Annotated in this window: 48 protein-coding genes and 2 pseudogenes; 22 read left to right on the top strand and 28 right to left on the bottom strand. The window is 61.9% G+C overall.

Annotated features, from left to right (window positions below; all coding sequences use genetic code 11):
• Window positions 1-673: 673 nt before the first annotated feature.
• Both LB556_RS31915 and LB556_RS25345 read right to left on the bottom strand, forming a co-directional pair.
• Entirely contained in the window at window positions 674-3,235 is a 2,562-nt protein-coding gene (locus tag LB556_RS31915) for an EAL domain-containing protein (RefSeq protein ID WP_318011317.1), read from the bottom strand.
• Window positions 3,236-3,639: 404 nt separating this feature from the next.
• Window positions 3,640-4,521 carry an SDR family oxidoreductase gene (locus tag LB556_RS25345; RefSeq protein WP_224570330.1) on the bottom strand — a complete coding sequence of 294 codons (882 nt, stop codon included), beginning with the start codon at window positions 4,519-4,521 and terminating at the stop codon, window positions 3,640-3,642.
• Between the two features lie 94 nt (window positions 4,522-4,615).
• On the opposite strand from LB556_RS25345, the gene LB556_RS25340 reads away from it, so the two are divergent.
• Complete coding sequence (locus LB556_RS25340) at window positions 4,616-5,515, top strand: LysR family transcriptional regulator (RefSeq protein WP_224570329.1); 900 nt, start codon at window positions 4,616-4,618, stop codon at window positions 5,513-5,515.
• A 469-nt stretch (window positions 5,516-5,984) separates the two neighbouring features.
• Here the strand turns inward: LB556_RS25340 and LB556_RS25335 are convergent, their stop codons facing one another.
• The 4 genes from LB556_RS25335 to LB556_RS25320 form a co-directional block, all read right to left on the bottom strand.
• Window positions 5,985-7,010 carry a zinc-binding alcohol dehydrogenase family protein gene (locus LB556_RS25335; protein ID WP_224570393.1) on the bottom strand — a complete coding sequence of 342 codons (1,026 nt, stop codon included), beginning with the start codon at window positions 7,008-7,010 and terminating at the stop codon, window positions 5,985-5,987.
• A 70-nt stretch (window positions 7,011-7,080) separates the two neighbouring features.
• Window positions 7,081-8,001, bottom strand: a complete 921-nt coding sequence (locus LB556_RS25330; RefSeq protein ID WP_224570328.1) for a sugar ABC transporter substrate-binding protein — start codon at window positions 7,999-8,001, stop codon at window positions 7,081-7,083.
• Window positions 8,002-8,089: 88 nt separating this feature from the next.
• Window positions 8,090-8,875 carry an ATP-binding cassette domain-containing protein gene (locus LB556_RS25325; protein ID WP_224570327.1) on the bottom strand — a complete coding sequence of 262 codons (786 nt, stop codon included), beginning with the start codon at window positions 8,873-8,875 and terminating at the stop codon, window positions 8,090-8,092.
• On the bottom strand, window positions 8,872-9,924 hold the full coding sequence (locus tag LB556_RS25320; RefSeq protein ID WP_224570326.1) for an ABC transporter permease: 1,053 nt from the start codon (window positions 9,922-9,924) through the stop codon (window positions 8,872-8,874). The genes LB556_RS25325 and LB556_RS25320 overlap by 4 nt, the downstream gene beginning before the upstream one ends.
• A 166-nt stretch (window positions 9,925-10,090) precedes the next feature.
• Between LB556_RS25320 and LB556_RS25315 the strand changes: the two genes are divergently transcribed.
• The gene (locus LB556_RS25315) at window positions 10,091-10,987 is read left to right on the top strand and encodes a GntR family transcriptional regulator (RefSeq protein WP_224570325.1); all 897 of its coding nucleotides are present in this window, start codon (window positions 10,091-10,093) and stop codon (window positions 10,985-10,987) included.
• Between the two features lie 76 nt (window positions 10,988-11,063).
• Here LB556_RS25315 and LB556_RS25310 read toward each other — a convergent pair whose 3' ends face one another.
• From LB556_RS25310 to LB556_RS25270, 9 genes are all read right to left on the bottom strand, one after another.
• Window positions 11,064-11,726 (bottom strand): ABC transporter ATP-binding protein, encoded by a 663-nt coding sequence (locus LB556_RS25310; protein ID WP_224570392.1) that lies wholly within the window; start codon window positions 11,724-11,726, stop codon window positions 11,064-11,066.
• A gap of 68 nt (window positions 11,727-11,794) precedes the next feature.
• Window positions 11,795-12,529 carry an ABC transporter ATP-binding protein gene (locus LB556_RS25305; RefSeq protein WP_224570324.1) on the bottom strand — a complete coding sequence of 245 codons (735 nt, stop codon included), beginning with the start codon at window positions 12,527-12,529 and terminating at the stop codon, window positions 11,795-11,797.
• Window positions 12,526-13,473: a branched-chain amino acid ABC transporter permease gene (locus tag LB556_RS25300; protein WP_224570323.1), complete on the bottom strand. Its 948-nt coding sequence runs from the start codon at window positions 13,471-13,473 to the stop codon at window positions 12,526-12,528. The genes LB556_RS25305 and LB556_RS25300 overlap by 4 nt, the downstream gene beginning before the upstream one ends.
• Window positions 13,470-14,333: a branched-chain amino acid ABC transporter permease gene (locus LB556_RS25295; protein WP_224570322.1), complete on the bottom strand. Its 864-nt coding sequence runs from the start codon at window positions 14,331-14,333 to the stop codon at window positions 13,470-13,472. Before LB556_RS25295 ends, LB556_RS25300 begins: the two co-directional genes overlap by 4 nt.
• A 31-nt stretch (window positions 14,334-14,364) precedes the next feature.
• The gene (locus LB556_RS25290; RefSeq protein ID WP_224570321.1) at window positions 14,365-15,576 is read right to left on the bottom strand and encodes an amino acid ABC transporter substrate-binding protein; all 1,212 of its coding nucleotides are present in this window, start codon (window positions 15,574-15,576) and stop codon (window positions 14,365-14,367) included.
• 193 nt (window positions 15,577-15,769) lie between these two features.
• Window positions 15,770-17,044, bottom strand: a complete 1,275-nt coding sequence (locus LB556_RS25285; RefSeq protein WP_224570320.1) for a TRAP transporter large permease — start codon at window positions 17,042-17,044, stop codon at window positions 15,770-15,772.
• 15 nt (window positions 17,045-17,059) lie between these two features.
• A complete protein-coding gene (locus LB556_RS25280; RefSeq protein ID WP_224570319.1) occupies window positions 17,060-17,608 on the bottom strand; it encodes a TRAP transporter small permease in 549 nt (182 codons plus the stop codon).
• An 83-nt stretch (window positions 17,609-17,691) separates the two neighbouring features.
• Complete coding sequence (locus LB556_RS25275) at window positions 17,692-18,678, bottom strand: sialic acid TRAP transporter substrate-binding protein SiaP (protein ID WP_224570318.1); 987 nt, start codon at window positions 18,676-18,678, stop codon at window positions 17,692-17,694.
• Between the two features lie 48 nt (window positions 18,679-18,726).
• The gene (locus LB556_RS25270) at window positions 18,727-19,530 is read right to left on the bottom strand and encodes a GntR family transcriptional regulator (protein WP_224570317.1); all 804 of its coding nucleotides are present in this window, start codon (window positions 19,528-19,530) and stop codon (window positions 18,727-18,729) included.
• Window positions 19,531-20,351: 821 nt separating this feature from the next.
• On the opposite strand from LB556_RS25270, the gene LB556_RS25265 reads away from it, so the two are divergent.
• Complete coding sequence (locus LB556_RS25265; protein ID WP_224570316.1) at window positions 20,352-20,780, top strand: DUF1003 domain-containing protein; 429 nt, start codon at window positions 20,352-20,354, stop codon at window positions 20,778-20,780.
• Window positions 20,781-20,814: 34 nt separating this feature from the next.
• Here the strand turns inward: LB556_RS25265 and LB556_RS25260 are convergent, their stop codons facing one another.
• Together LB556_RS25260 and LB556_RS25255 are read right to left on the bottom strand one after the other, a co-directional pair.
• Window positions 20,815-20,991: a hypothetical protein gene (locus tag LB556_RS25260; RefSeq protein ID WP_224570315.1), complete on the bottom strand. Its 177-nt coding sequence runs from the start codon at window positions 20,989-20,991 to the stop codon at window positions 20,815-20,817.
• A gap of 612 nt (window positions 20,992-21,603) precedes the next feature.
• The gene (locus LB556_RS25255; RefSeq protein ID WP_224570391.1) at window positions 21,604-22,473 is read right to left on the bottom strand and encodes an MBL fold metallo-hydrolase; all 870 of its coding nucleotides are present in this window, start codon (window positions 22,471-22,473) and stop codon (window positions 21,604-21,606) included.
• Between the two features lie 283 nt (window positions 22,474-22,756).
• Between LB556_RS25255 and LB556_RS25250 the strand changes: the two genes are divergently transcribed.
• The gene (locus tag LB556_RS25250; RefSeq protein ID WP_224570314.1) at window positions 22,757-23,926 is read left to right on the top strand and encodes a beta-glucosidase; all 1,170 of its coding nucleotides are present in this window, start codon (window positions 22,757-22,759) and stop codon (window positions 23,924-23,926) included.
• An 88-nt stretch (window positions 23,927-24,014) separates the two neighbouring features.
• On the opposite strand, the gene glf is transcribed toward LB556_RS25250, so the two are convergent.
• Both glf and LB556_RS25240 read right to left on the bottom strand, forming a co-directional pair.
• Window positions 24,015-25,175, bottom strand: a complete 1,161-nt coding sequence (gene glf / locus LB556_RS25245) for a UDP-galactopyranose mutase (protein WP_224570313.1) — start codon at window positions 25,173-25,175, stop codon at window positions 24,015-24,017.
• A gap of 2 nt (window positions 25,176-25,177) precedes the next feature.
• Window positions 25,178-26,350, bottom strand: a complete 1,173-nt coding sequence (locus LB556_RS25240; protein WP_224570312.1) for a glycosyltransferase — start codon at window positions 26,348-26,350, stop codon at window positions 25,178-25,180.
• 238 nt (window positions 26,351-26,588) lie between these two features.
• Between LB556_RS25240 and LB556_RS25235 the strand changes: the two genes are divergently transcribed.
• The 5 genes from LB556_RS25235 to LB556_RS25215 all read left to right on the top strand — a co-directional run bounded on the left by LB556_RS25235 (window position 26,589) and on the right by LB556_RS25215 (window position 30,624).
• Window positions 26,589-27,626: a hypothetical protein gene (locus LB556_RS25235; protein WP_224570311.1), complete on the top strand. Its 1,038-nt coding sequence runs from the start codon at window positions 26,589-26,591 to the stop codon at window positions 27,624-27,626.
• Between the two features lie 525 nt (window positions 27,627-28,151).
• A complete protein-coding gene (locus tag LB556_RS25230; protein WP_224570310.1) occupies window positions 28,152-28,763 on the top strand; it encodes a hypothetical protein in 612 nt (203 codons plus the stop codon).
• Complete coding sequence (locus tag LB556_RS25225) at window positions 28,760-29,152, top strand: phage holin family protein (protein ID WP_224570309.1); 393 nt, start codon at window positions 28,760-28,762, stop codon at window positions 29,150-29,152. Before LB556_RS25230 ends, LB556_RS25225 begins: the two co-directional genes overlap by 4 nt.
• Complete coding sequence (locus LB556_RS25220; RefSeq protein ID WP_224570308.1) at window positions 29,149-29,988, top strand: hypothetical protein; 840 nt, start codon at window positions 29,149-29,151, stop codon at window positions 29,986-29,988. The genes LB556_RS25225 and LB556_RS25220 overlap by 4 nt, the downstream gene beginning before the upstream one ends.
• 78 nt (window positions 29,989-30,066) lie before the next feature.
• Window positions 30,067-30,624, top strand: coding sequence for a hypothetical protein (locus LB556_RS25215; protein WP_224570307.1), 558 nt, complete (start codon window positions 30,067-30,069; stop codon window positions 30,622-30,624).
• A gap of 75 nt (window positions 30,625-30,699) precedes the next feature.
• Here the strand turns inward: LB556_RS25215 and LB556_RS25210 are convergent, their stop codons facing one another.
• Genes LB556_RS25210 through LB556_RS25190 form a run of 5 tightly spaced genes read right to left on the bottom strand, consistent with a single transcriptional unit; the run spans window position 30,700 to window position 35,435 of the window.
• On the bottom strand, window positions 30,700-32,010 hold the full coding sequence (locus LB556_RS25210) for an NAD(P)/FAD-dependent oxidoreductase (protein ID WP_224570306.1): 1,311 nt from the start codon (window positions 32,008-32,010) through the stop codon (window positions 30,700-30,702).
• On the bottom strand, window positions 32,007-32,990 hold the full coding sequence (locus LB556_RS25205) for a branched-chain amino acid ABC transporter permease (protein WP_224570305.1): 984 nt from the start codon (window positions 32,988-32,990) through the stop codon (window positions 32,007-32,009). The genes LB556_RS25210 and LB556_RS25205 overlap by 4 nt, the downstream gene beginning before the upstream one ends.
• Window positions 32,987-33,895 (bottom strand): branched-chain amino acid ABC transporter permease, encoded by a 909-nt coding sequence (locus tag LB556_RS25200; protein WP_224570304.1) that lies wholly within the window; start codon window positions 33,893-33,895, stop codon window positions 32,987-32,989. The genes LB556_RS25205 and LB556_RS25200 overlap by 4 nt, the downstream gene beginning before the upstream one ends.
• Window positions 33,892-34,638, bottom strand: a complete 747-nt coding sequence (locus LB556_RS25195) for an ABC transporter ATP-binding protein (RefSeq protein ID WP_224570303.1) — start codon at window positions 34,636-34,638, stop codon at window positions 33,892-33,894. Before LB556_RS25195 ends, LB556_RS25200 begins: the two co-directional genes overlap by 4 nt.
• Window positions 34,635-35,435, bottom strand: coding sequence for an ABC transporter ATP-binding protein (locus LB556_RS25190; protein ID WP_224570302.1), 801 nt, complete (start codon window positions 35,433-35,435; stop codon window positions 34,635-34,637). The genes LB556_RS25195 and LB556_RS25190 overlap by 4 nt, the downstream gene beginning before the upstream one ends.
• 126 nt (window positions 35,436-35,561) lie before the next feature.
• Between LB556_RS25190 and LB556_RS25185 the strand changes: the two genes are divergently transcribed.
• The 6 genes from LB556_RS25185 to LB556_RS25160 are packed head-to-tail and all read left to right on the top strand — an operon-like array spanning window position 35,562 to window position 39,916.
• The gene (locus LB556_RS25185; protein ID WP_224570301.1) at window positions 35,562-36,296 is read left to right on the top strand and encodes a GntR family transcriptional regulator; all 735 of its coding nucleotides are present in this window, start codon (window positions 35,562-35,564) and stop codon (window positions 36,294-36,296) included.
• On the top strand, window positions 36,293-36,775 hold the full coding sequence (locus LB556_RS25180; protein ID WP_224570300.1) for a DUF3830 family protein: 483 nt from the start codon (window positions 36,293-36,295) through the stop codon (window positions 36,773-36,775). Before LB556_RS25185 ends, LB556_RS25180 begins: the two co-directional genes overlap by 4 nt.
• A 1-nt stretch (window position 36,776) precedes the next feature.
• Entirely contained in the window at window positions 36,777-37,130 is a 354-nt protein-coding gene (locus LB556_RS25175) for a TIGR04076 family protein (RefSeq protein WP_224570299.1), read from the top strand.
• The gene (locus tag LB556_RS25170) at window positions 37,127-38,182 is read left to right on the top strand and encodes an aldo/keto reductase (RefSeq protein WP_224570298.1); all 1,056 of its coding nucleotides are present in this window, start codon (window positions 37,127-37,129) and stop codon (window positions 38,180-38,182) included. The genes LB556_RS25175 and LB556_RS25170 overlap by 4 nt, the downstream gene beginning before the upstream one ends.
• Window positions 38,183-38,187: 5 nt before the next feature.
• Complete coding sequence (locus tag LB556_RS25165) at window positions 38,188-38,610, top strand: DUF4440 domain-containing protein (protein ID WP_224570297.1); 423 nt, start codon at window positions 38,188-38,190, stop codon at window positions 38,608-38,610.
• 46 nt (window positions 38,611-38,656) lie between these two features.
• A complete protein-coding gene (locus LB556_RS25160; RefSeq protein ID WP_224570296.1) occupies window positions 38,657-39,916 on the top strand; it encodes an ABC transporter substrate-binding protein in 1,260 nt (419 codons plus the stop codon).
• Window positions 39,917-40,300: 384 nt separating this feature from the next.
• Here LB556_RS25160 and LB556_RS25155 read toward each other — a convergent pair whose 3' ends face one another.
• Window positions 40,301-41,029, bottom strand: a complete 729-nt coding sequence (locus LB556_RS25155) for a hypothetical protein (protein ID WP_224570295.1) — start codon at window positions 41,027-41,029, stop codon at window positions 40,301-40,303.
• Between the two features lie 614 nt (window positions 41,030-41,643).
• Here LB556_RS25155 and LB556_RS25150 point away from each other — a divergent pair.
• Both LB556_RS25150 and LB556_RS25145 read left to right on the top strand, forming a co-directional pair.
• Window positions 41,644-42,495, top strand: coding sequence for a glycosyltransferase family 2 protein (locus tag LB556_RS25150; RefSeq protein WP_224570294.1), 852 nt, complete (start codon window positions 41,644-41,646; stop codon window positions 42,493-42,495).
• Between the two features lie 36 nt (window positions 42,496-42,531).
• Window positions 42,532-43,341, top strand: coding sequence for a glycosyltransferase family 2 protein (locus tag LB556_RS25145; RefSeq protein WP_224570293.1), 810 nt, complete (start codon window positions 42,532-42,534; stop codon window positions 43,339-43,341).
• Between the two features lie 213 nt (window positions 43,342-43,554).
• Here the strand turns inward: LB556_RS25145 and LB556_RS25140 are convergent, their stop codons facing one another.
• Together LB556_RS25140 and LB556_RS25135 are read right to left on the bottom strand one after the other, a co-directional pair.
• The gene (locus LB556_RS25140; RefSeq protein ID WP_224570292.1) at window positions 43,555-46,095 is read right to left on the bottom strand and encodes a glycosyltransferase; all 2,541 of its coding nucleotides are present in this window, start codon (window positions 46,093-46,095) and stop codon (window positions 43,555-43,557) included.
• Window positions 46,092-46,331, bottom strand: coding sequence for a hypothetical protein (locus LB556_RS25135; RefSeq protein WP_224570291.1), 240 nt, complete (start codon window positions 46,329-46,331; stop codon window positions 46,092-46,094). Before LB556_RS25135 ends, LB556_RS25140 begins: the two co-directional genes overlap by 4 nt.
• Before the next feature lie 1,299 nt (window positions 46,332-47,630).
• Here LB556_RS25135 and LB556_RS25130 point away from each other — a divergent pair.
• The 5 genes and pseudogenes from LB556_RS25130 to LB556_RS31900 all read left to right on the top strand — a co-directional run.
• A complete protein-coding gene (locus LB556_RS25130; RefSeq protein WP_224570290.1) occupies window positions 47,631-47,945 on the top strand; it encodes a hypothetical protein in 315 nt (104 codons plus the stop codon).
• Between the two features lie 90 nt (window positions 47,946-48,035).
• Window positions 48,036-48,533, top strand: a pseudogene (locus LB556_RS31910) (DUF4347 domain-containing protein); the annotation flags it as partial.
• Window positions 48,534-51,317: 2,784 nt separating this feature from the next.
• Entirely contained in the window at window positions 51,318-51,536 is a 219-nt protein-coding gene (locus tag LB556_RS31905; protein ID WP_224570400.1) for a hypothetical protein, read from the top strand.
• Window positions 51,537-52,099: 563 nt separating this feature from the next.
• On the top strand, window positions 52,100-53,020 hold the full coding sequence (locus LB556_RS25115) for a DUF4347 domain-containing protein (protein ID WP_224570289.1): 921 nt from the start codon (window positions 52,100-52,102) through the stop codon (window positions 53,018-53,020).
• Window positions 53,021-53,109: 89 nt separating this feature from the next.
• A pseudogene (locus LB556_RS31900) lies at window positions 53,110-53,544 on the top strand (DUF4347 domain-containing protein); the annotation flags it as partial.
• Between the two features lie 134 nt (window positions 53,545-53,678).
• On the opposite strand, the gene LB556_RS31895 reads toward LB556_RS31900, so the two are convergent.
• Window positions 53,679-54,029, bottom strand: coding sequence for a hypothetical protein (locus LB556_RS31895; RefSeq protein ID WP_224570399.1), 351 nt, complete (start codon window positions 54,027-54,029; stop codon window positions 53,679-53,681).
• Between the last annotated feature and the right edge of the window lie 3,642 nt (window positions 54,030-57,671).

Genomic DNA, 57,671 nt, shown 5'->3' with positions numbered 1-57,671 from the left:
GTTGCGTGGGGTGTTGAGATGCCGACGATGGGCGCTGACGGTACTTTTGTCAGCGTTTGCGATCTGACTTGTCGGATGTGGCGTGCATCTCGACGGCCGATAGTAATCTTATTTGTCACCGATTGCGGGGCGTCCCCCGCTGGGTTCCTAACCCAGTTGCTCCGGAGATGGCGCAACGGAGCAAAAGCGCCTCGACGCGCCAACGGCAAGATTGCAATATCAAATACTTACTGTACCATTGAGGCGAGATCCTCGCAGGTTATTCGTGGGTGCGTTAGGTGCCGTACCTGACTTCAAGAGCGTCAGCTATTCGCTCGCAGAGCAATTCCCCCGTAGTTACATTTACGTGAAAGCGTAAGCGCTCTCCTTGATCATCAACGAGAGTTATTGCGACGCCTTCATCTGTGTAGTCAGCGCCAAATTCAATATCCGACAACCTGAAATCGCGAGGGACTTTAACTGGATCGGTGGACATATTCGCACCCTGTCGCGACTATTCGGCAGCTGACGGTTGCATTGTCTCACATCGAACCCTGCTATTGCAATTGAGACAAACGGTCAACGGTCCGATCCGACAGCCGCTCGTGGAGCGCATCGAGCTGCCAACCGCAACCCCATCCGGCCAGTATCGAGCGGAACAGATCGATGCCATGACGGGCGACGTAGGCGTTATTTACACAGCACTTCTGCGACCCAGGCCTTTCCGCTCGTCCGTCATTTCGGGTGCAGGTTCGACGATGTCGCCAGCCACGACGGCGCGGGTCCGCTCCAGCATTGCGGGGATGTCCCGAGCAGGGAGCGGCCGGCTAAGCAGGAAACCCTGTGCCTCGGTGCAGCCTTCTCTCCGTACGCGTTCGAGCTGCTCCGCTGTCTCGACCCCTTCGGCGGTGGTCTGAATCCCGAGGCTGTTGCCAAGGCTCGTGACGGCCCGGATGATGGCAACCGAGCTGTCGACGTCATCGGCATCCCTCACAAAGGACTGGTCGATCTTGATCTTGTCGAACGGGAAAGAGCGCAGATAGCTCAAGCTCGAATATCCGGTTCCGAAGTCGTCCATCGCGATGTGCACCCCCAGTATGTGGATCTGCTGCAGCAGCGCGAGAGTCGCCGGGCTGTTGGCCAGTAGCACCGTCTCTGTGATCTCAAGCTCGAGTTGGCCCGCGGGCAGCCCCGAGGCATCCAGTGCCTCGACGATCGTCGAAAGCAAGCGCGTGTTGCGAAACTGCGTCGGCGACAGATTGACCGCAACCTTGATGCCTTTGGGCCAGCTTGCTGCGTCGAGACACGCTTGCTTGATCACCCAGTCACCGATCGGGACGATGAGGCCGATCTCCTCAGCCAGGGGAATGAACTCTGCCGGGGAGATGATGCCGCGCTTCGGGTGATGCCAGCGGAGCAGAGCCTCGAAGCAGCTGACCTCGCCGCGGCCGATATTGAGGAGCGGCTGGTAATAGATCTCGAACTGCTCCCGTCCCACCGCCTCGCGCAGATCGAGTTCAAGAAACCGCCGCGCTTGCATGCGGGCATCCATTTCCGGCTCGAAGAACCTATATGTACTGCGTCCGTCCGCCTTTGCCCGGTAGAGCGCCATGTCACCGTTCTTGAGCAGTTGATCGGCGTTCTCGCCATCGTCCGGCGCAATCGAAATGCCGACGCTGGCGCTGATCATAACCCCGTGTCCATCGACGATGTAAGGTGCGCTCAGCGCGTCTATGACCCTTTGAGCAATGGCGGTGGCCTCGACCGGCTGATCGGCTCCCTTTTGAACGATCACGAACTCATCGCCACCGAGCCTGGCCACCGTGTCGCCTTCACGGACGACGCGCCTCAGCCTGGCGGCGACCTCCTTCAGCAGGGCGTCCCCAATCGGATGCCCCAGCGTGTCTTTGACTGTCTTGAAATGATCGAGATCGAGGCAAAGGACGGCGACCTTGCCTCCGTGCCGGCTCATCTCGATCAGAGCTTCCTCGGCGCGTTCGTGGAACAATATGCGGTTTGGAAGATCGGTAAGCCCGTCGTGGCGCGCCATGTGCGAGATGCGGGCCTCGCTGCGCCGCAAATCGGTCACGTCGTGGTGCGTGGCAAGCCATCCGCCGCCTGGCAGCGGCTGGTGGATGAGGTCGATCGTGCGCCCGTCCCGGAGTTCGACGAGGCTCACAACGCGCTCGGCACGATCGATCGTCGCCGAGAGTTCTTCCAGATATTTTTCCGGCTCCGGGCCGACATACAGCCCCGCGGCGATCCGGAACCGCTTCAAATCGGCCCAATGCGCGCCTGGACGGGTCAGGATCTCAGGCAGGTGGTAGAGGTCAGCGTAGGTCTGGTTGCAAAAAACCAGCCGCCGCTCGGCATCGAACATGCAAAGACCCACCGGCATGTTTGCTGCTGCCGCAGCCAGATGTTGCCGTTCCAGCTCCGCCTCGCGTGCCAGAGCCTCACTGCGCTCCAGGCTGGCACGGTAGCCGGCAAAGGCCGAGAACAACATCCCGATCTCGTCGCGGCGATCCCTTTTCGGTGCAACGAGGGTTGAGCGGTGGTCACCCAGCGTCAGGCGATGCATCGCCTCGCTCACGGTGAGGATCGGCTTGCTGACATTGTGTCGAATCCAGACGACCAGGCCGCCGAGGCATGCTGCGGCAAAGACAATCGCGGCCCAGGTCAGCCGCTGCGCGATGGTGTAGGTGCGGTCCGCCATGGCCGCGACAGCCGTGCTGCGTTGATTGGTGAGGGCCAGCAGGTCATCCAGCCGCTGCGCCGCCCCGGTAACGGTCGGGAGCGATACCGTCTCGAACTCTTTGAGCGCCTTTATTCGCTCTCCTGTTTCCAGGAGCGGGAAAATCGATGTCAGGGAGTCTTGATAGGCCGTCCACAGATAAACGAACTGATCGAACAAATCCTGCTCGGCTCGCGATCCGGCGCTCCTACGGTAGGCACGCCGACCTTTTAGGATCTCATCGCTCTCCCTCGCCATCTCGGCATCGATGCCCTGAAGCTGTCGAGTGTCGTCCGTGCGCATGCGCAATGTCGCATAGAGCTGGTGTTCGGCGAGGTTGCGCTTCATTTCCTCCACGACTTGGACCTGCGGCAACCAAACGCCGGTGATCTGACGTGTGACTTCATTGAGAGATCGCAACTGGGCGACGCCAAATAGCCCTACTGCCACGATGCACAGCAACGCCAGTCCATAGCCTAGAGATAGCTTGGTTCTAACACTAACGTCCTTCAATGGTTTCATGTAAAACATTGGTGCAAAAGACCAATCCCGGCCACATGCGCTGATTCTGTGGGAAATTGGAGGCGCTTTCCTTAGTCTCGCGCCCAACGTATTAAGGGTGACTTAAGATGGTGCAGTATGAGGATCACTGTGAATTCTCCACCGCCTGGCTCCCGAACGTTTCTTTGTCAGGAGCGAGAACGAACGTGCCCGCCTGAAGCAGACGCGACCGACGATCATCATCGTGGCGAGGCCCACTGTGTCGATCAACGGGCAGGGACTTTCGGCGCGGTGATAGCGGGACCGGCGGGACCGCCCTATCGGCGACCCCGCTCACACCTTCCCAGATCAAAGCTTGCCCTCCGCGAGCAACTCGCGGTGCGCTTCGGCATGGGCAGCAAGGCGGCCTTGTGGCCTCTGCGGGTTCAGGCCGTCGCGTCCTGCTGCGCGGCGAGCCTCGACGCGAAGTCGCGATAGGAGTGCAGCGGGCGGCCAAGGATCTTGGTCAGACGCTTGACGTCACCGGCTTCCGGGATCATGCCGTCGCTGGCATAGCGCTCGGCCATGAGCCGCATCTCATAGGCCATCCACTTAGGCATGAAGGTCGCCATGTTCTGTTCAAACCCGCTGGGATCATCGCCGCCATAGGCAACGGGGCGGCCGAGAACCTCCGACCAGATCGCGGCCACGTCCGAACCTGTCAGGGTGTCGGGCCCGACCAGATTGATGATCTGGTTCGGCAGCTTGCCTGGCGCTCTGTCGCGACGGATCAATTCGATCGCCGCGACCTCGGCGATGTCGCGGGCATCGACCATAGCCACGCCCTTGCCGCCGATCGGCATCGGATAGACGCCGTAGTTGAAGATCACGTCCTTGATCATGATCTCATTGTCGATGAAGTAGGATGGGCGCAGGATCGTGGCGCTGAAGCCCATCTGCTCGAGCATCCGCTCGGCGCCGGACTTCACCGCGAAATGCGGCACGTTCACGGCGCGATCGGCGTTGAGCACCGACAGATAGACCACCCGCTCGACGCCCGATTCCCGAGCGATGTTCAGGGTGATGATGGCCTGGGTGAATTCGTCACCGGTGACCGCATTGAGCAAGAACAGGGTGCTGACGCCGTTGAAGGCGCTGCGCAGCGCCTCGATGTCGAGCAGTTCGCCCTGTGCGATTTCCACGCCGGCGGGGAACTTGGCGTTGGAGGGATCGCGGGTGAGCACGCGCACCTTGGCGCCGCGCTGAACGAGTTGGTCGACGACATGGCGGCCAACACGGCCGGTGGCGCCTATAACGAGGATAGTCATGGGGTATCTCCTGACGTGTCACTATTGACGTCCCACAAATTAGTGATCCACAATTGATCCAATAGATGCCATATTTGGACAGGTCGTCTCATTCGTGGAACACGTAAATCTGCTCGGGCTCGCTGATTTCAACCTTGTTGCCCGGCATGGAGGGTTCGGGCGCGCCGCACGCGCTACTGGGCGCCCCAAGGCAACCCTGTCCCGGCGCGTGTCGGAATTGGAGGTTGTGCTGGGTCTACGCCTATTCGAGCGCGGCGCGCGCGATCTGAAGCTCACCGAGGAGGGGCGGGCCCTCTATGAGCGAACCGCGGTATTGCTCACCGAACTCGACGAGACGGCCAGCGCTGTCGCGTCGGGCAGTGACAGGCCACGGGGCCGGCTGCGCATCAGTGCCCCGTTACTCTTCTCGCAAACTGCAATGGGCAAGCTCGCCGCTGGGTTCGCGCAGCAATACCCCGAGGTGCGGCTGGAGGTCACGGCAGACGATCGTGCGGTCGACATGGTCGAAGAGGGATACGATCTCGTGATACGGGTGAACCCCAGGGCCGACGAGAACCTTGTCGGGCGGGCTTTCCTGCATGATCGGCTGGTGGTTGTAGCGGCGCCAGCCGTTGCCCGACCGGCAGGCGGCTCAGCCGCTCCGGCTGTTGTGCGTGGATCGGCCGACCCCTTAACAAGCTGGGAAGTGACCACGGCGAGCGGACAGTCGACAATCGCCATCGATCCGGTTCTCTCGCTCTCCTCGATTGTGATGGTCCGCGACGCGGTTCGCCTCGGTATCGGCGCCGCGCGCCTGCCGCTTTCGGTCGTGAGTCACGATCTGACTGCTGGCCGGCTCGTGCATTGGGCTGACGTTGAAGGGCCTGACACCGTGTTGTGGACGCTGTATCCATCGCGTCGGCTACTCAGCGCGCGCGTGTCCGCGTTCCTGGCCTATCTGAAGAAGGCCTTCCCACAAGGTACGCCGGACGAATTGGCTGCGTTTATCGACTAGCCATCCTCGCCAGGCTGCGGCGCTTCTCGGCTGGATGACAAGCTGAGCGATGGCCGGTTTCAGATTCCGGGCCTGATGAGCGCGCGATCGCATTTTGGTCGGCGGCCGAAGGTACCTTCGGCGAGAGAACGGCAGCTTCCTCAAGGCCGCCGGGAAACGCTATCGGAAATGCTGGAGGACAGCCGGAGAGGATTGTCCGTTGTCGCAGGCGAAGCCTCCGCAACGAGAACCGCCTCGGACGCCATGCAAATTGCGAAGGAACTCTGCAAGGCACCCGGAAGTCCGCGGTCACTCGCTGTCGCCGTACCATTCCTGCACGCGTTGGCTGCCTTTGTTGCCAGCGGTCATTGGCCGAGTCCGTAGCGCTTGCCCGGGCGGCCCGCTTGAAGCCGAAGCCGACGCGCGCTACTTCATCACAGTCGCATTGGCAACGGCAATAGCCGCCGCCAAGGCGTCGCGTTTGCTGAAGTCAGCCAGCTTCCGTCATGTCGATGACGGCCTTGATCAGACCGGATTTCTGCTGCGCCCAGATCGCGATGTCGCGTGGGCTATCGCGCAGGGTCGTGCGGTGGGTGACGAGTCGGCCAATTGGTATTGTTCCAGCGCGGATCGAGGCAATGACGTGCTGGAAGTCGGTGTGCGTCGCGTTGCGACTGCCGATCAGCATCATTTCCCGCTTGTGGAACTCTGGATCCGAGAAGGTTATGTCGTCCTGTACGACGCTGACCATCACCATGACGCCGCCATGCGCAACATAGGCAAAGGCAGACTGCATAGAACGGCTATTTCCCGTTGCGTCGTAGACGACATCGAAACCGCTACCGGCGGTTCGCTCGGCTATCGCTTCGGCGGTCGAACCGTTCGACCCGTCGATCACGTCGAATCCCAATCGGCTGCCAGCAAAGGCCAGCCGTTCGGCATCGATGTCCATGACGGTCACATCCTGCTGCGCGATGCGCGCAAAAAGCGCGACACCAAGGCCGATTGGCCCACCGCCGACGACTAACGTTCGATTGCCCAGACCCGCCATGGATCTGCGAACCGCATGAGCACCGATGGCCAGAAACTCGACCGTGGCAGCCTCGACCGGCGATAGGCCCGTCGCCGGGATCAGATTCTGCGCCGGCACAAGGATCTGCTCGCTCATGGCGCCATCACGGTGGACGCCAAGCACCTCGATCGCGACGCAGCAGTTCGGCTTGCCAAGTCGACAGGCCGAACAATTTCCGCAGGCAAGATAGGGATTGACCAGGACCTGCTGCCCGACCGCGATCTCCACCGGCGCGTTGATTGCCGCAACAGTTCCCGAGACCTCATGGCCCATGATCCGTGGGTAGGTGAGGTATGGATGCTTACCCTCGAAGATGTGGTAGTCGGTTCCACAGATTCCGACATGACTGATGCTGACCACCGCCCATCCGGGGCCTGGCGAGCCGGGCTCCGGGCGATCTTCGAAGCTCAATTCGCCGGGCTTTCGGCACACGAGCGTTTTCATGCGGATCATCGTCCTGAAATGTTCAAAAAGAACCCGGCGGCTGGCATGGCCGCCGGGCCAAGGTGTGGGCCTACTCGAAGTCCTTGACGTTCTGCAGCGTCACCAGGCCGGCGCCGGTATCGACATTGGCCTCCACGGTTTCCCCACGAATCGCCTTGACAACAGTGTCGATGCCAAGCTCGCCCATTTTTGCCGGAAATTGTGCAACGCTGGCATCTTCCGCGCCCGACTTGATTGCTTCGATCTCACCGCAGCAGGCGTCGAAGCCAACCAGGATGATCTTGCCGTTGGCGATGCCGGCATTGCTGATCGACTTGACGGCCCCCGGGATAGGCGGACCGCAGGCCGAATAGATCGCCTTGAGATCGGGATTGGCGGTCAGGATGTCCTCGGTCACTGACGTGCCAAGTTCGAGCGTGCAATTGGTTGCGCCCTTGCCGACCACGTCGACCTTGACGTCGCCGAGACCCTCCATCATGCCGGTGACCCGGTCATCCAGAGCCGGGACTCCGGGGACACCTTGCAGAATGCCGATCTTGTCGCCGCTTTTCAGCACGGTCTTCAGGTACTCTCCGGCGATCTTGCCGCCATTGAGGTTGTTGGTCGAGACCAGTGCTGTCTGACCTTTCCAGTCGGGAATGCTGTTGTCGACGAGAACCACCTTGATGCCGGCGGCGACCGCCTTGTCGAGCGCAGGCGCAACCGTCGGATCGACCGGAGTGATCGCCAGGCCCTTCACGCCTTGCGTGATCATGGACTCGATCAGGGCGATCTGGCCCTCGATGTCGGTAGCCGCCTGGCCCTGTCCGGTGACCAGTTCGATCTCCGGGTGGGCGGCCGCGTATTTCTTGGCGGCATCCTCCATGGTCGAGTAGAAAGGCACGGGGAATTTCGTAATCAGACCGACCTTGATCTTGTCGGCGGCCGAAGCCGGCATCGCAAAAGCGACAGCGATCGCCAGCCCAGCGAACAGTTTTGAGTTGATTGGCATTCCATTCCTCCCTTGAATTGAGACGCCTCCCGGCGGGAGACGCTTCAGGCATTTGCGGACCGCAACGGTCCCCAAAATCTCGAACGGATCAGGCCCCGACGATCATGGATACCAGTTCCTGTTTGTTGTCCTTGGTCGGTACCAGTTCGCCGACCTTGCGGCCCTGGCGAAGCACCACGGCGCGATCGGCGAGCTCGACGACATGCTCCATGTTGTGAGTGATCAGGATGACGGCGTTGCCCTGGTCGCGCAGCGCGGCGACCAGATTGAGCACTTGCCGCGATTCACGCAGGCCAAGTGCTGCGGTCGGTTCATCGAGTATTACGGCTTTTCGGGCGAACACGGTCGAGCGCGCGACGGCGATTGCCTGCCTTTGTCCGCCCGACATCATAGCGACGACGGCATCCAGCCGCGGCAGCGTCACCTTGAGATTTGCCAGCAGAACACGGGTCTCGGCGTCCATCCTGCGCTGCTGAAGAAATCGCAGGCCGCGCGGAAGCCATTGCGGGACTGCCAGTTCGCGGCCAGCGAAGAAGTTTTGTCCGGGCGTCAGATTGTCGAAGAGAGCCAAATCCTGGTAGACGGTCTCGATGCCGGCGAAGCGTGCATCCGCAGGGGAGCGTATCTGCGTCGGCGCACCGTCCAGGAGAATCGCGCCGGCATCGAGTTGGTGTACGCCGCTGATGCATTTGGTCAGCGTCGATTTGCCCGCGCCATTGTCGCCGAGCAGGCCAACGATCTCGCCGCCTCGTACCTCGATGCTGACATCGTCCAGCGCCAGAACTGAACCGAAACGTTTGGTGGCCCCGCGAACCGCCAGCACGGGATGGTCGGCGGTGACAACGCGATCTGCGTTGACTGCAACGGCGCTCACGACTGCCTCCCGGCCTGCATGACACGCATACGCCCTTCGAGGTAATTGCGCAGCACGTCGGACTCGACCGCTATGACAATGACCACGCCGATGACGATGAGCTGGAAAAAGACGTTGACGTTGAGCAGGTTGAGCGCGTTGCGGATGACGCCGATCATGAGGGCGCCGATTAGGGCATGGCCGAGATGGCCACGGCCGCCGAGAAAGCTGGCGCCGCCGATGATCACCGCCGCGATCGTATCCAGTTCAAGCAGATTGCCGAACAACGGCGATCCGGCGTCGGTTCGCCCGGTAAGGATGACGGCGCCAATGCCAGCGCACAGCCCTGAGATCACATAGACCGAAACCAGGACCCAGGACACGGGAATGCCCATGCGCACGGCGGCGTCCGGCCGGCCGCCTACGGCATAAATCCAGCGCCCCCAGACCATCGTCTTGGCCATGACGAAAAGAACCGCGGCAACACCTCCAACGACAAAGACCGACCCAGGCAGACCCCAGACCGCCTCGCGTCCAAGCGCATCTATCGAATCCGGCATCCCGGGGATGGCGCGCCCATCGGCCAGCTGGAGCGCCAACCCCTTGGCAATGCTCAATGTGGCTAGTGTGATGATGAATGGATGCGGTAGCCGGCCGAAGACGAAGAAGAGCCCGTTGATGGCGCCCACTGCCGCACCGCAGCCAACCATCACCGCAATCACCACGAGGGCAGGGGCGCCGGCATGGAAGCTCAAGGCACCTACGACGGAGGCTAGTGCCAGGTTCGAGCCAACGGAAAGATCAATGCCGCGGGTCAGGATGACCAGATGCTGTCCCATCGCAACCACGGAGATGACGGCAGTCTGGGCGAGGATGTTGCTGAGATTGCGTCCTGTCAGGAAATACGGGGACAGGAAGCTGAGGACGATTATCAGCAACACCAAGATGACGACCGGGCCAGCGCTCAGCAGCATCAGGCCAAGCGCAAGGCCGGGAACGGCGTTTTGCTTCCTGGACGCTGTCAATGCGGCCTCGCCGATGGTGGTGCCGGTGTTCCCTGTTTCAGGCAAAAGATTCCCTCCCCGCCGAGGCCTGGTGCAGCCGCGTCGTCAAAACTCAGATCGTATTCGGTTCCTCTCCTTATCGATAAAAAACAACCGGAATGGTTGGGTCAAGTTGTTTTTTATGGATAAAGTTCATGCTAGAAAGAACAAGGTCTTGTTTGGGAGAGGTCGGATGCGAACCGATACCGTCTACAAGAAGGCGTTCAACCGTGCCGCCAGTATGCTGCGCGATGGACAACTGGCCGGTGAACTTCCCTCGGAAAACGAGCTGAGACGGCGAATGTGCGTCAGCCGCACGACCGTCAGGAAGGTTCTGCGAGAACTTGTTCACCGCGATCTCATAACTGAGCGTGATGGCCTCAGGGCGACGGGCCGTGCGGTCAACGACAACGACTACTATCCGGACGCTGAAACAACGCCACGCGCCAAGCATGTCGAACAACAATTCATGGAATGGATGCTGCGCGGCGACACGCGACCCGGAACCAGCATCAACGAGCTCGAACTGGCGCGGCAGTTCGGGGTTGCGACCAACGGAATTCGCGAGTTTCTCATCCGCTTCAGCCGGTTTGGACTTATCGAGAAAAGGCCAAATATAGGATGGCTTTTCAAGGGATTCACCGAAGAATTCGCACTTGAGCTGTTCGAGATTCGGGTGATGTTTGAGCTGCGCTCGGCCCACCTGTTTTCGCAACAGCCCGACCATTCTCCCTTGTGGATAAAGCTCGCCGCACTAAAGCTGGCACACACCGAGTTGCTTGAGCAGATCGAAACCCGTTTTCATGACTTCTCCAGCCTGGACAACCAATTTCACCGGCTGATAAACGAAGCATCGCCAAACCGCTTCATCGATGATTTCTATGATATCATCAGCTTCATTTTTCACTATCACTATCAATGGAACAAGAAGGATGAAAAGCAGCGCAACAAGGCAGCGCTCCTTGAGCATATCGGCTATATCGACGCACTCCAAAGCCGAAACTCCGCTCGGATTGCAAAAGCCTGCCGAACGCATCTCGCTTCGGCAAAGGCAACGCTGATGCGTTCACTGATTGCACTTGAGGAATGATCGAAACCGCAGCGTACCGGCCAGGCTTTGCACCGGCCAGGCTTTCCTGTGCCGAATGGCGGAAGACCAACCGGGATCAAAGCCCCAGATAGGCGCGGCGGACTTCCGGATCGTCGATGAGATCCCTGGCCTCGCCCTGATGCACGATATGGCCGGTTTCCATGACATAGCCGCGATCGGCGCCAGACAGCGCCAGATGCACGTCCTGCTCGACCAGAAGGATCGTCACGCCCTCGTTGCGAATGCTGGCTAGCACCGCCATCAACTGCTCGACCACGACCGGCGCCAGGCCAAGGCTCATCTCGTCGATCATCAGCAGGACGGGTGCCGCCATCAGTGCGCGCGCCATGGCGCACATCTGCTGCTCGCCGCCCGACATCGATCCGGCAAGCTGCCGCTTGCGCTCGCCGAGCCGGGGAAAGAGGCCGTACATGCGCTCGAGGTCACGTTCCACGGCCGCCTTGTCGCTGCGCCGGTAGGCGCCCATCAGGAGATTGTCCTCGACGGTCATGCGGTCGAACAATTGCCGGCCTTCCGGCACCTGCACGAGCCCTGATGCGAACGCCTCGTCGGAGGTCATCGGCACCAGGTCCCGGCCGGAGAATTCGATCTTTCCCGTGGCGGCGATTACACGCGACAGGGCGCGAAGCAGTGTCGTCTTGCCGGCGCCGTTGCCGCCGACCAGGGCGACGATCTCGGCCTTGTGGACCTCCAGCGAAACCTTGTGCAGCACCGGCATGCCGCCATAACCCGCGCCAAGGTCGGTGACCTTCAGCAGCGGCGCTTGCCCTTTTTGCGCCGCGGCACTCACGCGCGCCTCTTGCCGAGATAGGCTTCGACCACCGTCTTGTCGGAGAGCACCGCATCCGGAGCGCCGTCGGCGATCTTTTCGCCATGGTGCAGCACCAGGAGTCGGTCCGACAGGCTCTTGATCGCCTTGATGACGTGTTCGATCACCAGGATGGAAATGCCCTGCTGGCGCACCTTGCGGAGGACGTCGATCACTTCGTCGATCTCGACATGGTTCAATCCCGCCATCACCTCGTCGCACAACAGAAGCTTTGGCTGCATGGCCAGCGCCTTGGCGAGTTCCAGCCGCTTGCGTCCAGGGCCGCCAAGTTCGTCGGCGCGTTGATCGACTGATTTGCCAAGCCCGACGAAGTCGAGGTAGCCGCGAGCCCTTTCGCGCGCGCGGTTGAGATCGCCTTCGCCACCGCCGTGGCCGAACAACGCGCCGACGGCGACATTGTCCAGCACCGACAGGCCGGGAAAGGGCCGCATGATCTGGAATGTGCGGCCAATGCCAAGCCGCGCGCGCCGGAACGCAGGCAGCCCTGTGATCGGCTGTCCAGCGAAAATGACATCGCCGGAACTCGGCGCCAGCGTGCCGCTGATCAGACTGATCAGTGTCGTCTTGCCGGCGCCGTTAGGGCCGATGACGCCTAGGATCTCACCCTCGTCGAGCGTGAAGGAGACATCGTTGACGGCGATCAGCCCAGCGAAGCGGCGCGTAGCGTGGCTGATTTCGAGGATCGGGCTCATATGCGGTTCGCTCGGATGTTCTCGATGAAATAGCGCCATCCCGACTTGCGGAAACGACGCACCACATCGGCCAGCCCGCGCGGCATCAGCACCACGGCCGCCACCACCACAATGCCGAAGAACAGGCCGGCGACACTGGTCACCTCGCTCGACAGGACTTCCGACACTGCTGAAAGGGTGAAGGCGCCGACGACAGGGCCAAGGATGGTGCCCGGCCCGCCGAAAACGGCCATGATGATCATCTTGACGTTGAGGCTGATGTCGAAGGCGCTTTCGGGATCGAGAAAGGTGATCCAATAGGCGTGGATGCCGCCGGCGAGTGCACTGAATATGCCGGAGAGGGCAAAGGCGAGCACCTTGTAGAGCGTGGTGTTGACGCCCATGACGGCAGCACCTTCCTCATTCTCCCGGATGGCGATCAGCCCGAAACCAAAGCGGCTCCGTGTCAGCCAGAAGATGGTCAGCGTCGTCAGCACCAGCAGCCCGAGCGCCAGTTCGTAGAACAATGGGTCGTTGTTGAGCGGCGGCAACACCAGGCCGATATTCTGGCCGGCCAGTTCGATATTAGAGACAATGGCGATCATGACCTGCGCCAGCGCCAGGGTCGCGATCGCGAAATAGTGCCCTTTGAGCCTGAGCACCGGCAGGCCGAGCAGAAAAGCGAAGACGACGGCCAGCGCCACGCCGAACACCAGCCCGGCGGCGAAGGGCAGTTCCCACTGGACCATGGCGATGGCGACTCCATAGCTGCCAAGGCCGTAAAACACCGAATTGCCGAACGAGGCATAGCCGGCATAGCCCCCGATGATGTTCCAGCCTTGCGCCAAAACAGCCAGCAGCAGCGCGTTGATGCCGAACTGGACCAGCACGTCCGAACCGAACCTCGGCACGGCGGCGAGCGCCGCGATCACGACCAGCGCGATGACTATGCGCAGGGCGGTCATGCGGTTTTGCCCAGCAGGCCGCTCGGCCGCACGATCAGCACGGCGACCAGCACGCCGAAGCTTGCCACGTCGGCGAAAGTCGCCCCGATATAAAGCACCGCCAGTGACTCGATGATGCCGAGGAACAGCCCCCCGACCAGGACGCCGAACGGATTGTCCAGTCCGCCGATAATGGCGATGGCGAAACATTTGGCGGTCAATGCCGCGCCAATATAGGGATTTATCTGCGACACCGTGCCGTAAAGCCCGCCGGCAGCACCTGCAAGTCCGATGCCGATGCCGAAGGTCACGGCATAAAGGTGACGCGGCTCGACGCCATAAAGCCTTGCCGCCACGAGGTTCTGCGCGGTGGCACGGATGGCGCGGCCAAGCTTGGAGCGCAGCAGGAAAGCCCACATGGCAAGCGTCAGCACGATGGCGACGCCGAATGCCATAAGTCGCGCCTGCGGCAGTACGACCGGGCCGAGCGCGATGCTGTTGCCGGCGTAGGGCGGGTTGATGGTGCGGAAGTCGGCGGAGAAGGTAAGCTGTGCCAGATAGGTCAGCACCACCTCCAGCCCGAAGGTGATCAGCAACGTGTTGAACATCGGCCCGCGCACCACAAGGTTGAGCAGGCCGCGCTGCACCGCATAGCCGAGCGCGAACATGATGATGGCCGTGATCGGCAGGCCGAGGAACGGGTCGATGCCGAGATAGGTGTAGAGATGCCAGGACAGATAGGCGCCCAGCATGATGAAGGCGCCATGCGCCAGGTTGACGATGTTGAGCACGCCCCAGACAAGGGCGAGCCCGAGCGCCATGATGGCGTAGAGGCCGCCCAGGAGGATGCCGTTGATCAGGATTTGCGCCAGCAGATCCACGCTGTACCCCTCAGCCTGAACTTGTCACAGGTTAGCGCTTGTCCCAGGCTGGCATCGGATATTTCGGCTTCTCGATGAAACCGTTGGCGCCATAGATCGCCTTGAGCTCCGTGCCCTGAACCTGGATCACCGTCTGGGGCAGGTCGATCTGGCCGTTTTCGGCGAAGGCAATCTTGCCGTAGAGGCTGTCGAGGTTGAGCTTGGCAAGCGCATCGCGCACCTTGGTGGGGTCAGTGGCGCCGGCATCCTCGATCGCCTGCGCCAGTGCCTCGACATCGGCCGCGCCCGACGCGGCGTGGTAATCGGGATCGTAGTTGTATTTCGCCTTATAGTCCTTGGCGAAAGTAGCGGCATCGCCGAACCATTTGTCCTTCAGCTTCGCAGAAGGCAGCCAGGCGGTCATGCCGAAGGCATAGTCGGCGTCAGCGCCCAGCGCCTTGCGGAAATCCTCGCTCGGCACGCCGACGGTGAAGGAGTAGAGTTTTGGCGCCACAGCAAGGCTTTTCGCCTGGCGCACGAAATTGAGGATCTCGGTTTCGTGGCCGGCGACCAGAACCACCTCGGCGCCATTGCTCTTGATCTGCGACAGCAGTGAATTGAAGTCGCTGGCGTTGGAACTGTATTTCTCGTCCATGGCAATCGTCAGCCCCGCATCCTTCAGCAATGGCCGCGTACCATTCGCTACCGAGACGTCGAAAGCATCATCGGCATAGAGAAGTGCGACAGATTTTGGTGCCGGATCGAGTTCCTTCAGCATCTTCACCGTCGAGCCAAAATAATTGCTTGCGGGCGCCAGTGTGCCGAATATGTATTTAAACTTGCGCGAGAAGATCTGGTCGGATGCGCCGCCCCCCTGAACCATCGGTATCTGGTATTTTTCCGACACGGCGGAATCGGCCAGCGCGAAATTCGACGCGAACGGTCCGAGCAGCAAAGCGACCTTGTCCTGCGAGACCAGCTGCGTGTACTGCCGCACACTCAAATTCACGTCCGACTGGTTGTCGTAGATTTTCAGCGCCAGCTTGCGTTTCTCGCCGCCCACGGAGACGCCGCCGGCGGCGTTGATCTTGTCGATCGCGAACTCGTAGGCGTCCTTGTAGTAGCGGCCGGTGTTGGCCGAGGCGCCGGTCAATTGCACCGATGCGCCAAGCACGATGTCGTCCGCGCGTGCCGCGCCTGATGAAAATGCGAAGGCCACGCCAGCCAGCAAGGCGCCGGCCAGATGAAGCATTCTGTTTGACATGGTGTCTCCTCCCTAAGCGTCTTTTTTTGCTATGCCACCGGCAATAAGCCGCAAGCTCGTCGCGTTATCAACCAAAGCCGTTCGGAAAGCCGTTGGCTAAAGCCTGAAACTGGAGTTTAAGCGCCGCGGGGCAAGAGGGACGATACAACATTCGTTTAGCGCGCGAAGCGGAGCGAGCCGGTCGCCGGACAGGTCATCGATACCACATTGTCGGCAGCCACAGCGTCAATTGCGGGATGACCGAAACCGCCACCAGAACGATCAGGAGCGGAATGAGGAACGGCAGCACCGCCATCACCGTTCGATCGAACGACAGCTTTCCGACGCGAGACAAAACAAACAGCACCATGCCAACCGGCGGCGTCAGCAGGCCGATCATCAGGTTGAGCACCATGATGACGCCGAACTGGACCGGGTCGATGCCGACCTGGGTGACCACCGGCATCAGGATCGGAACCAGGATCGAGATCGCGGCGATGGTTTCCATGAAGCAGCCGACGACCAGCAGGATGACGTTGATGATCAAAAGCAGCAGCAGCGGATTGTCGGTGATCGATAGCAGCCCGGCGGCAACGTGTTCGGTGACTCGCGTCGTGGTCAGCACCCATCCGAACAGCGAGGCGCCACCGACGATGATCAACACGCTCGCCGTCGTCTCGATTGTCTCCAGCGTGATGCGGTAGAACTGCTTGAAGGTGAGCGAGCGGTAGAGGAAAATGCCGAGGATCAGTGCCCAGGCGCAAGCGGCGACCGCCGCTTCGGTCGGTGTGAAGGCGCCTGAGGTCATGCCGCCGATGATGATGACGGGGGTCAGCAATGCCGGTATCGCGCGGATGAAATCACGCCCAAGGGCACGCCAGCGAAACGACTGGTCGCGGCCCAGGCCTTTGCGACGTGCGTACCAACTTACATAGAGCATCAGCGCCACCGCTACGACGAGCCCCGGAATGATGCCGGCGGTGAAGAGCTGACCGATCGACACGTTCGCCATGACGCCGAACACCACCATCGGCAGCGATGGCGGTATGATTGGGCCGATGGTGGAGGACGCTGCGGTGATGCCGACCGAGAATTCATGGTCGTAGCCATGGTCGCGCATCGCCTTGATTTCGATGTTGCCAAGTCCGCCGGCATCGGCCACCGCGGTTCCCGACATGCCGGCAAAGATGATCGAGGCGACGACATTGACATGGCCAAGCCCGCCGCGCAGCCAGCCGACAGCCGAGGCGGCGAAGTCGAAGATGCGGTTGGTGATGCCGGCCGTGTTCATCAGATTGCCGGCGAGGATAAAGAACGGTACCGCCAGCAGCGGGAAGGAGTCGACGCCGCCGGCCATGCGATGCAGCACCACGAAATCGGGGATGTTCGACAGGAACACCGTGTAGACCAGCGAGGCACCGCCGAGGGCGACGAAGATCGGCGCGCCGATCAGCAGCAACGCAAAGAAGGCAAGAAACAGGAGCCACATGTTTTTTGTCCGGCCTTAATCGATGATCAGTTCTGAGAGGTTCGGGTCAGGACGCCAGCCTCGCCTGGCGCCGGCGATGAAGCGACCGGTGGCGCGCCATAGCATCAGGAAACAGCCGATGGCGATGCCGCCATAGACGATGCTCATCGGCCACGGAAACACGGTCATGGTCTGGATCTGCATGAGCCGCGTGATCGAGATGGAGAACCAGCACAGCAGCCCGACGAAGCCAAGCACCAGCACGTCGATGACAAAGCTCAGCACCCGTACGACCGGCGCGGGCAAGAACATGTGCGCCACTTCGACGGAGATGTGCGTGCCGCGCCGCATGGCTACCGCGGCGCCGACGAAGGTGATGATCATCAGGAGATAGCGGGCTATCTCCTCGGTCCATGCCAGCGAATTGTTCAGCACATAGCGCGTGAAGAACTGCAGGAAAACGATGATCGCCATGCCCCAGAAGATGGCGAAGGCAAGCCAGTCCTCGATATGATGCTCGATCGCTGGATCGGGCTCCTCCTCGGAGACACGAATACGCGCGCCGTCCAGGCCTTCTTCCGTCATGGCGATGTCCTTGTTCCTGTGCCACGGCTTCGCGGCCGGGGGAACCGGGAGGCGAGGCCGTCTCCCGGGGTCGCAATCAGCGACTACTTCAGCGCCTGCAGGGCGTCGTATTGCTCCCTGGTCCAGACCGCGCCGGAGTCGGGGTCGTTGTGCAGCGGCTGCGCCGCCTTGATGAAGGCCTCGCGGTCGACGTCGACGACCGTCTTGCCCATGGCGCGGAACTTGTCGGCGAGCTCGTTTTCCTGGGTGCGGATCTGATCGGTGCAGCGTGAAGCGGCTTCCTTGAGCACGTCGGTGAAGATCTTCTTGTCCTCATCGCTCATCGCACTCCAGACGTGGCCGCCGACGATGGTGACCAACGATTCGGTGATGTGGCCGGTCAGCATGATATGGCTCTGCACTTCGTAGAACTTCTTGGCCATTATAGTCGGCAGCGGATTTTCCTGGCCGTCGACCGTGCCTTGCTGCAAGGCGAGGTAGACTTCGGAAAAGGCGATCGGGGTGGCATTGGCGCCGACCGATTTGGTGAACATCTTGAACAGCGGCGCCGGTGGCACGCGCAGCTTCATGCCCTTCATGTCCCCCGGTTCCTTGATTTCCTTGTTGGCCGTCACGTCGCGCTGGCCATAGTAAGTCAGGGACACGATGTGGTGGCCGGTCTTGTCGTCGTAGCCCTTGGCCAAATCCTGGAAGAGCTGTGAATCGCGATAGGCCTTCCAGTGGTTGAAATCGCGCAGGATGAATGGCGCGTTGGTCATCGACAGCGGACCATAGATCGACCCGGCGAAGGCGACGCCGGTATAGATCATGTCGACTGTGCCCAGCGTCAGCGCCTCGTTGATCTGGTTCTCGTTGCCGAGCTGCGAGGCCGGGAACACCTCGATTTTGTAGCGGCCGTCGGTGCGCTTGGCGATTTCGTCGGCGGCCCACAGCGCCTGGATGTGGTAGGGTTCGCCCGTCTCATAGACATGCGCCCATTTCAGCACCGTTTCGGCCGATGCCGGTCCGGTGGCGAACGCCGCGACCACCGCGAAAGCGGCAATGGTCCATCTGAAAAGTCTCGTGGTCATGACGGTTCCTCCCTGTGTTAAACCGATCCGGTTGCCCGGAGATTTCGCCTAGCCGGCGGCCTCCCTTGCGTTCCACTTGCCGTCGGCATCGATCTCGTCGGTGAAATAGTCCGGATAGACGGAGCGAATGGCCCCGATATCGAGCCTCAACTGGTCGATGTGCGCGGCCATCGCCGCCGCGGCGGCGGGGGCATCGCGGGCTTCAAGCCCTGCCAGGACGGCCATGTGATCCTTCAGCACGCGGGCCATTCTTCCTGGCTGCGGCAGCGTCAGGCGTCGATAGCGGTCGACCTGCGTTTTCACCTGCTGGACCAGGGACCATATGCCGGGATAGCCCGCCGCCCGGGCGATCTCGCCATGAAAAGCCTCGTCCGCGGCATGGAATGCGGCTTCGTCCGCCCGGTCCGCGGCCTCCTGCTGGCGCTGGATCAGCATGCGCAGGCTCATCAGATCGCTGACGCTGGCGCTTTCGGCCGCAGCCCGAGTGGTGATGTCTTCCAGTGATTTGCGCACCAGGATGGCTTCGGGCAGACGTGATGCCGGAATCCGCGTCACCCTGGTACCGGATTTCGGTACGATCTCGACAAGGCCTTCGTCGGAAAGGCGCAGAAGCGCCTCTCGAACCGGCGTTCGGCCGATCCCGTAGCAGACCGAAAGTTCCTTTTCCGAAACCATCGTGCCGGGCTTGAGAGCAAGCGACAGGATATCGCCGCGCAGTTGTCTGTGAACCGCGGTCGCGATCTTCTGCGCACTGTCGGAAAACGCCACACCATGCTGGCTGGAGAGACCAGCCGGCGGCCGACCAGGCGCGGCAACCGCCTCGGATCGCTCCCCTGTTAACTCGGTGCCCATTCGCTTGCCAATCCGGTCGACGCAATCTGACATATCTAACATACTAGATTGGTCTTGCAATACTCTCAAAGCAGTTGCCGCCTAAAGCTAGGGCGGCACAAGGCACGCACCGGATGGGTCGACTGGTTCAACAATCGCCGGCTGCTGGAGCTCCTAGCGACGCGCCGCTTCGATGCAGCCTACGCGGCCTTGGGGTGCAAGGTGCGCTCCCAAGTCACCCCGGCCGTCGGCGCGAAATGAGCCAGTTAGCGGGCGTGTTTGGGCAGGTGCTATCGCCGCGTCCCATGATCATAGAGAGCTTACCGTCTGAGCCGGCTACAAAGCGTCGTCGTCTCCAGTGGAACATGCCGCCACTTCGAAGGTTAGCCACGGAGGGCAGCGGGCAACGGTTGCTGGCAGGCGTTGGCATGGCGTTCGACAGAAATGGACCGAAGCTCCGGCTGTTCGACTCCGAGAAGAGGCACGACATCTGCATGCGCGCGTCGCAGTGTCCCTCCTCGACGTCGTCGAGGGCGCCGCCAATGTGGTTGATCGGAGCGCCCCAGGCGGTGGTCGCCATGCTGGACACGATTGCAGGACGTCACTTCTCGTCTCAAGGGGCCATCAGCCGCGACCCAGACCATGAGCCGACGAGTTCAGGCGGTGCAGCCTCGCCGGACGTGCGGGCTGGGCGGTGAGCGACGCCCTGATGACATTGGCCGCCGAACCGGGCTTCTAAGATGAGCGATCAACATCCCGCCGACATGCAGTCGGTCCTTCACCAGAACATACAGGCCTTGGTCAAGCACAGGCGACAACAGGAGAAGCACCAAGGCGTTCAGGTGCGAATTGCCGGCGCCATTTCGCGCTTCGCGGGAAGCATGCCCTTTGCCTATCTGCATCTCGTGCTTCTCGTTGCCTGGATTCTTGCGAACCTTGGCCTGCTACCCGCCATCCCAGCTTGGGACCCGACTTTTGTGATCTTGGCCATGGTCGCCTCGGTCGAGGCGATCTTCCTGTCCACTTTCGTGCTGATCAACCAAAACAGAATGGCCGAACACAGCGAGCGCCGAGCGGAGTTGGACCTGCAGATCAGCCTTCTCAACGAGCACGAAACCACGCGGCTTATCGAAATGGTGGCGGCGTTGACGGACCGTCTGAATGTCTCGACACCGGCCGATGAGGAACTGCCGCAACTGGCCGCGAACGTCGATCCCCGGCAGGTGATGACGGACATCCAGGAAGCTTCTGGAGATCAGGAGAAACCTTGAGGCTTCCGGATTGCGCCCTGCAAGCAAGCATGCACTATTCGTCGAGCTTTCGGTCGAGTTCGTCGAGCAATGACCGATACTCGTGGGGCATGTCCGCGTCTGTCGGCAAATCCAGCAACCGGCGGAGCTGGCGGCGGCTGGCGTCCGATGCAATCCACTGACGTATGAGACGGGCTGTGGCCTTCTGTTGCGCCTTGCCGATTTCTTCCATGTTGGGAACCCGAGTTATCCGAGGGTCGAACTTGGCGGACCGCTCATGGTTCCCTGTCATGCACAACAAGGCTGCGGTTGAGCTATCGGCTAGCCGGGCAAGTGAGGAACGGTTGCCTGACAGGCTCCCTGACTTTGCCGACCATACAGAGATACTGCCATGAAGCCGGTTGGAACACCACTGCGCGTAGTCCACCGTCAATTCGATTCTCAGGGGTGGCTGCCGCCGGGACACCCGACAGGTCAGTCAATCTCGCCCTCGCATCCTGTATCCGGCACTTGATGGTTGCTGTGTCGCGATCACAAATGTCGGCCGCGTGTATCCAGGGCAGCGAGTGCGCCGACGTGCGGGTGGATGGCAACAACAGCGGCTGTGCCACGCATCTCGGACAGGGCGCGTCGTGAGGGCACGCGTTCTTCGCGTTTTCCATCTGACGTCCTGTCCTGACGCAGAATTCAAGATACGTGCGGTGTCGCCCGCCGCCCAACGAATGCTCCAATTGGTGCCTCCGGCTTTCGTTCGCCGCGGCCCGCCTTGACCGGACCGAGCGGCAAAGCCGGCGTTTTTTGACAGAGCTTGAGAGCCGCGGCACAGCGCTGCGCTCGCACAGGCTCAGCTATTTGGAACCGTTGCCGGCTCGCGCACGAATTTCATTTTCGGCGGCACGGCGAACTCCCTGAACCGATCAGCCAGCCTGTCAAGAGCTTGACGCATGCCCACGCCCGCAGCCGCCGCCCCATGTCCACTGATGACCATCTGTGGCTTCAGCGCGGCCAAGCGCTTCACGGATCTTTCCGCCGCGTCCCAGTCCGGCGTGAAATAGCGTGGCGGACCGTGCATCTCGAGATCCTGAACGGCGACCTCATAGACCGACTCTTGGCCCGTGGTGATGAAAGCGTCCCCTACGATCAGCGAGCGGTCTTCCTCGCGCCAAAGGGAAACATGGCCCGGGGCGTGTCCTGGCGTGTGCAGCCATTGCCATCCCGGCATTCCGGGGATCGACCCGTCGCCCGGCAAAGGTTCCAGACGGCTACCAAGATCGATCGGCCCGCGTGGAAAGAGCGGCGAAAGCAGCGCCATCAGTCCACCCCCAACCCAAGGGTCCGGCGGCGGATAGGACGTGGTCCCGTCCAAATAGGGGCGCTCGAGCGGGTGCGCGAAGACGGGCACGTCCCACGAGTTCGCCAGGTCCTGCACCGTTCCCACGTGATCGAAATGGCCGTGCGTCAAGATGATCGCAGCCGGCCGTGCGCCAGTTCCATAGCGCTTTTCCGCGACAGCAAGGATGCTGCTTCGGGAGGTCGGCAACCCCGTATCGATCAGTACCCATTTTCGATCTCCGCTGCCCGGTGCGCCGAAGAACACGACATTGACGATTGCCAGTCGCAGATAACCCAGATCCGGTGCGATGCTCCAAGAACCGTCGCCACGATCCTCGCGCCTGGCGTGGTCGATATCGGAAAGTCGAATTTGAACGGTCATGTGGTCCCGTACCTCTGTTGTTGCCGAGCCGGTCGAGTTAAGCGACGCGGGTGCTGCATCGCCCCGAACTTGGCTCGAGCCTCCTTGTTCCTGATTTCGCCATTTGCCGCCCAGCTCCCGGGCCGTCGACACCGGAACAAAGCCTCGGCCAATCGGTTTGGCACTACCCGGTCAGGCAGGACGCGGGGTCTGCTGGGCCGAGCAATGGGGAGGCCTGCCCGATCGGATGCGGCATTTCGCCAAGCCGGTCGGGTGCGAAGCGGGCCGCCATAGAGGACTTCGAATGAACCAAGCGGGACGCACGGAGGTGCGGGAGGCAGGTGCCTCGGTTCGCGATGCGTCGCGCTTTGTCAGCTTTTTCATGGCGGGTTTCGAGTGCTCCTCGCATCGGCGCAAGGACGGCGCTCGCCTCGACCTCATCCATGCGACCTCGCACAGTTTGCATGCCCTGGGCGACTACCGCGGCTGCGCCGAACTCGGCCTTCGCACCATCCGGGACGGGTTGCGCTGGCACCTGATCGAAACCGCTCCCGGAACCTACGACTGGTCAAGTTGGACGCCTATGGTCGAGGCAGCCCAAACGGCAGGCGTCCAGGTCATCTGGGATATCTTTCACTATGGATCCCCAGACCACGTCAATCAGGGCTCGATGCATTTTATCGATGCCTATGCCGCGTTTGCGGCGGAGGCCGTGAGGGTTCATCGTTCGATCACCGGAACATCGCCTCTTTTGTGTCCGATCAACGAGATATCCTTCTTCGCCTGGGCTGTTGAGGTCGGCTATTTCCCGCGCGTGGGGCCGAACAAACGGGGATGGTTCAAGCGGCATCTCGTCAAGGCTGCCATCGCGGGTGTTCGTGCAATGCGGGAGGTCGACCCGGCATGCGGATTTGTCTGGGCCGAGCCGCTCATCCATATCGCTCCTCGCGACCGGACCTTGGGCGAACGGCGCCGGGCCGAAAACGCCCGATTGGGACAGTTCGAGGCTTACGACATGTTGCTGGGCCGCGTTGAACCTGAGTTGGGCGGGAGCGAGGATGTTGTCGATGCCGTGGGCTTGAACTTTTATCCGCACAATCAATGGTACATAAATGGGCCGACCATTCCGATGGGACACCACGAGTACCGCGCGCTGTCGGAAATGTTGATCGAGGTCGCTCATCGATACGGCAAGCCGATATTCATCGCCGAGACCGGCTCGGAGGGATCCGGCGGGCCGGCTTGGCTCCACTACGTTTGCGATGAGGTGCGTGCCGCGATGAGGCTTGAAGCGCCGATCGAGGGTATTTGCCTGTACCCGGTAACCGCTTATCCCGGATGGGATAACTCCCGCCATGCGGAGGTGGGATTGTTTTCGGTCGTCCATGCGGATGGCATGCGGCGCCTCCGTCAGCCTGTCGCGAACGAGCTGGTCCGCCAGCAAGACCTGTTCGCGCTGGAGCGGACGCGCTGAAGGTGTGCCGGCAACATGGCGGGCGGGCGCCTGTCCTGGGTCCCGCCTTGCGGTGTTGGATGAGTTCTTTGCGGGTTCCCAGCTACCTTTAGCCCCCGTGTGCAGGGGAATTTACTGCCAAGTCCGCCAACGTCTTTCTCGGGCTTGCCCATTCCGGGACGCTTTTTTGGATGCGAGCGAAAGTAGCCAGAGCCTGTCCGACCACCTGATCCATGTTGTAATAGCGGTATGTTGCCAGGCGGCCGACAAACCACACGTCCGGACAGGTTGCGGAGAGTGCTTCATAGCGCTTGTAGAGCGCTTCGTTTTCGGCTCGCGGCACCGGGTAGTAAGGGTCCCCGATATCAGTAGGATATTCGTAGGTCAGGCTGGTCCGCGAGTTCTGCTGGCCGGTGAGATGTTTGTATTCCGTGATGCGAGTGTAATCTTGCGTCTGCGGATAATTGACGACGGCGACCGGCTGAAACTGCTCGCTGTCCAGTGTAACGTGCTCGAAACGGAGCGAGCGATAAGGAAGATGCCCGAGCTGCCACCCGAAATACTCGTCGATTGGGCCGGTATAGATCATGCGCCTGAACGGAATCTTCTCGCGAATTTCGCGGAAATCGGTCTGCAGCATGATCTTGATGTTCGGGTGATCGAGCATACGTTCGAACATCCTTGTGTACCCGCCGGCCGGCATTTTCTGGAAGCTGTCGCTGAAATAGCGGTCGTCGTGGTTGGTCCTGGTCGGCACTCGTGCGGTTACTGATTTGCTCAATTGACTGGGATCGACGCCCCATTGCTTCCTTGTGTAGCCCCGGAAGAACTTCTCATAGAGCTCGCGTCCCACGGTGCTGACAACGACGTCCTCGGCCGTGCGAACGTCCTCCACCGTCTCGCGCCGCGAGGCGAAGAAATCCTCCAACTGCGCGGAGTTCAGATCCAGTCCGTAAAGACGGTTGATCGTATCGAGATTGATTGGGATGGGGACGAGTTTCCCGTCCACCGCCGCCAACACCCTGTGCTCGTATGACCGCCACCCGGTGAACTGCGACAGGTAGTCCACGATCGCCTGGCTGTTGGTGTGGAAAATGTGCGGCCCGTAGCGGTGGATGAGGATGCCGGCTTCGTTGTAGCAATCGTAGACGTTGCCACCGACATGACCGCGGCGATCGACCAGCAGGACGCTCTCGTAACGCTGCGAGGCTATTCTTTCGGCAAGCACGCTGCCGGCAAAACCCGCCCCGACGACCAGCCAATCGAACATGGCTATGCGCTCCTGCGAAGGGGGACGACCTTCTTGCGCTCATGGGCGCGCTCGATGTGAGCCGCCATGGCATTCCATGTTCGCTCCCAGGAACTGTCCGCAAGGTAGACGTCGACTTCTTGCAGGAGCATCCGACGCGGTCGGGAAAGAGCCGAACGGAGCTTGGCTTCCAGGTCGCCGCTGTCGGCGATTTCCACCAGTCCGGCAGCTCCGTAGCTGCGCACCACGTCGACGATCGCCGTCGAGATCACCGGCAGGCCCGCCGCCAGGAACTCCGGCGTCTTGGTCGGGCTGATGAACCGGGTCGCTTCATTGAGTGCGAACGGCATCCAGCCGGCATCCCAATGGCGCAGGTAGTCGGGCAGGTCGAGGTAGGATTTCCCGCCTAGCCAGTGAAGGTTTTCGGCCAGCGGCAGGTAGGCGGGGTCGATCTTGACTACCGGGCCGAGCATGACGAAATGCACGTCCGGCATGGTCTCCGCCGCCTGGGCCACGAGATCGACATCCAGGCGCTCGTCGATGACGCCGAAATATCCGACCCTGGGGTGAGGAATTCCGGCCTGATCGGCTGGGTCCTTGCCCGGTTTCCTGGCCTTGTGAAAGTGATTCACATCGATGCTGCTCGGGAAGGGATAGATGGCGTCATGCAAATGACGCTTGTTCTCGAACAGGCTTAGGCCGCCTGTGAACACGAGATCGGCGCGGCGCAGAAGTGCCTTTTCCATCTGCTGCAATTCGGGTGGCGCATTCTTGAACGCAGAGAGTTCGTCCATGCAATCATAGACGCATATGTCCGGCTCGAGGTGCGCCGTGAAGCGAAGAGCCATTGGCGTGTAATACCAAGCGATCAGCCGCCTGTGCGGCCTTGAAGAAATTGTCTGCTGCACAAATCTTCGCTGAACGGCATCTGCTTTCGCAGCCGACGTGCCGAGCGGGAGCACTGGTGCCACAATTAGAATGTTTGGCGAGGCCTCGCTCGTCCGCATCAGCGGCTGCGGCACGTCTTCGAAAACAGGTTCTTCAAAGTAGATCACTGCCTGCTTCGTGGACGCGAGAGTGAGGATATGCTGTGGGCGTTGATGGACAAAATTCCATCTTAAATGAGAGAAGCAAACCAGTAGATCTTGCCGGACATCTTTTTTACTGGCGGTCACCCTGCCAAAGGCTGCTTCCATCGAGATTTTCCTTTTAATAGACGGCCATTTATGTTGTGACTAACATTTGTTAGTCGTCGACCAAGAAAAGCTAAACTTCTGTTCCAGCTCCTAACTTTCATCCGGGTGAGTTGTTCCAAGGTGAAATGGAGAGGCTCGGTCGCCGCTTTGGACTGGAGGAATTCAAGCTGTGGCTGCGCTGGGCAGACTGCCTGTCCCACATGGCTGGCCATCAAAACCGTGCAGGCCGGGGTCGCTGGTGGAGAACCGCCTTTGCCGTATTTGCGTTGAACTTGCTGGCTATAATGCGCAGGACATCGACTTGATTCGCCTGCGCCATTTGGGTGGGCCGGAGGCAAGGGCGAATTCCGGGGCTAAGATGAAGATCGACTTTGATACCAACGTGTTTCCGCTGTTCCATCCGCAAAGCGTGGATGACCTGAAGGACCCATGTCCCGTTTTCGATGGCAGGCTTTGGCATGTCTTCGGCTCAAGCGGCACGGTGACAACCGAGACGTGGAGGATCCTGCACGCGACGGCCCCCGACCTCTATGGGCCTTGGACCGAGCATGAAGCGATCGAGCTTCCCATCAACGGGACGGGCGTCGCGGCTCCGGGCGTCATCCACGAAATTGGCGTGTTCCATATGTTCATCCAGACCGAGTTCATGAAATCCGGCGGCCGCTGCGAGCATGCAGTTTCCAACGACGGCTTCCACTGGGTGGTTCTCAGCCCGGCCATCCTTGCCATCCCCGACACGGAGGAAGATGGCATCTACGATCCGCACCCCGCCGTCATTGGTGGCAAACGCTATCTCGTTTACTCGGCCATGCCGAAATTCAACAGGGTGCCACAGCCCGACATCTATCTCGCACGCAGCCAGTCCGACTCGTGGTTCGGGCCATGGAAGCGGATCGGCAAGATCCTCGACCATGCTGAGGTTCCTCATCACAACACGAGAGAGGATCCCGACTATGAGTGGGGCATTGAAGGTGCGCAGTTGGTCGAGCTGCCGGATGGCCGAGTGCTTTTGAACGCCACTTGCTTTCTTCCAAACGGCCTTCGCGGGAACCGTCAGCGCGTGTTTTTCGCCATCGCCGATGAGGTTGCTGGACCTTACGTGTCGATAGGACCGGTGCTCGAACCAGGCCAGCCAGGCGAGAATGGTCATTCAACGGTGATGATCGAAGGCAGCCAGCTTTCCCTGTTTTACCAGAGCCGGGTTGCCGCGACCGATCATCGGTGGCGCTATGGCTTGGCCAGATGTGACATAGCCCTGTTTTCCAAGGTAGCATGATCCCCTGCTGCCGGCCGGCGTGCTGAAACGCCGTCTCCTCTTGCAGTTCCGCCGACAACAAGGGCCGAAAGCAGCGTCGCCGTCCGTGCCGCTGATGCTTTTCTGCTCGGTCAATTCAATTGCCCAGCGCTGCGTACGACTGGCCAGCGGGTCGATAGGATGGCGGTCATTGCGGTCCTGATATTCGGGTAGGCAAGCTGGGCCGTACCGGACCTACACTGGTCACGCGATTTCTCTGAAGCGCCCTTTGGCGGTGGGTCGGTGGAATCGACTTGGAAGGCATTCGTGCACAGAGCGGACTTTCGCGCCGGGCCAGTTCATCCAGATGACGCTGGCGGCGCTCCGGACCAATTCTCCCAGCATTGCTCTCGGATCGCAAAAAGCTCGTCGTCGTCGGAACATCGCAGGTTCCTCGAAGTTGGGCTGCATGGAGGAACGTGCCCATGAACAGTGTCATTTATCTTATCGGCCTCGTCGTTGTCGTGCTCGCGATCCTCTCCTTCCTCGGTTTTCACTAGGTGACCCATGCAAAGTAATGACGGCCAGGACCGTAGACCCGCCGATTTCGACAAGGCGGCAAGCGATGTTTCAGACAGGCTCGGTCGGGAAAAAGAGCGTGCGAGCGAGTTGCTTCACGACGCCAGTGACGAACTGACCCGCAAGGCCGGCGGTTACGCGACAGAAGCCAGGCAGGTTATTTCAGACAAGGCGGAGGAGACGCAGCGCGACATCGGATCGAGCTTGGCGGCGTTGGGCGGTGCCATGCGCGCGGCCAGCGATCACCTGGCCAACAATGATGAAAGGACTGCATCCAAATTTGCGTTGGACGCCGCCGGCGGCCTGGAGCGGCTTTCCTCCTCGCTGGCAAAAAAGCCGTTCAGCCAGGTGCTTGAGGATGTGCAGTCCTTCGGCCGGCAAAACCCCGGCGTCCTGCTTGCTGGGTCCGTATTGGCCGGATTGGCGCTGGGTCGGTTCATCAAGGCTTCCCCGCCGAAAAGCCCCGAGGCGTCCCGGAGTGCCTCCAGTGAGGCCAACTCACAGACCGGCGAAGCTGCCGATTGGTCGCCCGACGGAACCAAAGGATTCGGCGGCGGCGTTGATGATCCGGCCACGCAGCACGCGGAGCAAGACAGATGAACACGCAAGACAATCCCAGCCTCGCCACACTGGTGACCGACTTGGCCCAAAACGCCACCACGCTGGTGCAAACCGAAGCGAGGCTTTTGCGCGCGGAGCTTTCTGAGAAACTTACCAAGACGGGAGCTGGCGCCGCCGAGGTGCTGGGCGGGGCCATCTGCCTGCTCGCGGCTCTGCTCGTGCTGCTCCAGGCACTCGTGATAGCATTGGCGCGGGCAGGGCTGGGCGCCGGGTGGTCGTCCCTGTTGGTAGGCGTGGTGGTGGCAATTCTGGGCGTCATTCTGCTGCGCACCGGGATGGCAAGCATGGCGCCTTCCGAACTTACTCCCGAGCGAACCCAGGAACAGCTCAGGCGCGACGCGGCTGTGATCAAGGAACAAGTGAGATGACCGAGAAATCCGCAGCCGAACTCGAACGCGAGGCGGAGGCCGCGCGCGCCAGAGTGGTGGAAACTGCCGAATCCATTCGAGGCAAAATGACACCGGGACAATTGCTGGACGAATTCACCGGCATCTTCTCCGGAGGAGAGAGTTCGGTCATGCTCAACAATCTGAGGACGCAGGTAAGGGACAATCCCCTGCCCGTGACCATGGTGGGCGCGGGTCTGGCTTGGCTGATGCTGGGCAGCGGTCCATCGAACGGCAGCCGCGTCCCGGCCGGTTACGCGGCGCCTACTCCGCCCGATGGGCGTGACGAGGCGGAGGATGGCGGCATGGCCAGCACGCTCTCCAGAACCGCCGAATCGCTCTCCTCGACAGCAAGCAGCGTCGGTGCAGCCATATCAGGCGGGGCAACCGACGCCGCCGAAGCATTGACGAGCAACGCCGCCAGCGCGGGATCGACGGCCGGTGACATGGCTGCGAAAGCCAGCCGCTCGGCACAGGAACTGTTGAACGATCAGCCCCTCGCCGTTGCGGCAGTCGGTCTCGCCATCGGCGCAGCGATAGGCGCCATGCTGCCCCATACGGCAATGGAAGATGTGCAACTGGGGGCCTACGGAGAGAAGCTTCGCAACACCTCGGAAACCGCGCTCGAGCAAGGCCTCGATCAGGCCAAGCAGGTTGCCGCGGACGTCTATGAGACGATCAAGCAGGAAGCTGAACGGCCGGACACACAGGCAGGCACGGTGGCCGACCAGATTGGTGGAATGGTCAAGTCCGCGGCCGACACGACGGAGCAATCCGTACGGGAACGGGTGTCTCTTGCTTCGAAGGAAAAACCCTAGCCGGGGACACTGACGGTGACGTCACAACGGTCTTATGTGACGCCGAACGACAGTAATTCAGATGTACACGGAAAGCGCTTGGCAGCCGACCTGGTGCCGAGCGTTTTCATTTCGGCGATGCCTGGGGCGTGTTCCGACGCTAGCGATCATTTGGTCAAAGATGGCGTTACGAAAGAACCTGTACCAGTCATCGGTCTACCGGCTAAAAGCCCGTCCGGCGAGATTTCGCTGAAGACGGTTCTACTGGGAACATATCGGAAAACGGCTGGTTACGTGGAGGCAGCACACCAACCCAAAGGAGAACCTTCCATGATTACCAGACTTCTCGCCGCCACAGTGCTCGTGATCGCTCTGGCCACGTCGGCCACGGCACAGTCGAACGGCACCGGCTCCAACGGTTCAGGCTCAACGTCCGGCACCAACAGTGGCAACAATGGCAGCAATGGCACCGGCTCTGGCACCAGCACTAACTCTGGGTCTGGCGGATCGGCAACACCCGCCGACCCGAACACAACAAATTCGACAGATTCGTCGAACGGCATGACTGACCGCTGCAAGGATGCAGCAGGCAACGACATCGACAACAACACCGCCACCGGCGCGACAACGTCGAACATGCAGAACTGCAACAAATGAGCCAGTGGGGCAGAGCGCTGCCGGAAGTTGCCGCGCTTCGAACGGCGGCAGCACTCTCCCCAGCCCGCTACTGAACTAACCTTTGCTTGCATGGTCGAGCCGGTCGCGCAGCATGCTCCAGGGGAGCAGCATGTTCGGCGCATAGCGGACCACACTGTGCATCGGGATCGGCGACGGCGGACCGAAGGGCAGCGGCAAGTCTCGGGCATTCGCCCCGCTTGCCCAGTCCGCCAGCACCTTGCCCATCGCCGTGGTCATAGCGATGCCGCGCCCATTGCAGGCAAAGCCGGCGATCAAGCCTGCCCCGAGGTGGATGAGGCGCGGCAGGAAATCTGGATCAACGGCTGCTATCCCCGACCAGCTAAAGGCAAGCGGCGGCAGGTCGGTCAGGTCGAGATGCCGGGCAAGGCGCCGCCGGATCGCTTGCGGCACCCGCGCATCAGCGCCGGGCTCGAAAATATGCATTCCGCCGCTGATCAGCCGGTTGTCGGCGTCGAAGCGGAAGGTGAAAAGATTGCGTCTGGTGTCGCCGACGCCTTGCCCGCCGGGCAGGAGGCGGCTGCGGATGTCGCGCGGCAGCGGCGCGGTCGCGATCTGGAAGATTTTCAGCGGGATATAAGTTCGCCGCAGCGTCGGGTGGAGCGGTCCGCCATAGGCGTTGGTGGCGAGCAGCACCTTGGCCGCACGCACCGCACCCGAGGGCGTTTTCAGCGACCAGCCATCGGCTGCGCGATCGATCGATGTCACGCGCGTCTGTTCGAAGATGCGTGCGCCGGCCTTCTCCGCCGCGTCGGCCAAACCGCGCGCGTAGGCTACCGGATTGAGTACACCGGCCGAACGGTCCATCCAGCCGCCGACATAGCCGCGCGCGCCCGTCAGAGCCTCGACCTCCTGCCGATCCAGCATGACAGCCGGCCGGCCGCGCCGCGCCCATTGCCCGGCTCGCGATTTGACCTTCTCGAAGGCGGCGGACGAATGCGCCGGCTGGATCCATCCGTTCTGCACGGCGTTGCAATCGATGCCGTGCCGCCGGATCAGGTCGAATACGAGGTCGGCGCTGCCAGCGGCAAAATCGATCAGACGTTCGCCGCGCTCGGGGCCGAGATGTGCAAGGATGCTGTCCGGGTCCATCTTGGCGAAGTTCGGCACGACGAAACCGGCGTTCCGGCCGGTCGCGCCCCAGGCGATGATTTCGGCTTCGAGGACGGCGACCGACAATCCTCTCCCAGCTGCGTGCAGTGCCGTTGAAAGGCCGACAAAGCCGCCGCCGACGATGGCCAGGTCGACATCCAAGCCCCCTTGCAGCGCCGGCCGGTCGCGACGGTTGCGGCTGACGGCGTGCCACAGCGAAGCGCCATGCGCCTCTTGCCGGACCCCTGCGTTCATGATCCGGAACTGCTCTTGGCCGCGGCCGCCTTCGCCCGCTTGCCCAGGCGTGGTCGCCGCGGTATGTCGCCGAACAATCCATTCGGCCGGATCAGCAGAATGACGCAGAGCATGACGCCGATCGCGACGATCTGCAGCGAGGCGGCGCGGGCCTGCTGCTCGGGCGCGAACAGCACGCTGGTCAGCGTGCCTGATCCGGCCCAGATCGCCCAGACGAGAATGCTGCCGACGACGGCGCCGAGATTGCTGCCCGAGCCGCCGACAATCAGCATCACCCAGACCTGGAAGGTCAGGATCGGCAGATAATTGTCCGGCGCGATAAAGCCGGTGAAATGCGCCTGCAATGCGCCGGCCAGCGCCATGATGGCGCCACCGACCCCAAAGGCCTGCACGCGGTAGAAGCGCGCGCTCTTGCCGAGCGAGATCGCCGCGCGTTCGTCCTCCCGTAGCGCCTTCAGTACGCGGCCCCAAGGGCTGCGCGACAGATGCTCCAGGGCGAGATAGGCGATCAGCGCCACGGCGCTAACAACGGCAAGGTTCGACAGATTGAACAGCAGCGGCGTCTCCGCGAGGCTGCCGAAGGGGCGGGGGATGAAACCGATGCCGAACGGTCCGCCGGTCAGCTTTTGTGCGTTAAGCGCGACCAGTTGCACGACGACGGCCACGCCGAAAGTGGTGATCGCCAGATAGTCGGATCGCAGGCGCAGGGTGGCCATGCCGGTAAGTGCCGCGGCAATGCCGCCAACCACCATGGCACCCGCCCAGCCGATGAGGATCGGCAGGCCGAAGCCGCCCAGCCTTGCAGGGTCGTCCGGCGTGGTCAGCAGCGCCGAGGTGTAGGCACCGATGGCGACGAAGCCAGCGAGGCCGACATTGAACAGGCCGGTCAGTCCCCATTGCAGATTGAGCCCCAGCGTGACCAGCGAGAAGATCAGCGCGGTTGTCAGGAAGAAGGCGCCATAGCCGACAAGATCGATCATCGTTCCCTCACGCCGAAAAGGCCGATCGGCCGCACGAACAGCACCGCCATCAGGATGATGAAGGAGACAGCGGCACGCCATTCGGCGCCGATCAACTGCACCGCACCGGCTTCGGCGAAGCCGATGATCAGGCCGCCGAGCACCGCGCCCGGGATGCTGCCGATACCGCCGAGAATAGCGGCGGCGAACATTGGCAGCAGCATGTCGAAACCCATGAAGGGCCGAATCTGCACCAGAATGCCGATCATCACGCCGGCGACGCAGGCAAGCGCCCCGCCGATGATCCACGTCACCCGCACCACGCGGGCAACATCGATGCCGACGATGCGCGCCAACGCCGCGTTCTGGCTCAGCGCCTGCATGGAGCGGCCGGTCTGCGTACGCGTCATCAACAGATGCACGCCGAGCACGAGTATGGCGGTCAGCAGCAACAGGGCGATCTGGTCGGGCGTGACGCGGATGCCGAAGCCGACCGGCATGGCGATCTGGATGGCCCGGCTGAAATAGGTCGGCCGCGAGGTGAAGGTGAATTCGAGCAGACTTCTCAGCGCCATCGAGGCGCCGAAACTCGCCATCACCACGATGATCGCTTGACCCTGTGAACGCAGCCGCGAAAACAGCACCTTGTCGAGCAGCAGCGCCAGCAGTGCGGTGAACGCCATGCCGACGACCAGGGCAACAAGAAGCGGCCAACCGAACGACAGCGGCGCGATCGGGGCCACCTTGCCGACTATCGCGCCGATGGCGCTGACGACGGCCAACGTCGCATAGGTGCCCCAGGCCATGAAGTCGCCATGCGCGAAGTTCGAGAAGCGCAGGATCGAATAGGTGAGCGTCACGCCGATGGCGCCGAGGCCGATCATCGAGCCCGTCAGCAATCCGTCGACGATGAATTGCAGGCTCATGCCATGCCTCCCTTCTGATGCTGGGGGCGCTGACCGAGGTAGAGTTCGGCGACGATCGGGTCGTTCCAAAGTTCGGAGGCGATGCCCTCGTGCCGGTCCTTGCCTTCGACCAGCACATAGGCACGGTCACCGATGGCAAGCGCTGCCTTGGCGTTCTGCTCGACCAGCAGGATTGTGACGCCGGACTTGCGGATGCCGGTCAGCATCTCGAACACCATCGAGACGAACTTTGGCGACAGGCCGGCCGACGGCTCGTCGAGTACCAGCACCTTGGGGTGGACGATCAGCGCCCGTGCGACGGCAAGCATCTGCCGCTGGCCTCCCGACAGATTGCCGGCTGCGGTACGGCGCTGGCGGACGAGGTCGGGGAAGGCGGCATACATCTCCTCGATGCGACCGGGGATTTCGCGCCGCTCAAGGATGCCGCAGGCAACCCTGAGATTGTCCTCCACCGACATCAGCGGAAAAATGTTTTCGGTCTGCGGCACGAAGGCGAGGCCAAGCCGCACCATGGTGTGGGCAGGTGCTGCGGTGATGTCCTTGCCGTCCAGCAACACCGTGCCGCCGGAGATCGGGACAAGGCCGGCGATCGCCTTGATGAAGCTCGACTTGCCGGCGCCGTTGGGACCGAGGACGACGACGATCTCGCCTTGTCCGACCGTGATCGAGGCACCGCGCACGATCGGCACGCCAGGCTCATAACCAGCTTCGAGATTGCGGACGTCGAGGACGGTCTCATTCATGCGGTGCCTCCGAGATAGGCCTCGATGACGCGCGGATCGCGGGCGACCTCCTCCGCTGTGCCTTCGCTCAGCAACTGGCCGCTCGCCATGACGAGGACGCGATGGCAGAGCCGCGTCACCATGTCGATGTTGTGCTCGATCAGCAGGAAGGTGATGCCGCGCGCGTTGATGTCGCGGATGCGGTCGATGATGACTTCGAGCAGCGTCGCGTTGACGCCGGCCGCGGGTTCGTCGAGCAGGATGATCGCCGGGTCCGCCATCATCACGCGGGCGAGTTCGAGCAGCTTGCGCTGGCCGCCGGACAGCACGCGCGCCGGCTCATGGGCGAGATGGGTGAGGGTGACGAGTTCCAGCAGTTCGAGCGCCTTTGTCCGGGCGGCTCTTTCCTGTGTTGCCACCCGCCATGGCGTGACGAAATTGGCAAGCAGCTTTTCGCCGGCCTGGCCCTGTGCCGCAAGCATGATGTTTTCGATCAGCGTCAGATTGGGCAGCGGGCGCGGAATCTGGAAGGTGCGGCCAAGGCCGCGGCCGATGCGCAGATGGGAGGCCTCGCCGGAGACCCGCACGCCGTTAAGAAGAATCTCGCCGCTGGTGGGCAGGATGCTGCCGGCGAGCAGGTCGAACATGGTCGTCTTGCCGGCGCCGTTCGGTCCGATCAGGCCAAGGATTTCTCCGGCGTTGACGTCGAACGAGACGTCGTTGACGGCGACAAGGCCGCCGAACCGCCTGACGACGTTCCTTGCCGTCAGGGCCGGCGCACGGGTTTCCCACCCTTGCCGTCTGGCTGCCTCGCTCATCAAACCCTCTGGCCGAAGACGATCGCCGCCGTCTCCTGATTTTGATTTGTGATCACACTTGCTTTGATCACGCTATTCGGCTTTAATTTCCTCCGCAAGCCGAAAACCGGCCAAGAACGGAATTCCATGCAAAAGGCTGCCATCGAAAAGAACAACGAGGCGATTGCGGCCCAGCTTGCGCCGGTCGGCCGCGAGACCGTGCAGGACCGTGTCTATTCCGAGTTGCGCCGCGCCTTGATCGGCGGCCTGTTCGAACCGAGCCAGGTGCTGACCATCCGTGGTTTGGCCGATGCGCTGGTCACCTCGACCATGCCGGTGCGCGAGGCGCTCGGGCGGCTGATCACGGAAAAGGCGCTGGAGGCGTTGCCCAACCGTTCGGTGCGCGTGCCGCCGATCACGCTCGATCGCCTCGACGATCTCCTGCGTGCCCGCATCCTGATCGAGGGCGAAGCGATCGCCCTTGCGGCCGCGCACATGGGGCCGCGCCAGATCGCGACCATCGAGACCATTCTGGCCGAATGGGACGAGATGCGGGCGCTGAAGCACAAGAAGGATGTCGACCGCGAAGTGACGCTCAACCAGAGCTTTCACTTCGAGATCTATCGCTCCTGCGGCTCGGCGGTGCTGATCCCGATGATCGAGAGCCTGTGGCTGCAATCGGGCCCTTGCATCCGGGTCGCCATCTACGCCTTCTCGGAAGCCGGTGAGGTCGACACCGCACAGTATCACCGCCGCATTGTCGAGGCGCTGGCCACGCAGGACGCTCGGACGGCACGCGAAGCGCTGGCCGCCGACATCAGCCGGCCCTTCACCTTCCTGCGCGACAAGTTGCAATTCGCGGCTGGGAAGGATCAGGCATGACCGCCATCCGGATCACCGAACCACGCTCGAAGCTCTCCGTGACGGCACTGCTGCTGCCTGGAAAGGCGCCGGAAAACGCCGCCTTTCTTGCGGCGTATCTCGCCACGCCACGCGTCGTCCCAGGCATCCATGCGATGTGGACGGGACCTGAGATTTCCTGTCCGGTCCCCGCTGCCGATCTCGAGGGGCAGGCCTATGCCCGGCCATTGCCGGCGGAGAACGCGACGCTGACGCCGCAGGCCGGCGATATCGTGCTATCCTACGTCCCGCCACGCATGTGGGGTGGAAACCCCAATGCCATCTTCGACATCGGCCTGTTCTACGGGCAGGGCGCGCGGCTCCTGTTCCCGATCGGCTGGCTGGCCGGCAGCGTGGCGGCGCAGGTGGTTGCCGAGGAGCGCGAACAGTTCGCCGCCGCCTGCGGCGTCATCCGGCGCAACGGCGCCTGCGATGTCACCTTTAGCCTGGTGGAGGCCTGAGATGGCTGATGACGGTTTCGAGCTTTTCGATCTTCGCGTCGAAGCGGTCGTCCCCGAAGGCAAGCCGATCTACTGCGGCGCCAGGGCCGGCGACTACTTCGAGCTCAAGGGCGAGATGCTGTCGATGCCTGCCGGGCAGGGTTTTTCGATCTACTCGCTCGCCGCCGTGCTGCCGCTGCTGGCGGCAAAACAGCGTCCGACCCACCCGAACGACTGGATGACCTCCGACGCCGAGATCGCTTGCCCCGATCCCAACTGCGGCAGCCGGCTGAGGATCGTCAGGACCGGTAAGCGGCGGTTCAGTCATGCCGAAACCACCGCCGTGCCGCTGCCGAAGGAGAATGACGAGAGATGAGTGTCAAGACCTTCGAACTCGGCCCCGGCTACACCATCTCGCGCGTCATTCGGGGTGGCTGGCAGCTCGCCGGTGGGCATGGCGCCATTGACCGCGGCCAAGCGGTAACCGACCTGATCGCCACCTTCGATGCCGGCATCTGGACCTATGATTGCGCCGACATCTACACCGGCGTCGAGGAACTGATCGGCGCCGCGCGTCTGCGGCTGGCCAATGAGCGCGGCCTCGATGCCGCAACCAAAATGAAGGTGCACACCAAGCTGGTGCCAGATCTCGAACGACTGGCCACCATCAGCCGCGAATATATCAGGGGCATCGTAGACCAGTCGCTGCGGCGGCTGAAGACCGAGCGGCTCGATCTCGTGCAGTTCCATTGGTGGGATTATGCGATGGCCGGCTATGTCGAGGCGATGGGCTGGCTCGACGAGCTTCGGCGCGAGGGCAAGGTTCGCAATCTCGGCACCACCAATTTCGACACGCCTCGGCTCGCCGAAATCCTGGCCGACGGCATCCCGCTGGTCAGTCAGCAACTGCAATATTCGGTGCTCGACCAGCGCCCGGCGCACAGCCTCGCGGCACTTGCAGAGAAAAGCGGCGTCAGCTTCCTCTGCTACGGCTCGGTGGCAGGCGGCTTCCTCAGCGACAGATGGCTCGGCGTGGCCGAACCCGCCACACCGCTCGAAAACCGATCGCTGGTCAAATACAAGCTGATCATCGATGATTTCGGCGGCTGGGAGCTGTTCCAGCAACTGCTCCGGGCGCTGAAGGCTGTCGGCGACCGCCATGGCGTCGACATCGCCACCATCGCCAGCGCCTGGGTGCTCGATCAGCCGCGAGTGGCGGCCGTCATCGTCGGCGCCCGCAACCAGGCGCATGCACTGGCCAATGCCAAGATCATGGACATCGAACTCAATGCCGGAGACCGTGCCCGGATCGCTGCCGTCATCGCGCAGGGCACCGGCCTCGAGGGTGATGTCTATACGCTTGAGCGTGACCGCGACGGCCGCCACGGCTCGATCATGCACTACAATCTCAACGCGGGCCGGGTTTGAAAACGATGGACGGTAAGCTGTTTTCGCGGGCCAGCGCCGAAGTCATCGACCTGCATCGCTTCTTCGTCGACTGGTTCGTCGCCGAGCGGGCCGACACAGTGGATTTTGGCCGCTTCGAGTCCGTCATGGGGGAAGGCTTGACCATGATCGCACCAGGCGGCCAGGTCCTCGGCCGCGATGCCGTGATTGACCATGTGCGCTCCAGCCGCGCCACCTGCGACGACGGCTTCGCCATCTCGATCGAGGACATCCAGCCCGGCTGGGAGGACCGCGATATGATCGTCGTCCTCTATGTCGAGGCGCAGTTGCGCGGCGGCAAGCACAGCCGCCGCCAGTCGAGTGCGGTTTTCACCACCAGTTCATCGGCGCCCAATGGCGTCCAATGGCGGCATCTGCATGAAACCTGGCTACAGGTGCCGGAACACTGACACTTTCCAGACGTCAACCAGTTCGTGTAACTCAAGGGGAACAACAATGAGAAAGACGATACTCCAACTCACCACCGCGCTTGCTCTCGTGACGATCGCAGGTGCCGCACAGGCCGCCAACTGCAAGATCACCGTTGGCCTCGTCATGGAACTGACCGGCCCCGCCGGCGAATACGGTCAGGCCGGCGCCAAGTCGGTCGAGATGGCCTTCCGCGACATCAACGAAGCCGGCGGCGTGCGTGGCTGCGATCTCGTGACCGATACCCGCGACAGCCAGAGCCAGGGCAACATCGCCGTCGATGCGGCAACCCAGCTGGTTCAGGTCAAGAAGGTGCCGGTTATCATCGGCGGCATCATCTCCTCGGTCTCGATCCCGATCCTGACCTCGGTCACTGCTCCAGCCAAGATCGTCCAGGTGTCGCCCGCTTCATCCTCACCGACGCTGACCGCACTCGGCCGCGAGGGCAAGACCAACGGCATCTTCTTCCGCACCATCACCTCGGACGCGCTGCAGGGCGTGGCTGCCGCCAAATATGCCATCGACAGGGGCTTCAAGAAGCTGTCGATCATCCACGTCAACAACGATTTCGGCGTCAACATGGTGACCGAATTCTCGCGTGCCTATAAGGCGCTCGGCGGCACCATCGTTTCCGACACCCCCTACAACGAGAAGCAGTCGAGCTATGCCTCGGAGGTTACGGCGGCGATGGGGGGAGAGCCGGACGGGCTCTATCTGGTCAGCACGCCGGTCGATGGCGCCACCATTGCGCGCACCTGGATTTCGCAAGGCGGCGTGCAGAAATTCCTGCTCAATGATGGCATGAACAGCCCCGATTTCATCGAGTCGGTCGGCGCCGACTATCTCAAGGATGCCTATGGCACGTCTTCCGGCACCAGCCCAACCGCATCGACCGAATATTTCGCCAAGAACTACAAGGCATTCTCCGGCATCGAACCGTCGAACCCGGCGGCCGACCGTTCCTACGACGCCGGTGCCATCGTCGGGCTGGCCATCGCCATTGCCGGCTCCGAGGATCCGGCCAAGATCAAGGATGCCATGTACAAGGCGGTCGATCCGGCCGGCACACCGGTCTATGCCGGCAAGGAGGAGTTCGCCAAGGCGCTCGGTCTGATCAAGGATGGCAAGCCAATCCGTTACGAAGGCGTCATCGGCCCCGTCGCCTTCGATAAATTTGGCGACATCACCGGCCCATTCCGGCTGTGGAAGATTGTCGACGGCAAGGTGACCACCGACGGTGAAATGACCACCGACGACGTAAACGCCCTGCAGGCGAAGTTGCAATAGGCAGGCGAGACCGGCCCGGCGCGATCCCCCTTTTCGCTGGGATCGACGCCGGGCAAAGGGGAGTAGGGGGTAGCGTGAGTTGGAGTGCTTGAGTGCAATTTTACGCGGAAAAAACAAAAATTTAGGTACCGCTTTATCTACCATCGACCTCACATCAATCTGACGGTACTTTTCGCGTAGAGACCCGCCGGTGGAAAGTAAGTACCGTTGCATGTTCCTGATCAGACAGTATTTTTTCGATGTCCAGCGTATTGAAATATAAACCGGAAAAGACCCGGGAGCATCGAGTTTTCTGCGGCGGTACTTTGGTCCCTAGCAGGCGCGGGCCGAAGCGACGAAGCCCAGACCTAGTTTGCTCCAAGCCCAAATTCACCTGGTCTGTTGCTAAACTTGCAACAATTCGCGCAGCCGGATCGGCAATCCGGGCGAAGCGCGCAATTGGCCACAACTCGTTTCCCATCGCCCGAGATACTCGGCAATCGGTATGCCGGTGCGGCCGGGCCAGCGATTGAGTGCGCCCAGCGCCTCGATACAGTCCGGCGCCGCCTCGTACTCGGCGAGCACCGTCAGTGACATCGCCTGAGCGAACGGATTGAGGCCGGGTATTTCGATCTCGCTGCGATGGTCGGCGAACCATGCCGCGGCGTTCCGCGTGAGCCCCTGGCCGTCGGCGAGCGCCGCATAGTTCTTGATGATGTTCGCACGATACCCGGCAATGGCATCGCCGAAAGCGTTGTCGCCGGCGAAAGGCGGGTTCTGCTTCCAGTCCTTCGCCAGACGTCCCAGGCCGCGCAGCGAGAAGGCCTCCACCATGGCTTCCTCCAGCCATTGGCAGGGTGGCGCTGGCTTTGCGTCGGCCTGCCAGCTGTTGGCCATGACATGGCCTAACTCGTGGCCAAACTGGTAGGCGAGCTTCGACCAGTCGCGTTCGCCGATGTCGACGATGATCCATGCCATGCTGCTGCCGTCAGGATGCAGCCAGACCGCTGGCGAACCGGATGTATGCTCGTCGACGCGCAGTCGCGTTGGCTGGCGATCCGAGACCAGGCGGACGCCATCCAGGCATGCATGCCGCATGCGCTCGACGACCAGATCTGCTGAGCGTGGCAGCATGTGACCCCAATCGCCGGCGAGTTCGATGGGGGCGGTGAGGAGGGTAGCCTGTGGGCGGGCCGATGGAGACATGGCCGCGCAGACTATAGACGTGGTGTCCCGGGGCACAAGTGCGGCGAGAGTGAAACCTGTGGCGGCTGCGCCAACAACCACCCTGATGGAATCCCGACGCTTCAGGTTAACAATCCTCTTTCTCGCTATCGCCTAAGTCCGCAGGTCCATCGGATCGAGACGAATGAACCTACTTCGCTTGTGCCGGTTATGATCATCCGGCTTGGCTGATAGCCCATTAACAAATACGCATGCATTCCGTCATGAAATCGATGAAGCATACTTAGCCCCACGACATTCTCGACGCTCCACATTGAGATATGTGTTTCGGTGACGTGGCCCTACCAGTCATCTTGAACCAGCGCTTCCGGGGATACCAGCAGCCACAGCATGCTCTCGCGCCGATAGGTTCGGGGTGACGATCGAGAAATTGGGAGCGTGCATGCTTACGACCTTAAATGGCACTCGGTTATCGATAATTTGGTTGTCAACAATGGCAATGAAGCGATAATTAGCGTAATATCTCGCTATAGGGAGATATTTATCGGATTTAGGTGGCTCGCATGATCTTTGGTATGGTGTCCACAAAAAATTCTGCGACGTTCACAGTACCTGCGTTGACTTCATTCTTTTCTACCACCCAACTGAGCTCTGCTGATCAGTTTGTATTGATCGAAAATGAACCGCATCTCGGGAAGGTGGAGAACGTCTCCGTCGTGAGAAATGAGGCGCCTCGAAGCTTCGCTGCGAACGTAAATTATGTACTCGATCTCGCGTACTTAAGAAGCGAAGACGTTTTATTTATGAACAATGACATCATATTCGCGAAAGACTGGCTGAATTATCTCCCTCGGTCACAGCAAAAAATTACACTTCCCTATTGCAACCAACAGGCCCGCTATAATTCAGGGCCCTTGATCATGCAATATCTTATGAACTGGGAGCAGTTTTCTGAAAATTACGAAGCCCTAAATGAGATTGCCGACACAAATCGTATAGCCCAAGGCAACAACGAGTTAGCCCGTGAGCGCCTTATGCCATTTTACTGCTTTTATCTTCCTTTCTCCATATTGTCAAAGGTGGGAAAATTCGATGAGTCATTTGGTAACGGTGGTGGAGAAGATGTGGACTACCGTTTAAGAGCTCTTCTTCAAGGGTTTGATGTAGCTTATGGAGTCAAATCATATCTCCTGCATTTTATGGGAAAATCGACTTGGCGAGGCCCCGAGAGCCGAGAAGGAACGGCCAACCGGGACACAGCATACCGCTCCCGCTTTGCCGAGAAGTGGGGCGCTGACCTGGCGGAAGTTTTCTTGGCTGCCGGCCCCTCAGAGCATACAATCAGTCGGTTACACCTCAGCGATCCCCTCAGAGATGGAGACTTTCGGTCGATTATAGAAAAATGCATGGTTTGATGATATAAATCATTTAGCGTTTATTTTCACCAGTAAATGTGGGGAACAAACCCGGTGCCGTCTCCCTTTTTTTCTATAATAGTCAGCACCCACGAGCGAGCCCCTTTGCTTGAACGGGCGATTCTGTCATTGACCAGACAGCAGTTTGATGACTGCGAGATTTTAGTTATATCTGACGAAGGCAGCCGTGATACCTTCGATGCCGCGCAACGAAATTTGCGTAAGCAAGACACCTTTATTCGACGCAGCGGCCTTCCAGGTCCAGCTAAAAGCCGAAATATTGGCCTGCAACTTGCCCAGGGAAAATTTTGCCTTTTTCTTGATGATGACGACGCGCATACGCCAAACTGCTTGGTTGACGCATTCGATATAATTGAAAAGGCGAAGGGTGAGGTGTTTTATTTTGATTACGAACTGATAGTTGAATTACGTTCGACTTCCCCTCCAGTGACTATAGAGCGAACCGTTAAGAAAACAGACATGGATGATATAGATAATCTCATGTGCTATAATTTTATTCCCAACAGCGCACTAGCGATATCTACAGACGTAGCAAAGAACCAGATGTTCGACGAGCTCCTGAGAAGTCATGAGGATTGGGACTTTTTATTGGGAATACTCCGTTCAGGGCATAAATTTACCCATGTTCCTCTAGTGGGTGTTTCTGTCTATCATGATAGAGAAAATCGCGGGCATCTTAACGAAACGGCGCGAGCAAGTGGCGAGTGGGCACCAGACTTTTTGTATATTTATCGGCGATGGCCGGCAATCACCAATGAACAAAGGAAACTAAGGCATACAATGCTCAAAAGATTGGGACACGATATCCCTTTAGCTTGGCTTTAATTCAAGTTTCTATCAAGGTGGGGATGGGTTTCGACATATCCTCGTAGTTAGGCAAGGATAATCCGGCATTTAAAGCGGACGGGTCGTCGAGGTCCTCAAGCGTATTTCTTGAAGCGGTATATTTCCGGCGCCAACATCCAGAACGCGCTTGCATGCTTCTGCGGGTGCGACCACATGTTCATCGTCTTCGTGTTTGGAGCCCACGGCTTTTTATCACTCTGAGTAAACGACGTCTCGCTTACGTTCATTGCCATTCAGTTCGGAAGCCCGGATCAGGTGCAGCCACTCGCCTTCCCGGCGAGGCCAGTCATATACGGCGGCGCAATGAGCTTGTTGGCTCAGTGACAGTTCGGGTTTGCCGGCCCACGGCGCAGCCAATTCTGTCGCCAAATTTTCAGCAAACACCGCCGCATGATCTGTTGGCTCTGGATTAGAGGGATAGACCCGCGCGTAACCGCCCGTGGTTTCAGGCAACGCGCCCAAGGAGGGCACGATCACGCGGCAACCCGCAGCCATCGCCTCTATCACGGCGAGACAGGCCGTTTCCGCAAAAATGCAGGGATAGGCGAGGAAATGCATGCTTCTCAACGTCACTCGCAATTCGGCGTTAGGCGCCAGGCCGTGATAGATCACTCCTGGCAACGATTTCGCCCGCTCGTAAAGATGCTCGTACGGCGCGTCGTCGCCGAGATAAAGCTTCATCGACGACCAGATATGGAGTTCGGCGTTGCTGGGATTTAGGCGGTCCCACGCGTCGAGCAGCACCGAAAGCCCGCGAAACGGTGTGCTGGTATAGGCGCAGCGCCAGATCGGCTCCGGCTGCCACTGTCGCAGCTCCGTGTTCAAATCCAGCGCGTGCCTGAGGACGACGCAACGTTTCGGAGGGAGCCCGAACTCGTTAAGGTATCGCTCTCGCTGCCAATATGAGACGAACACGAAGCGGTCGACCGTGTCGACAAGCGCCTTGTCTTTGCACCACTGAACCCAGGTCTGATTGGCGTCGTGATGCATCCAAACGATCCGCGGCCGTTTATCGCTTGTGTCATGTCCTGGATGGTTTATCTGTAGGTTGATCCGGTCGAGGTCGTCGCCCAGCCGTTCTTTTAATGCTTCGACCATGAGCTCGGTGCCGGCTGAACGTACCTGCGGAACCCATCCCACGTCGCGGGTGCCGGACTCCGCGATTGGCTGGGGTTGAGGCCCGTTAAGATTGTCGATCGCGAACTGCTTGTTCTTCGCGATCCGCTCCCGTTCGCTAGCCGGTAATTTGCCTTCGGTCAGGAGACGGTCGCAGGCGTCGGCGCATTCAGCGTACTTCTCGACCCAATAGGCGTTGACCGCCAGTTCGTCGAGCAGCCCGTATTGGTAGATCCAATCCTCGACGGACGGCGCGCCCGCCGGGTAGGCGAGCGCCAGGCCCTGCGTGGCGAACCTGTATCCTCGCTGGTAGAGACCCTTGTTGCGGCAGTAGCGTGCGGCGCCGTGCAGCGCCTCGGCCCGCGCCGGCTCCACCGCCATCGCTTCAGTATAGGCGGCGAGGACCTCGTCATCGGAACGGCCGAGCCCCTCCTTTTCCCGGGCGATGCGCAGGAGGGTAGCGAACGTCTCAGCCTCCGACGGAACGGGCGCGGCGGACGCCTCGCCGAGCTTGGCGAGCGCGAAATTCTTGTTTTGAAGAACCCGCTCGCGGACGTCGGCAGGCGCTTTTCCGTCATTCAACAGCCGGTCGCACGCAGTCACGCATTCCGTGTACCTACCGCTCCAATAGGCACTGACCGCCAGTTCATCGAGCAAGCCGTATTCGTAAATCCACGCCGCAACAAAAAGCCCTCCGTCGGTCAACGGAATCTTCAGACCGCGTTGCGCATGTTCGACGCCCTCGGCAAATTCCTTCTTGTCCCGGCAAAAGCGGCTCGCGGCGTGCAGCGCCTCCGCACGTTTCGGCACTGTCCGATTGGCCCGCTCCCACACGGCGAGGACCTCGTCGACAGGCTTGTCCAAGGCGGCCATCAGTTTCCCGGCTTCGAGGAAGCTGACATAAATTTCCTCATCCCAATAGCCAAGTTCCGCGCGCTTCAAATAGTGCGACAAAGCCTTCTCGGGTTCCCCGCAGTCCCGATAGCTCTGCGCCAGATAAAACGTGTAACGCGATATCAGGAACGGGTCGGTTTCGGTTGCAAGCGCATTCTCCAGAACCGCCGCATCGTCCTGGTACTTTCGTGGGTTTTGACTGCGCGCTCCTTTACGTCCCGATGCTACACTGAATCCCTTGGCAGTCTGGCGTGTGGTGTGGCCGGGAGGGGCCTCGAGATATTCATGCAGCACACCCTTGAAGGAGAAGGCCATTCGGTTCCGGCAGATCTGAGGGCGATAATACGAAATGCCGTCTCCGGACAACTCAACGTCATATAAATCCTGTCCCAACTGAGACTTGAATGCGATCGGATCGAAGTCGTGGCCGCTGATCAGGACATCGTCCGCGTCGATGATCATCGCATAGTCGACCCACTCCACCTCGCGTAGTCGCTCAAGGGCAAAGGTTCGGTTGTATGCGAAGTCCCGCCAGGGCTCGTCAATGACAGCGCCTTGAACATTGTGATCGGCGAGGAAGCCGCGGATTAGGTCTTGCGTACCGTCCTCGGAACCCGTGTCGACGACGAGCACGTAATCGACAAGCGGAAGTACGCTGGCGAGACATTGCAGGATGACCGTCGCCTCGTTCTTGACGATCATGCACAGGCCGATGGTGCTCATGCTAGTCCTTGAGTTTTGCGCTGTTCGAAATTGTGGAACGGGAATTCGTGCAACTCGCCAGGCAGGTCGCGGGCAGCGAAGAACGATTTGATGAAATCCTGGGTCCCGTCGGTCGAGCCGGTATCGCCGATGACCCAGCAGTCGATGTGGTCGACAACCGCCCCGAGACAGCGTTGAAGGTTAGCCATCTCATTCTTGACGATCATGTTGAGGCAGAGGCGCTTGCCGTTTGTCATTCGTGATCTATCGGCTCTCGATACGACAGTTGGTGGCGGGACGGTTCGCGGGCTGACTCGCCTTGCGGGATCCGCCTCGATGCAGATTTGCCAGGCTTGGATCGCTCATGCATTTTCCCCATATCGCCGCCCTTGCCTGCCCGACCACCGGAACAGCCTGTATTCATAAGTCCCATCATTCCTTCTCACGGATCGTGCAGGGCCGTCCTCCGGAAACCGCGCTTAACCTTATCCATCGTGGTTAGCATTCAGGCGTCGCGCGCCAGCATACGCGGCAACTGACATCGTCAAAGGACCGTCCGAACTGCAACTGCCGGCATCACTCCTTAGTCTAGCCCAAGCGTTTGCCTGTATACTTCGCCGCCATTTGTTGGCTGTCGTCAAGCGGGGACAGCCAAGTCTGCGGACACCTTGCCAGCATGCGAAAGCACGGGGTGCCCCGGCCTAGCTGGCATTCCCAGCAAGCACCATCGCCTGCGAGGCAGCATGACAATCAACCTGACCAAAACCAATGGTCTAGGTTGGCAAGATTTGGGCCGATGTCGTAAGCTAATGATTTTACGGGAATATTTTTCCATCCGATCCGCGGGCATTGGCCCCACCCTGTCGCCCTGCCCGCTTCTAAATTAGAATTTGCTTAATTAATGGTTTACAAGTTCCTAATTTTATAATTTACTAAAATACGGTGTTGAGGGGCGCCCGCAGATTGCACGGCGGTATGCCCGAATTTCTGCGAAGTTCTCTCTCGGGGAGTTCAGCTAGAGGGTCTGGAGTATCAGGGCCGTTCGCAGATTGTAAGGTTCGTCCGCGGGGCGCGCCAACGATATGTCGTGTCTATGCCCCAAATTTGGGGCGGACGGTCTCCCATTCCCTTGAGAGTTGTCACCGGGGCGTCGGCGTTACGGTAGCGGAGTGGGTTGTGAACCGAGTAATATCGCGTTCGTATCGCAAGGATCGCGCAGGCCCCCGTCAGGGGGGACTCCGCGGCAAACCGCGGCTAGGCTCCTGCGTCCATCGCGCGGTCGGCCTGACGGGGGCGCCTCGGCCTCGCGCTTCCGAGCCCTTGCTCGATCTCTGCACAATTTTTCAGAAACCTGACGCCCGAGGTCGAGGCGATCATCCCCGACGCCGAGTGCCTTTTCGCGCGCGGCGGGCGCCGGCGGGCCGGAACGAACTTCATCGATGCGCGGTCCCACGCAATTTGAACGGCCGATACCGTTGCCCTCGTCGGGCAGCGGGCGTTCGGCATTAAATCGAAATTCTGCGCGGCACAGCTGCCGCTGACCAAGGAGGATCAAGATGAGCTACATAGCAGGGTTTGCGGTCATGGAAGTTGCCGTTAGGGGTGTTTTGCCCATCGGCGACACCACCGAAAATGTTACGTATTTCATTCTGGACACCGCCAAGAGCGCTATCGTCGGTCAGGTCATTCTACCCAAGGCCGCCAAGCGAAGCCTCGCCGTCGCTGTCACCGTCAAGGTTCCGGCCGCAGCCGGCTCACTTGCGATTGGCACGTTTGACGATGGCGGGAATTTCCAGGCCTGCAGCTTCCTCCGCGTAGAGAGCCCCGCTGTCGAAAGTCCCGACGGTGCTGTCGGGCCGTCCGGAAGATGACCGCGCCAATCTCCCTCTCCTGACTGCTCGCCGGCCAAGCCGGTGGGCGGTTTCCGCTTGAACAGAATTCGAAGCCAACAGGAGCCAGTCATGGCCCGCGCCTCTGAAATTCTCTTTATCGATCCTTCGATCTCCGACATCGAGACTGTTATCGGCAATCTTAGGCCCGAAGTCCGGCCTGTCGTGCTCGATAGCCGCCGGCCGGCGGCGCGGCAGATCGCCACGGCGCTCGCGGGGCATGAAGGGCTCGACGCGGTGCACATCATGGCGCATGGCGCGCCGGGGCGGGTCCAATTCGCCGCAGGAGGCTGGTCACCCGCCACATTGGAGGAAGAGGCTGAGGATCTTGCCGCAATCGGCAGGGCGATTGCGGCGCACGGCGAGCTGCGGCTGTGGAGCTGCGAGACAGCGGCGGGGAATGTTGGCGAGGCTTTCGTAGCGGCATTGGAAGCGGCCGTCCGCGCAGACGTCTTCGCATCGAGATCGCTGGTCGGCGCAGCGGCTTTGGGCGGCACCTGGGAATTATCCACACAGGCTAGAGCCTCCGCGCCTTTGCCGCCGCTGACTTCGCATGGTGTGGCAAGTTACACCGGCGTGCTTGCAACATCGGGTGATCTGACACTTGCTGGACTTATAGCTACTGGTAACGGAAACAATATTAACACGTACTACCTCGTCGATACAAATGGTACGACCATTAATACCGACGACACAGTCGTCGGTAGCTTTAACCTTCCATCTGGAAGCAACGGAAGAGTTCCAACTTTTTCAGCAACTATTACAATTCCAGACGTTACTCATACCTATTTAATTTACGATAGTGGCTTTGCCCTGTACGGTACACTTACTCCTGTCGACGCCGACCCCCTTACTTCGGGCCTCCAACTGACCGACCCGCCGAGTTATTCTTTCGTCACCACGCCTATCAACGAATTCGGGCCGGGCAATGATGGCAATCACTTTGCTAATGGCACCCTAACTGTCGCGAGTGCTGGCACGGTGGGTGCAACAGGCCCCGCAGGCCCGACCGGAGCCACGGGTGCTACCGGCGCAACAGGCTCGACCGGCGCAACGGGTGCGACTGGCTCGACCGGGGCCACGGGTTCGACCGGCGCGACCGGAGCGAGCGGTGCAACCGGCGCGACTGGCGCGACCGGGGCGACCGGGGCAACCGGCTCAACCGGAGCAACAGGCTCGACAGGTGCTACGGGTTCAACTGGTGCAACCGGAGCCACGGGTGCCACAGGCTCGACCGGCGCAACTGGCTCGACTGGCGCGACCGGAGCCACAGGTGCGACCGGCGATACGGGTGCCACAGGTTCGTCCGGCGCCACAGGTTCGACCGGTGCGACCGGAGCGAGCGGTGCAACCGGCTCTACTGGCGCGACCGGTGCGACCGGGGCAACAGGCTCGACCGGAGCAACCGGTTCGACCGGGGCAACAGGCTCGACAGGTGCTACGGGTTCAACCGGAGCAACTGGTGCAACCGGAACCACGGGTGCCACAGGCTCGACCGGCGCAACCGGCGCCACAGGCGCAACCGGCAATACCGGGGCAACAGGCTCGACCGGAGCAACAGGTTCGACCGGGGCGACGGGCTCGACCGGAGCAAACGGCTCGACCGGAGCAACTGGGGCCACAGGTGCGACTGGAGCTACCGGGGCGACCGGAGCCACGGGCTCGACTGGAGCAACTGGAGCGACCGGTGCAACCGGAGCCACGGGTGCCACAGGTTCGACTGGAGCGACTGGAGCGACTGGCTCAACCGGAGCAACTGGCTCAACCGGAGCAACCGGCTCGACCGGCGCAACTGGTTCGACCGGAGCAACGGGCTCGACTGGAGCCACGGGTGCCACAGGTTCGACTGGAGCAACTGGCTCAACCGGAGCCACAGGTTCGACCGGAGCCACAGGCTCGACGGGTGCAACAGGCTCGACCGGAGCAACCGGGGCCACAGGTGCGACTGGAGCTACCGGAGCGACGGGCTCGACCGGAGCGACCGGCTCGACCGGAGCAACCGGTTCGACCGGTTCAACAGGCTCGACCGGAGCAACAGGCTCGACCGGGGCAACCGGCTCGACTGGAGCAACTGGTGCAACTGGAGCTACCGGGGCGACGGGTGCCACAGGTTCGACTGGAGCGACTGGCTCAACCGGAGCAACCGGCTCGACCGGCGCGACTGGCTCAACCGGAGCAACCGGCTCGACCGGCGCCACTGGCTCGACCGGCGCAACCGGTGCGACTGGAGCCACTGGCTCGACCGGCGCAACCGGTGCGACTGGAGCCACCGGGGCGACCGGAGCAACAGGCTCGACTGGAGCTACCGGGGCGACCGGCGCAACTGGTTCGACTGGAGCCACGGGTGCAACTGGAGCGACCGGTGCAACCGGAGCTACGGGTGCCACAGGTTCGACTGGAGCAACCGGCTCGACAGGTGCTACCGGTTCAACCGGAGCAACTGGCTCAACCGGAGCAACCGGAGCAACCGGGGCCACAGGTGCAACTGGAGCTACCGGGGCGACTGGAGCAACTGGAGCGACCGGTGCAACCGGAGCCACAGGTTCGACTGGAGCGACCGGCGCAACTGGCTCAACAGGTGCTACGGGTTCAACCGGGGCCACAGGTGCGACTGGAGCTACCGGGGCGACCGGAGCGACAGGCTCGACCGGAGCAACAGGTTCGACCGGAGCGACGGGCTCGACGGGTGCAACAGGCTCGACCGGAGCAACCGGGGCCACAGGTGCGACTGGAGCTACCGGGGCGACCGGGGCGACCGGCGCAACTGGTTCGACTGGAGCCACGGGTGCAACTGGAGCGACCGGTGCAACCGGAGCCACAGGTTCGACTGGAGCAACCGGCTCGACAGGTGCTACCGGTTCAACCGGTGCAACAGGCTCGACCGGAGCAACCGGGGCCACAGGTGCGACTGGAGCTACCGGGGCGACCGGAGCAACAGGCTCGACCGGAGCTACCGGGGCGACCGGAGCAACAGGCTCGACCGGAGCTGCTGGAGCGACTGGCTCAACCGGAGCCACAGGTTCGACTGGAGCAACAGGCTCGACCGGCGCCACCGGCTCGACCGGAGCGACCGGCTCGCCTGGTCCGACAGGGTCGACTGGCCCGACCGGTTCGGGTGGTGGTGACACCGGCAGTCATGCCAATAACGGCCACGGCAACGGAGAACAGCCCGCGCCCGGCAATTCCGGGGACCACAACAATGCCGACAACAGTGGGCATCAGGGACAGGGCAACTCCGGCAACGGAAACGGCGGTCACAACGCCAGCGTCACGTCCACCACGCTCGGGCTCAAGGACACAACGCAATTCCTGCAATCCGGCTCGGCTGACGGCAGCGGCGGTTCCGGCGGCAATGTGTCGTTCGGCCACCTGATCGGGCTTGCCGCGACGTCGGTGACGGCAGACCTGTTGAATGTCCTCAAGACGATCAGCGGATCTGGCAACGGCCAGAACAAGCCTTCCGGGGCGAGCACCGACCTCACCTCGGACCAGACCAAGCATGGCGCCGGCTACGCCAGCAACGACCACACCGTCAAGACGTCGATGAAGGATCTCTTGAAGCCGCACGAGTGAGCGGCGAACGGATCTGGACGGTGACTGGTCCAGCTTGAGAACGGGCGCGCGGGCTTCGCTGTAAAGCGGAACCCGCGCGCCGATCATTCTTCCTTGTCGGCTCGCAGCGCAGCTGCGGCGCCTGGGTCGCCGATCATGGTCATCAGCCTGGGAATATTCGCCGGATTGACAGCAACTGAAAGGAAGCCGGCAAGTCTATTTTCAGGAACGATTTGCGCTGGCCCGACGCCTCAGTATTGATCGAGGCGTGCTGCCTCGTTCTCGGCAATTTACCAATTCCCTACTTAATAGTTTACAAATCGCTAATTTTCGAATTTACTAATGTACGGGTATGGCGGATGCCTGCGGATCGTACGGTCGGTGACCGCAAGGTCTGTGCAGATGGGTTGGACAGGGATCGGGTAGCAAGGCAATTTCGCGCATGAAGAAGGGGCGTCTACAGGGCGCACCGTGACATGTCGCGTCCATGCCTATGCTTCGGCGGAAGGCAGACGGTTTCCCATTCCGGAGTTCACTCGCGAGTTTGCCGTCGAAACATCGGCGGCATGGGTGTCAGGAGTGGGGTGGCTGTGAATCAAGTGTTGTCGCGCGTGCCCCGTGGGGGCGTTGGTGCATTCCCGCGGCCAGATGGGCGCCGGCCGCTGCCGGGCGCTGCAACCGATCGCCCGGATGCGCCGACCGATGCGCCCCGGGCCCGCGCTTCCGAAATCCTTTTTGTCGATCCCTCGGTATCCGATCTCGGCACGATCCTCGCGAACCTGAGGCCACGGGCCGAGGCGATCGTGCTCGACGCCACGCGCCCGGCCGCGCGCCAGATGGCGCTGGCGCTCGAAGGCCGCGACGGCTTCGACGCGGTGCACGTCATCGCCCACGGTGCGCCTGGGCGGGTCTGCTTTTCGGCGGGCGAGTGGTCGGCCGGGACGCTGCACGACGACGAGCTCGACCTCGCCGCCATCGGACGAGCCCTGGGCGGAATTGGCGAGCTGCTTCTGTGGAGCTGCAACGCCGGCGGCGGTGCCGCCGGAACGGATTTTGTCGACGCGCTGTCGCGCGCGGCGGGAGCGCCGGTGGCGGCCGCCGCCGACCTGGTCGGTTCGCCTGCGCTGGGCGGGCGATGGGAACTGAACGTGCGGACAAGCAAGGCCGCGGCGCGGCCGCCGCTGACGGAGGTTGGAATGGGACTCTACGCGGGAATTCTAATCGCCGAGGTGATGGTCACCGGCACCTTGCCGGTCGGCAATATGGCCGGGCCGGTCACCTACTACATCGTCGACACCGACCAGAAGTCCATCGTCGGCCAGGTCGTGCTGCCCAATGCGATGCCGCAGCCAACGCCTGTCTCCATGGCGGTCAAGGTGCCGAACGCCACGGCCGCGCTTGCGATCGGCACGTTCGACGACGGCGGTGCCTTCCTGCCTTCGACAATTCTCACCGTGGCCGCGCCAGCCAAGCCGGCCGGAGCCATGGGGCCGTCGTCAAGATGACCGCGCTTCTTCCCGCCATCTCTTCATCCGTCCAGCCGGCCAAGCCGGCTTTTTCCGTGAGCTGAATTCGAGCCAAGAGAGACCTCGCCATGGCCCGCATCTCCGAAATTCTCTTCGTCGACCCATCCGCGCCCGACCTCGGGACGATCCTCGGCAATCTGCGGCCGCGGGTCGAAGCGATCGTGCTGGACGACCATCGGCCGGCCTCGCGCCAGATCGCCGAGGCGCTGGAGGGGCGATCGGAGCTCGAGGCGGTGCACATCATCGCCCACGGCTCGCCGGGGCGGGTGCATTTCAGCGCGGGCGCCTGGTCGATCGACACGCTGGCGCACGACGCCGGCGACCTGACCGAGATAGGTCGGGCCCTGGCAGAGGACGGTGACCTGCGGGTGTGGAGTTGCGAGACGGGACTCGGCGCGGCAGGTGAGGCGTTTGTCGAGGCCCTCGAGGACGCTACCGGGGTCTATGTCGGCGCCGCCAGTGCCTTGGTCGGCGCGACCGCCCTGGGCGGGCGATGGGATCTGGCGGGCGGGCAAGCGGCACCGCTGACGGCGACAGGGATGGCGAGCTATTCTGGCATCTTGAGCGTGGAAGTTACCCTTAACGGGACGCTTGATTCAGCCGCGAATGTTGCAGGCAGTGTCTTTGCTGTCGAATACTATGTAACCAATTCTGCCGGCGCTATTGTTGCCAGTTTCTCTCTTCCGTCTGAGGCCATTTCCCCCTTCAACACAGTTTCGTTAATAATAAATGTTCCGTCGACTGGAGTGTCGACAACATATACGATTACCGCGCTCGTTCCAAGTTCTGCTAACAACTCAAATAATCGTGATTTTGACCAAGTTCCGGCGGGCAACTTTACGGTTCCGGCTTCTGGAATTGGTACAGTTACGATTGCTGGTGCGGACGCCGTTAACAGCAACGGTGTCTTTGCGGTAAACACTTCATCTGCTGGAACAAATATTGGCCCCACTGGTAATACCGGCGCTACGGGTTCTACCGGAGCCACCGGAGCCACCGGAGCAACTGGTGCTATCGGTTCGAGTGGCGCTACGGGTTCGACCGGGGCTACCGGCTCAACAGGTGCAACCGGCGCCACGGGCGCGACCGGCGCTACGGGTTCGACTGGAGCGACCGGTTTGACGGGGGCCACAGGTTCAACCGGCGCCACGGGTTCGACCGGCGCTACGGGTTCGACTGGAGCGACCGGTTTGACGGGGGCCACAGGTTCAACCGGCGCCACGGGTTCGACTGGAGCGACCGGTTTGACGGGGGCCACAGGTTCAACCGGCGCTACGGGCGCGACCGGCGCCACGGGTTCGACTGGAGCCACCGGCTCGACGGGTGCCACAGGTGCGACGGGCGCCACGGGCTCAACCGGAGCAACCGGGGCCACAGGCGCGGCTGGCGATACGGGCGCCACCGGTTCGACTGGCGCGACCGGAGCCACGGGTGCGATCGGAGCAACCGGGGCCACAGGCGCGACTGGCGATACGGGCGCCACCGGTTCGACTGGCGCGACCGGTGATACGGGCGCCACAGGTTCGACTGGAGCCACAGGCGCAACGGGCGCGACTGGCGATACGGGTGCCACGGGTTCGACCGGAGCCACAGGCGCGACTGGCGATACAGGCGCAACAGGTTCGACTGGTGCAACCGGAGCCACGGGTGCAACCGGTGATACGGGCGCCACAGGTGCGACCGGAGCAACTGGAGCCACAGGCGCGACCGGAGCAACCGGGGCCACAGGCGCGACTGGCGATACAGGCGCCACGGGCCCGACCGGAGCAACCGGAGCCACAGGCGCGACTGGCGATACAGGCGCCACGGGCTCGACTGGAGCAACAGGCTCGACCGGAGCAACCGGCGCCACAGGTGCGACCGGCGCTACAGGTTCGACTGGCGCAACCGGTGATACAGGCGCGACCGGCGATACGGGTGCAACAGGTTCGACTGGAGCCACCGGAGCCACAGGTGCGACTGGCGATACGGGCGCCACAGGCTCGACCGGAGCAACCGGAGCCACAGGCGCGACCGGCGATACCGGCGCCACAGGTTCGACTGGAGCAACTGGAGCCACAGGTGCGACCGGCGATACGGGCGCGACGGGCTCGACCGGGGCAACTGGGGCCACAGGTGCAACCGGCGCCACAGGCGCGACCGGTGATACGGGTGCCACAGGCTCGACTGGTGCGACTGGAGCCACAGGTGCAACGGGCGCCACGGGTTCGATCGGGGCAACCGGAGCCACAGGTGCAACCGGCGATACAGGCGCGACAGGCTCGACTGGAGCCACCGGTGCGACCGGATCTACCGGTGCAACCGGAGCCACGGGTGCGACTGGCGATACGGGCGCGACGGGCTCTACCGGTGCAACCGGAGCCACAGGTGCGACCGGCGATGCGGGCGCGACGGGCTCTACCGGTGCAACCGGAGCCACAGGCGCGACCGGAGCTACAGGCGCGACGGGCTCTACCGGGGCCACTGGCGATACCGGCGCGACCGGAGCGACTGGCGCGACCGGATCTACTGGTGCCACGGGTGCGACTGGCGATACGGGCGCGACGGGCTCTACCGGTGCAACCGGAGCCACAGGTGCGACCGGCGATACAGGCGCCACAGGCGCGACTGGTGCGACCGGCGATACAGGTGCCACAGGCTCGACCGGAGCAACCGGCGATACCGGCGCTACAGGTTCGACGGGCGCAACCGGAGCCACAGGTGCGACCGGCGATACCGGCGCCACGGGCTCGACCGGGGCAACTGGAGCCACAGGTGCGACCGGTGATACAGGTGCGACGGGCTCGACAGGTGCGACTGGAGACACCGGCGCGACTGGCGATACGGGTGCCACGGGTTCGACCGGAGCCACAGGCGCGACTGGCGATACAGGCGCAACAGGTTCGACTGGTGCAACCGGAGCCACGGGTGCAACCGGTGATACGGGCGCCACAGGTGCGACCGGAGCAACTGGAGCCACAGGCGCGACCGGAGCAACCGGGGCCACAGGCGCGACTGGCGATACAGGCGCCACGGGCCCGACCGGAGCAACCGGAGCCACAGGCGCGACTGGCGATACAGGCGCCACGGGCTCGACCGGAGCAACCGGAGCCACAGGCGCGACTGGCGATACAGGCGCCACGGGCTCGACTGGAGCAACAGGCTCGACCGGAGCAACCGGCGCCACAGGTGCGACCGGCGCTACAGGTTCGACTGGCGCAACCGGTGATACAGGCGCGACCGGCGATACGGGTGCAACAGGTTCGACTGGAGCAACCGGAGCCACGGGCGCGACCGGCGACACGGGTGCCACAGGTGCGACTGGCGACACGGGCGCCACAGGTTCGACTGGAGCAACTGGAGCCACAGGTGCCACCGGCGATACGGGTGCAACAGGTTCGACTGGAGCAACCGGAGCCACGGGCGCCACCGGCGACACGGGTGCCACAGGTTCGACTGGAGCAACCGGAGCCACAGGTGCGACCGGCGATACGGGTGCAACAGGTTCTACCGGCGCGACCGGCTCGACAGGCGCGACCGGCGATACAGGCGCCACTGGTTCGACTGGAGCCACGGGCTCAACTGGAGCTACCGGCGCCACAGGTGCGACCGGCGATACCGGCGCCACAGGCTCGACTGGAGCAACCGGAGCCACAGGTGCGACCGGTAATACCGGTGCCACGGGTTCGACCGGAGCAACCGGAGCCACAGGCGCGACTGGTGATACAGGCGCGACCGGAGCCACAGGCGCGACCGGCGATACAGGCGCTACGGGCTCGACTGGTGCAACCGGAGCCACGGGTGCGACCGGCGACACGGGCGCCACAGGTTCGACTGGAGCGACTGGCGATACAGGCGCTACAGGTTCGACCGGCGCAACTGGAGCCACGGGTGCGACTGGCGATACAGGCGCCACGGGCTCGACTGGAGCAACCGGAGCCACAGGTGCGACTGGTAATACGGGCGCCACAGGTTCGACTGGCGCGACCGGAGCCACAGGCGCGACCGGCGATACAGGTGCGACAGGCTCGACCGGAGCAACTGGCGCCACAGGTGCGACCGGCGATACAGGTGCCACAGGCTCGACCGGAGCAACCGGCGATACAGGCGCCACGGGTTCGACCGGAGCGACAGGTTCGACCGGTGATACGGGCGCCACCGGCGCCACAGGCTCGACCGGCGCAACAGGTGATACCGGCGCCACGGGTTCGACTGGAGCCACCGGAGCTACAGGCGCGACCGGTGATACGGGCGCCACAGGCTCGACCGGAGCAACCGGGGCCACAGGCGCGACTGGTGATACAGGCGCGACCGGCTCGACCGGCGCGACCGGAGCCACCGGCGCAACCGGCGATACAGGTTCCACTGGAGCAACCGGCGCCACAGGCGATACAGGTTCGACTGGTGCGACCGGAGCGACCGGAGCGACTGGTGCGACTGGCGCGACCGGAGCCACAGGTGCGACTGGCGATACGGGCTCGACTGGAGCCACCGGCGCAACCGGCGATACGGGCGCCACAGGCTCGACCGGTGCAACTGGAGCTACAGGTGCGACCGGCGCAACCGGAGCTACAGGTTCGACTGGAGCCACCGGAGCTACAGGCGCGACCGGTGATACGGGCGCCACAGGCTCGACCGGAGCAACCGGGGC

The organism is Mesorhizobium sp. ES1-4 (assembly GCF_020164745.1).
GTDB lineage: Bacteria > Pseudomonadota > Alphaproteobacteria > Rhizobiales > Rhizobiaceae > Mesorhizobium.
Note: the sequence above shows the minus strand (reverse complement) of the source record. Positions and strands in the feature narration are given on the sequence as shown.

Excerpts from the sequence above, each read along its gene's own strand:
- LB556_RS25135 (WP_224570291.1), bottom strand. The coding sequence starts at position 46,331 with ATGACAAACGGCAAGCGCCTCTGCCTCAACATGATCGTCAAGAATGAG.
- LB556_RS25205 (WP_224570305.1), bottom strand. The coding sequence starts at position 32,990 with ATGATCGATCTTGTCGGCTATGGCGCCTTCTTCCTGACAACCGCGCTG.
- LB556_RS25225 (WP_224570309.1), top strand. The coding sequence starts at position 28,760 with ATGAACACGCAAGACAATCCCAGCCTCGCCACACTGGTGACCGACTTG.
- LB556_RS25160 (WP_224570296.1), top strand. The coding sequence starts at position 38,657 with ATGAGAAAGACGATACTCCAACTCACCACCGCGCTTGCTCTCGTGACG.
- LB556_RS25155 (WP_224570295.1), bottom strand. The coding sequence starts at position 41,029 with ATGCTGCCACGCTCAGCAGATCTGGTCGTCGAGCGCATGCGGCATGCA.
- LB556_RS25170 (WP_224570298.1), top strand. The coding sequence starts at position 37,127 with ATGAGTGTCAAGACCTTCGAACTCGGCCCCGGCTACACCATCTCGCGC.
- LB556_RS25150 (WP_224570294.1), top strand. The coding sequence starts at position 41,644 with ATGATCTTTGGTATGGTGTCCACAAAAAATTCTGCGACGTTCACAGTA.
- LB556_RS25275 (WP_224570318.1), bottom strand. The coding sequence starts at position 18,678 with ATGACCACGAGACTTTTCAGATGGACCATTGCCGCTTTCGCGGTGGTC.
- LB556_RS25185 (WP_224570301.1), top strand. The coding sequence starts at position 35,562 with ATGCAAAAGGCTGCCATCGAAAAGAACAACGAGGCGATTGCGGCCCAG.
- LB556_RS25270 (WP_224570317.1), bottom strand. The coding sequence starts at position 19,530 with ATGGGCACCGAGTTAACAGGGGAGCGATCCGAGGCGGTTGCCGCGCCT.
- LB556_RS25280 (WP_224570319.1), bottom strand. The coding sequence starts at position 17,608 with ATGACGGAAGAAGGCCTGGACGGCGCGCGTATTCGTGTCTCCGAGGAG.
- LB556_RS25285 (WP_224570320.1), bottom strand. The coding sequence starts at position 17,044 with ATGTGGCTCCTGTTTCTTGCCTTCTTTGCGTTGCTGCTGATCGGCGCG.
- LB556_RS25335 (WP_224570393.1), bottom strand. The coding sequence starts at position 7,010 with ATGAAAACGCTCGTGTGCCGAAAGCCCGGCGAATTGAGCTTCGAAGAT.
- LB556_RS25260 (WP_224570315.1), bottom strand. The coding sequence starts at position 20,991 with ATGGAAGAAATCGGCAAGGCGCAACAGAAGGCCACAGCCCGTCTCATA.
- LB556_RS25315 (WP_224570325.1), top strand. The coding sequence starts at position 10,091 with ATGCGAACCGATACCGTCTACAAGAAGGCGTTCAACCGTGCCGCCAGT.
- glf (WP_224570313.1), bottom strand. The coding sequence starts at position 25,175 with ATGTTCGATTGGCTGGTCGTCGGGGCGGGTTTTGCCGGCAGCGTGCTT.
- LB556_RS25210 (WP_224570306.1), bottom strand. The coding sequence starts at position 32,010 with ATGAACGCAGGGGTCCGGCAAGAGGCGCATGGCGCTTCGCTGTGGCAC.
- LB556_RS25240 (WP_224570312.1), bottom strand. The coding sequence starts at position 26,350 with ATGGAAGCAGCCTTTGGCAGGGTGACCGCCAGTAAAAAAGATGTCCGG.
- LB556_RS25200 (WP_224570304.1), bottom strand. The coding sequence starts at position 33,895 with ATGAGCCTGCAATTCATCGTCGACGGATTGCTGACGGGCTCGATGATC.
- LB556_RS25220 (WP_224570308.1), top strand. The coding sequence starts at position 29,149 with ATGACCGAGAAATCCGCAGCCGAACTCGAACGCGAGGCGGAGGCCGCG.
- LB556_RS25250 (WP_224570314.1), top strand. The coding sequence starts at position 22,757 with ATGAACCAAGCGGGACGCACGGAGGTGCGGGAGGCAGGTGCCTCGGTT.
- LB556_RS25300 (WP_224570323.1), bottom strand. The coding sequence starts at position 13,473 with ATGACCGCCCTGCGCATAGTCATCGCGCTGGTCGTGATCGCGGCGCTC.
- LB556_RS25140 (WP_224570292.1), bottom strand. The coding sequence starts at position 46,095 with ATGAGCACCATCGGCCTGTGCATGATCGTCAAGAACGAGGCGACGGTC.
- LB556_RS25165 (WP_224570297.1), top strand. The coding sequence starts at position 38,188 with ATGGACGGTAAGCTGTTTTCGCGGGCCAGCGCCGAAGTCATCGACCTG.
- LB556_RS25130 (WP_224570290.1), top strand. The coding sequence starts at position 47,631 with ATGAGCTACATAGCAGGGTTTGCGGTCATGGAAGTTGCCGTTAGGGGT.
- LB556_RS25305 (WP_224570324.1), bottom strand. The coding sequence starts at position 12,529 with ATGAGCCCGATCCTCGAAATCAGCCACGCTACGCGCCGCTTCGCTGGG.
- LB556_RS25180 (WP_224570300.1), top strand. The coding sequence starts at position 36,293 with ATGACCGCCATCCGGATCACCGAACCACGCTCGAAGCTCTCCGTGACG.
- LB556_RS25255 (WP_224570391.1), bottom strand. The coding sequence starts at position 22,473 with ATGACCGTTCAAATTCGACTTTCCGATATCGACCACGCCAGGCGCGAG.
- LB556_RS25290 (WP_224570321.1), bottom strand. The coding sequence starts at position 15,576 with ATGTCAAACAGAATGCTTCATCTGGCCGGCGCCTTGCTGGCTGGCGTG.
- LB556_RS25230 (WP_224570310.1), top strand. The coding sequence starts at position 28,152 with ATGCAAAGTAATGACGGCCAGGACCGTAGACCCGCCGATTTCGACAAG.
- LB556_RS25145 (WP_224570293.1), top strand. The coding sequence starts at position 42,532 with ATGTGGGGAACAAACCCGGTGCCGTCTCCCTTTTTTTCTATAATAGTC.
- LB556_RS25345 (WP_224570330.1), bottom strand. The coding sequence starts at position 4,521 with ATGACTATCCTCGTTATAGGCGCCACCGGCCGTGTTGGCCGCCATGTC.
- LB556_RS25190 (WP_224570302.1), bottom strand. The coding sequence starts at position 35,435 with ATGAGCGAGGCAGCCAGACGGCAAGGGTGGGAAACCCGTGCGCCGGCC.
- LB556_RS25330 (WP_224570328.1), bottom strand. The coding sequence starts at position 8,001 with ATGCCAATCAACTCAAAACTGTTCGCTGGGCTGGCGATCGCTGTCGCT.
- LB556_RS31915 (WP_318011317.1), bottom strand. The coding sequence starts at position 3,235 with ATGAAACCATTGAAGGACGTTAGTGTTAGAACCAAGCTATCTCTAGGC.
- LB556_RS25310 (WP_224570392.1), bottom strand. The coding sequence starts at position 11,726 with ATGCCGGTGCTGCACAAGGTTTCGCTGGAGGTCCACAAGGCCGAGATC.
- LB556_RS25175 (WP_224570299.1), top strand. The coding sequence starts at position 36,777 with ATGGCTGATGACGGTTTCGAGCTTTTCGATCTTCGCGTCGAAGCGGTC.
- LB556_RS25195 (WP_224570303.1), bottom strand. The coding sequence starts at position 34,638 with ATGAATGAGACCGTCCTCGACGTCCGCAATCTCGAAGCTGGTTATGAG.